Source organism: Micromonospora sp. BL1, from assembly GCF_003667485.1.
Taxonomy (GTDB): Bacteria; Actinomycetota; Actinomycetes; order Mycobacteriales; family Micromonosporaceae; genus Micromonospora; species Micromonospora tulbaghiae.
In genome coordinates this window covers 1-54,805 of the sequence record NZ_RCVK01000261.1, presented here as the reverse complement: position 1 = coordinate 54,805, position 54,805 = coordinate 1, and the positions used below count along the sequence as shown (strand labels likewise).

At 69.9% G+C, this 54,805-nt stretch carries 57 protein-coding genes, 1 tRNA gene and 1 pseudogene (1 of these 59 cut by a window edge); 25 read left to right on the top strand and 34 right to left on the bottom strand.

Going from position 1 to position 54,805, the window contains the following annotated elements; translation table 11 throughout:
• Positions 1 to 350 carry the 3' portion of a DNA-binding protein gene (locus EAD96_RS18445; protein WP_233585937.1) on the top strand. 142 nt of this gene lie to the left of the window's left edge, so the window shows 350 of its 492 coding nt (coding positions 143–492); its start codon lies beyond the left edge, outside the window; the stop codon is at positions 348 to 350.
• 68 nt (positions 351 to 418) lie between these two features.
• Here EAD96_RS18445 and EAD96_RS18440 read toward each other — a convergent pair whose 3' ends face one another.
• Positions 419 to 1,807 (bottom strand): hypothetical protein, encoded by a 1,389-nt coding sequence (locus EAD96_RS18440; RefSeq protein WP_233585935.1) that lies wholly within the window; start codon positions 1,805 to 1,807, stop codon positions 419 to 421.
• Positions 1,808 to 2,026: 219 nt separating this feature from the next.
• Between EAD96_RS18440 and xerC the strand changes: the two genes are divergently transcribed.
• From xerC to EAD96_RS31580, 3 genes are all read left to right on the top strand, one after another.
• The gene (gene xerC, locus EAD96_RS18435; RefSeq protein ID WP_121685165.1) at positions 2,027 to 3,487 is read left to right on the top strand and encodes a tyrosine recombinase XerC; all 1,461 of its coding nucleotides are present in this window, start codon (positions 2,027 to 2,029) and stop codon (positions 3,485 to 3,487) included.
• Positions 3,488 to 3,576: 89 nt separating this feature from the next.
• A complete protein-coding gene (locus tag EAD96_RS18430; protein ID WP_368666031.1) occupies positions 3,577 to 4,254 on the top strand; it encodes a class I SAM-dependent methyltransferase in 678 nt (225 codons plus the stop codon).
• Complete coding sequence (locus tag EAD96_RS31580; RefSeq protein ID WP_233585932.1) at positions 4,244 to 4,390, top strand: hypothetical protein; 147 nt, start codon at positions 4,244 to 4,246, stop codon at positions 4,388 to 4,390. Before EAD96_RS18430 ends, EAD96_RS31580 begins: the two co-directional genes overlap by 11 nt.
• A gap of 60 nt (positions 4,391 to 4,450) precedes the next feature.
• Here EAD96_RS31580 and EAD96_RS18425 read toward each other — a convergent pair whose 3' ends face one another.
• Complete coding sequence (locus tag EAD96_RS18425) at positions 4,451 to 4,960, bottom strand: hypothetical protein (RefSeq protein WP_199733220.1); 510 nt, start codon at positions 4,958 to 4,960, stop codon at positions 4,451 to 4,453.
• A 131-nt stretch (positions 4,961 to 5,091) separates the two neighbouring features.
• Between EAD96_RS18425 and EAD96_RS18420 the strand changes: the two genes are divergently transcribed.
• Positions 5,092 to 5,538, top strand: a complete 447-nt coding sequence (locus EAD96_RS18420) for an NUDIX domain-containing protein (RefSeq protein ID WP_121685169.1) — start codon at positions 5,092 to 5,094, stop codon at positions 5,536 to 5,538.
• Here the strand turns inward: EAD96_RS18420 and EAD96_RS18415 are convergent.
• The 12 genes from EAD96_RS18415 to EAD96_RS18360 form a co-directional block, all read right to left on the bottom strand.
• Complete coding sequence (locus tag EAD96_RS18415; protein WP_082171364.1) at positions 5,521 to 6,108, bottom strand: histidine phosphatase family protein; 588 nt, start codon at positions 6,106 to 6,108, stop codon at positions 5,521 to 5,523. The two genes, EAD96_RS18420 and EAD96_RS18415, sit on opposite strands and share 18 nt — an antisense overlap.
• Entirely contained in the window at positions 6,105 to 6,851 is a 747-nt protein-coding gene (locus tag EAD96_RS18410; protein WP_047893062.1) for an SDR family NAD(P)-dependent oxidoreductase, read from the bottom strand. Before EAD96_RS18410 ends, EAD96_RS18415 begins: the two co-directional genes overlap by 4 nt.
• Positions 6,848 to 8,002 carry a hypothetical protein gene (locus EAD96_RS18405; protein ID WP_053065466.1) on the bottom strand — a complete coding sequence of 385 codons (1,155 nt, stop codon included), beginning with the start codon at positions 8,000 to 8,002 and terminating at the stop codon, positions 6,848 to 6,850. Before EAD96_RS18405 ends, EAD96_RS18410 begins: the two co-directional genes overlap by 4 nt.
• Entirely contained in the window at positions 7,978 to 9,054 is a 1,077-nt protein-coding gene (locus tag EAD96_RS18400; RefSeq protein ID WP_047893061.1) for a glycosyltransferase family 9 protein, read from the bottom strand. Before EAD96_RS18400 ends, EAD96_RS18405 begins: the two co-directional genes overlap by 25 nt.
• A complete protein-coding gene (locus EAD96_RS18395; RefSeq protein ID WP_047893060.1) occupies positions 9,051 to 9,605 on the bottom strand; it encodes a phosphoribosyltransferase in 555 nt (184 codons plus the stop codon). The genes EAD96_RS18400 and EAD96_RS18395 overlap by 4 nt, the downstream gene beginning before the upstream one ends.
• Positions 9,602 to 11,509 carry a hypothetical protein gene (locus EAD96_RS18390; RefSeq protein WP_121685164.1) on the bottom strand — a complete coding sequence of 636 codons (1,908 nt, stop codon included), beginning with the start codon at positions 11,507 to 11,509 and terminating at the stop codon, positions 9,602 to 9,604. Before EAD96_RS18390 ends, EAD96_RS18395 begins: the two co-directional genes overlap by 4 nt.
• Positions 11,506 to 11,946: a DUF4254 domain-containing protein gene (locus tag EAD96_RS18385; RefSeq protein ID WP_053065464.1), complete on the bottom strand. Its 441-nt coding sequence runs from the start codon at positions 11,944 to 11,946 to the stop codon at positions 11,506 to 11,508. The genes EAD96_RS18390 and EAD96_RS18385 overlap by 4 nt, the downstream gene beginning before the upstream one ends.
• 195 nt (positions 11,947 to 12,141) lie before the next feature.
• Positions 12,142 to 13,251: a hypothetical protein gene (locus EAD96_RS18380; RefSeq protein WP_047893058.1), complete on the bottom strand. Its 1,110-nt coding sequence runs from the start codon at positions 13,249 to 13,251 to the stop codon at positions 12,142 to 12,144.
• Positions 13,252 to 13,275: 24 nt separating this feature from the next.
• Entirely contained in the window at positions 13,276 to 13,929 is a 654-nt protein-coding gene (locus EAD96_RS18375) for a GNAT family N-acetyltransferase (protein ID WP_047893057.1), read from the bottom strand.
• Between the two features lie 24 nt (positions 13,930 to 13,953).
• Positions 13,954 to 14,634, bottom strand: coding sequence for a GPP34 family phosphoprotein (locus EAD96_RS18370; protein ID WP_047893056.1), 681 nt, complete (start codon positions 14,632 to 14,634; stop codon positions 13,954 to 13,956).
• A gap of 9 nt (positions 14,635 to 14,643) precedes the next feature.
• Positions 14,644 to 15,657, bottom strand: coding sequence for an acetamidase/formamidase family protein (locus EAD96_RS18365; RefSeq protein ID WP_121685163.1), 1,014 nt, complete (start codon positions 15,655 to 15,657; stop codon positions 14,644 to 14,646).
• Positions 15,654 to 17,060, bottom strand: coding sequence for an APC family permease (locus EAD96_RS18360; protein WP_047893054.1), 1,407 nt, complete (start codon positions 17,058 to 17,060; stop codon positions 15,654 to 15,656). The genes EAD96_RS18365 and EAD96_RS18360 overlap by 4 nt, the downstream gene beginning before the upstream one ends.
• Before the next feature lie 376 nt (positions 17,061 to 17,436).
• Between EAD96_RS18360 and EAD96_RS18355 the strand changes: the two genes are divergently transcribed.
• The 3 genes from EAD96_RS18355 (at position 17,437) to EAD96_RS18345 (ending at position 20,123) form a co-directional block, all read left to right on the top strand.
• Complete coding sequence (locus tag EAD96_RS18355; RefSeq protein WP_147457900.1) at positions 17,437 to 18,906, top strand: helix-turn-helix domain-containing protein; 1,470 nt, start codon at positions 17,437 to 17,439, stop codon at positions 18,904 to 18,906.
• A gap of 13 nt (positions 18,907 to 18,919) precedes the next feature.
• Positions 18,920 to 19,552: a 2'-5' RNA ligase family protein gene (locus EAD96_RS18350; RefSeq protein ID WP_047893053.1), complete on the top strand. Its 633-nt coding sequence runs from the start codon at positions 18,920 to 18,922 to the stop codon at positions 19,550 to 19,552.
• Between the two features lie 498 nt (positions 19,553 to 20,050).
• Positions 20,051 to 20,123: transfer RNA gene (locus EAD96_RS18345), tRNA-Arg, on the top strand.
• A 187-nt stretch (positions 20,124 to 20,310) separates the two neighbouring features.
• Here EAD96_RS18345 and EAD96_RS31575 read toward each other — a convergent pair.
• A pseudogene (locus EAD96_RS31575) lies at positions 20,311 to 20,544 on the bottom strand (site-specific integrase); the annotation flags it as partial.
• A gap of 235 nt (positions 20,545 to 20,779) precedes the next feature.
• Here EAD96_RS31575 and EAD96_RS18335 point away from each other — a divergent pair.
• Positions 20,780 to 21,226, top strand: a complete 447-nt coding sequence (locus tag EAD96_RS18335; RefSeq protein ID WP_121685168.1) for a hypothetical protein — start codon at positions 20,780 to 20,782, stop codon at positions 21,224 to 21,226.
• Positions 21,227 to 22,874: 1,648 nt separating this feature from the next.
• Positions 22,875 to 24,056, top strand: coding sequence for a three-Cys-motif partner protein TcmP (tcmP, locus tag EAD96_RS18330; RefSeq protein WP_121685161.1), 1,182 nt, complete (start codon positions 22,875 to 22,877; stop codon positions 24,054 to 24,056).
• A gap of 29 nt (positions 24,057 to 24,085) precedes the next feature.
• Here the strand turns inward: tcmP and EAD96_RS18325 are convergent, their stop codons facing one another.
• Complete coding sequence (locus EAD96_RS18325) at positions 24,086 to 24,844, bottom strand: DUF5131 family protein (protein ID WP_121685167.1); 759 nt, start codon at positions 24,842 to 24,844, stop codon at positions 24,086 to 24,088.
• Positions 24,845 to 25,167: 323 nt separating this feature from the next.
• Between EAD96_RS18325 and EAD96_RS18320 the strand changes: the two genes are divergently transcribed.
• The gene (locus EAD96_RS18320) at positions 25,168 to 25,659 is read left to right on the top strand and encodes a hypothetical protein (protein WP_121685160.1); all 492 of its coding nucleotides are present in this window, start codon (positions 25,168 to 25,170) and stop codon (positions 25,657 to 25,659) included.
• A gap of 1,097 nt (positions 25,660 to 26,756) precedes the next feature.
• On the opposite strand, the gene EAD96_RS31015 is transcribed toward EAD96_RS18320, so the two are convergent.
• The gene (locus tag EAD96_RS31015; protein ID WP_158614803.1) at positions 26,757 to 26,930 is read right to left on the bottom strand and encodes a hypothetical protein; all 174 of its coding nucleotides are present in this window, start codon (positions 26,928 to 26,930) and stop codon (positions 26,757 to 26,759) included.
• A gap of 726 nt (positions 26,931 to 27,656) precedes the next feature.
• Between EAD96_RS31015 and EAD96_RS18315 the strand changes: the two genes are divergently transcribed.
• Entirely contained in the window at positions 27,657 to 27,998 is a 342-nt protein-coding gene (locus tag EAD96_RS18315; protein ID WP_121685159.1) for a hypothetical protein, read from the top strand.
• Here EAD96_RS18315 and EAD96_RS18310 read toward each other — a convergent pair.
• The 6 genes from EAD96_RS18310 to EAD96_RS18290 form a co-directional block, all read right to left on the bottom strand.
• Positions 27,986 to 28,348, bottom strand: coding sequence for a hypothetical protein (locus EAD96_RS18310; protein WP_121685158.1), 363 nt, complete (start codon positions 28,346 to 28,348; stop codon positions 27,986 to 27,988). The two genes, EAD96_RS18315 and EAD96_RS18310, sit on opposite strands and share 13 nt — an antisense overlap.
• 134 nt (positions 28,349 to 28,482) lie before the next feature.
• A complete protein-coding gene (locus EAD96_RS18305; protein ID WP_147457899.1) occupies positions 28,483 to 28,806 on the bottom strand; it encodes a hypothetical protein in 324 nt (107 codons plus the stop codon).
• A complete protein-coding gene (locus EAD96_RS18300; RefSeq protein WP_121685156.1) occupies positions 28,797 to 29,573 on the bottom strand; it encodes an alpha/beta fold hydrolase in 777 nt (258 codons plus the stop codon). Before EAD96_RS18300 ends, EAD96_RS18305 begins: the two co-directional genes overlap by 10 nt.
• A gap of 149 nt (positions 29,574 to 29,722) precedes the next feature.
• Positions 29,723 to 30,385 (bottom strand): DUF6882 domain-containing protein, encoded by a 663-nt coding sequence (locus tag EAD96_RS18295; RefSeq protein WP_121685155.1) that lies wholly within the window; start codon positions 30,383 to 30,385, stop codon positions 29,723 to 29,725.
• A 74-nt stretch (positions 30,386 to 30,459) separates the two neighbouring features.
• Positions 30,460 to 30,633: a hypothetical protein gene (locus tag EAD96_RS31220; RefSeq protein WP_013283846.1), complete on the bottom strand. Its 174-nt coding sequence runs from the start codon at positions 30,631 to 30,633 to the stop codon at positions 30,460 to 30,462.
• A 288-nt stretch (positions 30,634 to 30,921) separates the two neighbouring features.
• Positions 30,922 to 32,007, bottom strand: a complete 1,086-nt coding sequence (locus EAD96_RS18290) for a family 43 glycosylhydrolase (protein WP_121685154.1) — start codon at positions 32,005 to 32,007, stop codon at positions 30,922 to 30,924.
• A gap of 229 nt (positions 32,008 to 32,236) precedes the next feature.
• On the opposite strand from EAD96_RS18290, the gene EAD96_RS18285 reads away from it, so the two are divergent.
• Together EAD96_RS18285 and EAD96_RS18280 are read left to right on the top strand one after the other, a co-directional pair.
• The gene (locus EAD96_RS18285) at positions 32,237 to 33,013 is read left to right on the top strand and encodes an HAD-IIB family hydrolase (protein WP_064447558.1); all 777 of its coding nucleotides are present in this window, start codon (positions 32,237 to 32,239) and stop codon (positions 33,011 to 33,013) included.
• 121 nt (positions 33,014 to 33,134) lie between these two features.
• Complete coding sequence (locus EAD96_RS18280; protein ID WP_121685153.1) at positions 33,135 to 34,934, top strand: adenylyl cyclase; 1,800 nt, start codon at positions 33,135 to 33,137, stop codon at positions 34,932 to 34,934.
• Positions 34,935 to 34,981: 47 nt separating this feature from the next.
• Here EAD96_RS18280 and EAD96_RS18275 read toward each other — a convergent pair whose 3' ends face one another.
• From EAD96_RS18275 to EAD96_RS18265, 3 genes are all read right to left on the bottom strand, one after another.
• Positions 34,982 to 35,572, bottom strand: a complete 591-nt coding sequence (locus tag EAD96_RS18275; protein ID WP_121685152.1) for an ATP-dependent Clp protease proteolytic subunit — start codon at positions 35,570 to 35,572, stop codon at positions 34,982 to 34,984.
• 125 nt (positions 35,573 to 35,697) lie between these two features.
• Positions 35,698 to 36,339 (bottom strand): helix-turn-helix domain-containing protein, encoded by a 642-nt coding sequence (locus EAD96_RS18270; protein WP_121685166.1) that lies wholly within the window; start codon positions 36,337 to 36,339, stop codon positions 35,698 to 35,700.
• Positions 36,340 to 36,445: 106 nt separating this feature from the next.
• A complete protein-coding gene (locus EAD96_RS18265; protein ID WP_147457898.1) occupies positions 36,446 to 37,672 on the bottom strand; it encodes a hypothetical protein in 1,227 nt (408 codons plus the stop codon).
• 176 nt (positions 37,673 to 37,848) lie between these two features.
• Between EAD96_RS18265 and EAD96_RS18260 the strand changes: the two genes are divergently transcribed.
• The gene (locus tag EAD96_RS18260; protein WP_064447562.1) at positions 37,849 to 38,862 is read left to right on the top strand and encodes a TrkA family potassium uptake protein; all 1,014 of its coding nucleotides are present in this window, start codon (positions 37,849 to 37,851) and stop codon (positions 38,860 to 38,862) included.
• 22 nt (positions 38,863 to 38,884) lie between these two features.
• Here the strand turns inward: EAD96_RS18260 and EAD96_RS18255 are convergent, their stop codons facing one another.
• Positions 38,885 to 39,367: a MarR family winged helix-turn-helix transcriptional regulator gene (locus EAD96_RS18255; RefSeq protein WP_231915576.1), complete on the bottom strand. Its 483-nt coding sequence runs from the start codon at positions 39,365 to 39,367 to the stop codon at positions 38,885 to 38,887.
• A gap of 86 nt (positions 39,368 to 39,453) precedes the next feature.
• On the opposite strand from EAD96_RS18255, the gene EAD96_RS18250 reads away from it, so the two are divergent.
• Positions 39,454 to 40,101 (top strand): FMN-dependent NADH-azoreductase, encoded by a 648-nt coding sequence (locus EAD96_RS18250; protein ID WP_120571794.1) that lies wholly within the window; start codon positions 39,454 to 39,456, stop codon positions 40,099 to 40,101.
• A 79-nt stretch (positions 40,102 to 40,180) separates the two neighbouring features.
• On the opposite strand, the gene EAD96_RS18245 is transcribed toward EAD96_RS18250, so the two are convergent.
• The 3 genes from EAD96_RS18245 to EAD96_RS18235 form a co-directional block, all read right to left on the bottom strand.
• Positions 40,181 to 41,215 (bottom strand): 2-oxoacid:ferredoxin oxidoreductase subunit beta, encoded by a 1,035-nt coding sequence (locus EAD96_RS18245; RefSeq protein WP_064447565.1) that lies wholly within the window; start codon positions 41,213 to 41,215, stop codon positions 40,181 to 40,183.
• Positions 41,208 to 43,055: a 2-oxoacid:acceptor oxidoreductase subunit alpha gene (locus tag EAD96_RS18240; RefSeq protein ID WP_064447566.1), complete on the bottom strand. Its 1,848-nt coding sequence runs from the start codon at positions 43,053 to 43,055 to the stop codon at positions 41,208 to 41,210. Before EAD96_RS18240 ends, EAD96_RS18245 begins: the two co-directional genes overlap by 8 nt.
• 196 nt (positions 43,056 to 43,251) lie before the next feature.
• Positions 43,252 to 44,544 carry a hypothetical protein gene (locus tag EAD96_RS18235; protein ID WP_121685150.1) on the bottom strand — a complete coding sequence of 431 codons (1,293 nt, stop codon included), beginning with the start codon at positions 44,542 to 44,544 and terminating at the stop codon, positions 43,252 to 43,254.
• Between the two features lie 124 nt (positions 44,545 to 44,668).
• Here EAD96_RS18235 and EAD96_RS18230 point away from each other — a divergent pair, with 124 nt between their 5' ends.
• Positions 44,669 to 45,046: an NADH-quinone oxidoreductase subunit A gene (locus EAD96_RS18230; RefSeq protein ID WP_013473888.1), complete on the top strand. Its 378-nt coding sequence runs from the start codon at positions 44,669 to 44,671 to the stop codon at positions 45,044 to 45,046.
• Between the two features lie 17 nt (positions 45,047 to 45,063).
• On the opposite strand, the gene folP is transcribed toward EAD96_RS18230, so the two are convergent.
• Complete coding sequence (gene folP, locus EAD96_RS18225; protein WP_120573992.1) at positions 45,064 to 45,933, bottom strand: dihydropteroate synthase; 870 nt, start codon at positions 45,931 to 45,933, stop codon at positions 45,064 to 45,066.
• Positions 45,934 to 46,085: 152 nt separating this feature from the next.
• Between folP and EAD96_RS18220 the strand changes: the two genes are divergently transcribed.
• From EAD96_RS18220 to EAD96_RS18205, 4 genes are read left to right on the top strand one after another with little or no spacing between them, the layout of a single operon-like run.
• A complete protein-coding gene (locus tag EAD96_RS18220; protein ID WP_120571790.1) occupies positions 46,086 to 46,727 on the top strand; it encodes a DivIVA domain-containing protein in 642 nt (213 codons plus the stop codon).
• Positions 46,724 to 47,224: an SRPBCC family protein gene (locus EAD96_RS18215; protein WP_120571789.1), complete on the top strand. Its 501-nt coding sequence runs from the start codon at positions 46,724 to 46,726 to the stop codon at positions 47,222 to 47,224. Before EAD96_RS18220 ends, EAD96_RS18215 begins: the two co-directional genes overlap by 4 nt.
• Before the next feature lie 36 nt (positions 47,225 to 47,260).
• Entirely contained in the window at positions 47,261 to 47,845 is a 585-nt protein-coding gene (locus EAD96_RS18210) for a DNA-3-methyladenine glycosylase I (RefSeq protein ID WP_162959173.1), read from the top strand.
• Between the two features lie 36 nt (positions 47,846 to 47,881).
• Complete coding sequence (locus EAD96_RS18205) at positions 47,882 to 48,505, top strand: hypothetical protein (protein ID WP_120571787.1); 624 nt, start codon at positions 47,882 to 47,884, stop codon at positions 48,503 to 48,505.
• Between the two features lie 21 nt (positions 48,506 to 48,526).
• On the opposite strand, the gene EAD96_RS18200 is transcribed toward EAD96_RS18205, so the two are convergent.
• Both EAD96_RS18200 and EAD96_RS18195 read right to left on the bottom strand, forming a co-directional pair.
• Positions 48,527 to 49,318, bottom strand: coding sequence for an enoyl-CoA hydratase/isomerase family protein (locus tag EAD96_RS18200; RefSeq protein ID WP_120571786.1), 792 nt, complete (start codon positions 49,316 to 49,318; stop codon positions 48,527 to 48,529).
• A 3-nt stretch (positions 49,319 to 49,321) separates the two neighbouring features.
• Positions 49,322 to 50,140: a PaaX family transcriptional regulator C-terminal domain-containing protein gene (locus EAD96_RS18195; protein WP_121685149.1), complete on the bottom strand. Its 819-nt coding sequence runs from the start codon at positions 50,138 to 50,140 to the stop codon at positions 49,322 to 49,324.
• Between the two features lie 190 nt (positions 50,141 to 50,330).
• Between EAD96_RS18195 and EAD96_RS18190 the strand changes: the two genes are divergently transcribed.
• Both EAD96_RS18190 and EAD96_RS18185 read left to right on the top strand, forming a co-directional pair.
• Positions 50,331 to 50,498: a DUF3117 domain-containing protein gene (locus tag EAD96_RS18190; protein ID WP_013283866.1), complete on the top strand. Its 168-nt coding sequence runs from the start codon at positions 50,331 to 50,333 to the stop codon at positions 50,496 to 50,498.
• Between the two features lie 145 nt (positions 50,499 to 50,643).
• Positions 50,644 to 52,143 (top strand): M17 family metallopeptidase, encoded by a 1,500-nt coding sequence (locus EAD96_RS18185; RefSeq protein WP_121685148.1) that lies wholly within the window; start codon positions 50,644 to 50,646, stop codon positions 52,141 to 52,143.
• A 49-nt stretch (positions 52,144 to 52,192) separates the two neighbouring features.
• Here EAD96_RS18185 and EAD96_RS18180 read toward each other — a convergent pair whose 3' ends face one another.
• The gene (locus EAD96_RS18180) at positions 52,193 to 52,843 is read right to left on the bottom strand and encodes an O-methyltransferase (RefSeq protein ID WP_081636063.1); all 651 of its coding nucleotides are present in this window, start codon (positions 52,841 to 52,843) and stop codon (positions 52,193 to 52,195) included.
• 212 nt (positions 52,844 to 53,055) lie between these two features.
• Between EAD96_RS18180 and EAD96_RS18175 the strand changes: the two genes are divergently transcribed.
• Complete coding sequence (locus tag EAD96_RS18175; RefSeq protein ID WP_199733218.1) at positions 53,056 to 54,360, top strand: S1C family serine protease; 1,305 nt, start codon at positions 53,056 to 53,058, stop codon at positions 54,358 to 54,360.
• 72 nt (positions 54,361 to 54,432) lie between these two features.
• Positions 54,433 to 54,805 (top strand): preprotein translocase subunit TatB (locus EAD96_RS18170; protein WP_121685147.1); only part of this gene is annotated, 373 nt, incomplete at its 3' end.

Below are 54,805 nucleotides of genomic sequence, written 5' to 3'. Positions count from 1 at the left end.
CCCGCAGGCCCGCCCCCGCCGCCAACCCACGGAGCGACGCCGCAGCTTGCACCTGGACCACGGAGCGCATCCTGGCGCTTGGGGCGACCACGGACCTCGCCACCGCCGCCGCGATTCTCGGCATCTCCCGTTCGGCGGCCTACAAGCTGGCCGCCCGCGACGCCTTCCCGGTGCCATTGTTCCGGGCTGGCGCCTACTACCGCGTGCCGACCGCCCCGATATTGCGGAAACTGCACCTCGAGTCCCCGCCGGTATCGACAACTGATGACACCGGCGGGGCGGGTGCCGACGGGGACGGCGGGTATTCGGGCGCGGACAGGGACACCACGGGCTGCAGGCCCCCGACGTAAACCCGCCCGGGTAGTACGCATTGTTCGCCGGCACGGCTTCGTACGCAGTGCCGGTGCAGTCGCCCTGGCTACTGCTCGACGGCGCGGGAGAGAAGCCGGACCAGAGCGCGGCGCAACACTCGCTCGATGTCATCCACGACCGCTGACAGGTCATTTGTCGGCTGACCGGTGAGCGTGCGAAGCTCCCGAGAGCTCGGGTCGTTGCCGTGCATCTCGTCGTTGCGGAGCCGGTACCCCAGGCGCAGGAGTGCCTCGAGCCGCTCGGGCGGCGCCTGCAGGACCGGGTCGTCCGCCAAGAGCGCGGTCGCTCCGGCGACGATCTTGTCCTGCTTCCAACGATCTGCCGGGAGGCCTGGCAGTTTGATGAACAGCACTTCGCTGCAGACCATCAGGTCGATGAGCCGGTCGGTCGGCACGCGGTCGGCCCCGGCCAGGACCAGCCGGCGCAGCGCGGTTTGCAGACCCCGTTTCTCCCGGACCGCGGGATGCGCGAGGAGGTCGTACACCTCGCGCACCGCCTCAACCTGCTCTCGCCCAAGGATTGTCGGCCGGTCCTCGTCAAAGGCGGGCAGCGCCGACAACGATGCCGTCGGCCCCAGTCCCTGGGGAAAGTCGTCGTCCGGTGGGCAGCGGATCGCCCGAGTCGCGGTGACGGACCCGCCGCACACCAGCCGCAGCGCAGCCACGAGACGGCTGGCTGGCTCGACCAGCGCGCCAGAATCCGGCGCCGTCGGGTGGGCGGGCACGTCCATGGCCGAGCACACCGGGTACGAGGTGCAGCGGGTCAGGGCCCACTGGTGGAACCGCGACACGGCCACCGAGTTCGGGCCGCCCGCGAAGGCGATCGGCACCGCGAGGTAGCCGATCGCGGCGCTCACCTGCCGGTCGCTCATCGCCTGCAGCACCAGGCCGTCCGGCAACGTGACCGCCTCGATGCCCGCGGTGGGGGTGAAGGCGTTGAGCGGGACCACCTCGACCAGCCGCGCCCGCGTGGCCAGCAAACCGTCCTCCAACCTGCGGTACGCGGCGTCGAAGGCACCCTGGTCGAACCGGTAGCCCCCGACGGCGGCAACCACGGGTTCCAGGACGTGCTTAACCAGCGTCCACCCCAATTGCCGGAGGCTGAGGGCGAACTCCACCCCGACGAGGCAGTCCACCCGCTCGCGCAGCACCTCATCGGCGGCCACGACCGCCCGCACCGCCCCGATCTCGGCGAAGGTATCCAAGAACCGGTAGTCGGTGACCAGGCCCGGCATCTGCCAGGCGCCGCGGCGGATCGCGACGAACGACTCCTGCCCGTGGCGGTGCCACTCGCCGAAGTCGGGAACGGTCGCGAACACCGGCACACCGTCGCCAGCGGCCAAGTCACCGAGCACCGCCGCCATCAACTGGGCCACTGCCGCATGCAGCTCCGGACGCCGCGCCCGACCCTTCGCCACGTCACCTGCCGCCACCATCGGCCGTCCTCCATGCCCGATCTCACGCGAACCCGACAGGATCCCAGACTCCCCAGCAGGGCGCATCTGACTTTCACCCCTCACCGACCTCAGCGCACGGGCCACCCACCGGACCTGGAATCGCGGCGACTTGATCGTGGCCGCCGGTCACGCGTGGATGTCGATCGACCAAACCGACGCCCCACCACCCCAGACGGACGAACGGGAGCACCACCTCCGATGCCAGACGGAAGCATCTTCAAGCGCTGCGGCTGCCGCCACCCCGACACCGGCAAACCATGGGGAAACGACTGCCCGAAACTACGCCGCGCGAACCGCGCCTGGAGCTCCGACCACGGCCACTGGGCCTACCAGCTCGAACTACCACCCACCACCGACGGCGGGCGCCGGCAACTACGCCGCTCCAGCTTCCCCACCCGCCGCGCCGCCGCCGACGAACTCGACCACGCCCGCGACCTGCTCGCCCTCGCCAACGGCGACCGGCGCCGCCGCACCGAGATCGCCGACCTCCTGCAAACCGCCGTACGCGCCAAACGTCCCCTGCCCGAGGTCGACCGCATCCGCCAGCGGCTGCGCGGCGACGGCGCGCTCGCCGACATGCCCACCGTCGCCGAGTACCTCACCGGATGGCTGACCCACCTCACGATCGACGCGAACACACAGCGCGGCTACGAATCGATCGCCCGGGTCCACCTGATCCCACACCTGGGCGACATCCCGCTGGACAAGCTACGCACCACCCACATCCGCGCCATGTTCGCCGCCATCGAGCGCCGCAACGACGAGATCGCCGCCGCGAAGACAAGCAGCGACCCCGCCGTGCGCGCGTCCGTCACAGGCGTGCGACCCACTGGTGCCAGCACACGGCAGCGCATCCGCGCCTGTCTGCGTAAGGCCATCAACGACGCCCTCGCCGACGAACTCATCGTCGGCGCCAACCCCGCCGCCCTGGTCAAGGTCCCCGCCGACCGGCCCCTACCAATCGTGTGGGAGGACGAACGCGTGCACCGGTGGAAGACCACCGGCGAGGTCCCCGGACCGGTGATGGTCTGGACCGACTCCCAGATTGGGCAGTTCCTCGACTACGCCGCCGTACACGCCCCCGACCTGCACCCGATGTGGCACTACATGGCCTACCGCGGGCCCCGCCGCGGCGAGGCGTGCGGCCTGCGCGACAGCGAGGTACGCCTGCACCGCCGCGAGACCACCATCAACAACCAGATCGCCACCCACGGCTACACCGCCGTCCAGAAACCACCGAAAAGCAGAGCCGGAAACCGCGACGTCGCCCTCGACACCGACACGACCAAAGTCCTCACCGCCTACAAGGCCCGCCGCGCCGCCTGGCAACTCGCCGCCGGCGACACATGGCCCGACACCGGCCTGTTCTTCGTCCGCCCCGACGGAAAGCCGTGGCACCCCAACGCCGTCACCCAACGGTTCCGCAAACTCGTCCGCAAAGCCGGGATGCCCCCGATCCGGCTGCACGACCTGCGCCACAGCGCCGCCACCATCGCCCTCGACGCCGGCATCGACATCAAGGTCGTCTCCGAGCAACTCGGCCACTCCACCACGACCCTGACCCGCGACACCTACCAGAGTGTCACCAAGCGGATGCACCAGGACGCCGCCGACACCGTCGCAAGGAAGATCAGCCAGAAACGCCGCAGGGCGGGGTGAAAGCCACCCCGCACCGCAGAAGAAGCGGACGGCTGCGTGCGGCCGGGCCGGCCCCGGTCGCCCGAGCGAATACGCTCGCGACGTGAGCGGTGACGACCAGTTGCCGAGCCGGCGGGGCAGCTTCGGCGAGGACCCGGACACCTACCAGGCGGCCCGGCCGGGACACCCGCCGCGGGTGTACGAGGTGCTTGCCGAGCGCGGGCTGCGACCGGGTGCGCGTCCTGGAGATCGGACCTGGAACCGGGCAGGTGACCCGTCCTCTCGTGGACGCCGGTGCGTCGGTGCTGGCGGTGGAACTCGGTGGCCGGCTGGCGGCCCGGCTGCTAACGAACCTGGCCGGCCACGACGTGACCGTCGTCGAGGGCGACTTCACCACCGTGCCGCTGCCCGACGACACCTTCGACCTGGCCGTCTGCGCCACCGCCTTCCACTGGCTGAACAAGGATGCAGCGGTGCGACGGCTGGCCCGCTTCGTCCGGCCGGGCGGAGGGCTGGCGGTGTGGTGGACGGTCTTCGGTGACCCCGACCGCAGCCCGCCCTGGCGCACTGAACTGGACGCGGTGTACCGACGATGGCTACCGGGGCAGGGGCGCGGCCCCGTCGGTGTGCCAGCCCGCTGCGGGTCGCCGAGCGCACGGCGGAACTGCAGGCAGGTAACTGGTTCGGCCCGTCCAGGTCGAGATGATCCGCTGGGAACACCAGCTGACCCCGCACGGCGCACGCGGGCTGTGGGGGACCTTCCCGAACGTACGCGAGTTGAGCACTGACCAGCGGGAGGCGTTCCTCGACGGCGTCGCCGAGGTGGTCGCCCGCCAACCCGGTGGGACGGCGATCGACAATTACGTCACCGCGCTGTACACGGCGCCGCGCCGAAACCACGATGCCGTTCCAGCCAGCCCCTGAAATCGGGCAGCGGACGCCCGAAGGGCGCCAGCGATCTATGCCCCTTCGACAGGGCCTGAGCTAGCCGGGCCTGCTGAAGCGGGACACCACCACCGAGCCGTTCGAGGAGCTGAACCGAAGCGGTCTCGCTGGCGCGGACCGTTCTGGGCTGGCTGCGGACCGAACAGCGGTCACCGCGGGCCCGGGGCTGGGGGTCGTAGCCGTTGGTGAGGTGGGTTTCGAGCCACTGGCTTCGAACACGAACGGCAGCCGTCCGTCGCGGGTCAGCGCCTTCAGCCGCACCGCGAAAGGAAGGCCCTCGGCGTACATGGCCGACTGCCACTCCACCCCTGACAGCGGGGTTCCCTCCGGCTTGGCCTCGATCACCCCGGCGACCCGCTGGTCGACATGCAGGAGGTAGTCGACCCGGCCGTGGCCCTTCGCCATGATCGCCTCACGAACGGCCACACCCGCGCCCGGGAAGAGGTTCGTTTCGGAGCGGTCTTGCACGAGCCAGCCGGCATCTCGAAGCTGCCGATCGATCAGGACCCGGGCCCGCTGCTCTGCTTGAAGCCGGACATCGCTAGACATTGCCCCCCACAGCCAAGAGAGGCTAGTCGATCAAGCGCACTCTCCGAATCCTCCGAGTGGCCGACAGTGAGTTGCCGTGCGGGTGTAGCTTCGACTGGCCTAGGCCGTGGCAGCTGTTGATAGGGGTCTACATGCGTGAGGTTCTGCGTCGGTCGGTACGAGCGATCCTGTGGGACGAACGCGATCAGCTCTTGTTAATCAAGAGGACGAAGCCCGGCCAAGCCCCTTACTGGACCGCGCCCGGTGGCGGCCTTGAACCGACGGACGCATCCCTCGACGCAGCCCTGCGGCGTGAGTTGCGGGAGGAGTTGGGCGCGGAGGCAGAGCGACTCAGCCAGGTGTTCTTGGTCAGCTCGCCGTCGGGCGACGGAGTGTCCGTACAGCACTTCGTATCCTGCCGGCTCACCCGGGTAGACGAGAGCGCTCGTACGGGTGCGGAGTTCACTGATCCGGGCCGTGGCGGCTATGCCCTGGACCGAGTGGCCGTCGACCGCCTTCCTGAGGTGGACCTGAAGCCTGAGGCCCTGAAGGAGTTCATCCTCGCGAACGCCGATGCATTGCTATCGGAGTTCAGCTAAGGCGGGCCAGACCCCTGCCGGTGCGAGCGTGAAGCGGCGTGCGGCTTGGAACACGTCCTGGGGGCGGCTTGCTCCGGCGGTGATCGCTGCGACCGCGCCGATGAGCATTCGGTGCGAGACGATCAATGCTGTGGACCCTTCACCCGAGTGTCCGAGGATCGCCGAGGCAGCCGCTGCCCGTTCGTAAAGCGCTGTAAGGCTCTCGCCGCCGGCCAGGGCCGAGCCAGGGTCGCGGAGCCGGTGCGTGCGCCAGCTGTGGTACTCGGCTGGGTAGTCGTCCGGTCCTTTGCCGAGGACGCAGTCGGGGGCGCGCCACTCGGCGTACAGCGGATTGGGAGCGGCGAGCGGCACGCCGAGCAGCGCAGCCAGGATCTCGGCGCTTGTGGCGGCGCGCGGATGCGGGCTGGTCAACACGATTGCAGGCCGGACACCGCGGTCACGAAGTGCGTGGGCGGTAGCGGCAATCTGTGCAGCGCCGCGCGCGGTGAGAGGCGTCTCGGGGCGGGCATGGGCGTGGGGGCGGGTGATTCCGTCGAGGCTGGTGCCGTGGCGGATCCAGAAGACGGTCATGACAAGTGCCAGCCGCCGTCGACGTTGATCGCTTGGCCGGTGATGAATCCCGCTTCCGGGGTGGCCAGGAAGGCGATGGCGGTGGCGACGTCCGAGGGTTGGCCGCGCCGTTTGATGCACTGTCGGTCGAGCTGGCGTCGGACCATGGCCTCGTGATCGGGTACGACGCTGTGCTCTGCGGGGACCTCTATCGAGCCGGGCCGCACGGTATTGACGGTGATGTTGTGGGGGCCGAGTTCGCGGGCGAGAGCGCGGACGAGTCCTTCCAGGCCGCTTTTCGCCGCGATGTAGCCGGCGAGGTCGATGCGTCCGAGTTGGGTCATGACTGAGGAGACGGCGACGATGCGGCCGTAGTTGTTGCTGATGAAGGCCGGTGTGGCGGCGCGGATGACGGTGGCGTGCGTGACGAGGTTGAGTTCGAGCTGGTCGCGAAGGACGTTGAGGTCCGTCCGGCTCCACGGGATGCGGGGGTACGCGCCGGCGTTGCTGATCAGGACGGCGAGTTGGGTGGCGTGCTGCTCGATGGCGGCGCGAAGTGCGGTCTGGGTGTCAGCGGCGGTCAGGTCGCCGGTGACGGTGTGGGTCTGTGCGCCGTGGCGGCGGGCGGCCTCGACGACCGCGTCGAGGTTGGTGTCGTCGTATCGGTGGGTCAGAACGAGGTCGAAGGCGGCTGACAGACGGGCGGCGATGGCCGCTCCGATGCCTGTGCCTGCTCCGGTGATGACGGCGATGGGGCGGCTCATGAGGGCGGCTCCGCTGGCGTCTGGGTGGTGAGTCCGAGGATCTGCTCCAAGTCGGCGTCGGGTGCGTAGAGGTCGGCGAGTAGGCCCAGCGACAGAGCGGCGTCGCGGGGTTCCAGGAGCTGTAGTGGGTAGACGGCGAGGATTCGCATAGCGAGGTATGGGCGTATCCAGGTGAGTAGGTCGGTGGCGGCGGAGCGTGCGAGCGGCCGGGCGAGCGTCGTGAGGTATCGGGTGATGGCCTGCTGCCGGGCCGGCGATGGTTGGTGCTGGTAGTCGATGCCAACGGCCCGGTGGGAGAGTCTCTTGAGCCGTACGGTGGGCTCGACAGCTTCGGCGAGTGCCTTCCTGTGATCGGCGTAGGCGTCGGTGTTGTAGTGAGCGACGAGCCAGGCGCCGTGCAGTCTCTGGTACCAGAGGAAGCAGGCGATCTCGCCGGGGAGGGCATTGAGGCCTGCGGTGTCGTAGTCGAACCAGACGGGCTGGTTGTCGGCGTCGAGGCCGATGTTGAAGTCGGTGGGGTCGCCCTGTGTCATCGCGGCCCAGACCTGCTCGTCCGGGTGGAAGGCGTCGCGTAGCTCGCTGACGAGGGCAGGAAGGTCGAGCCGTCGGGGCTGTCCGTTGACCATGAGGGTGGTCTCCCGCAGCTCAGAGGGCCGGAGACCGTCGGCGTCGGTCAGTTTGAGCACTATCGGGTTGTGGCCGTAGTAGTGGTCCAGCCTGCCGCCAGGCTGGGCCCGGTCGCGGTAGAGCTTGCTGCTGGCGCGTGAGGCCGGGACTCGGCAGATGGTCGCGTCGATGGTTCGGCGGTAGTGCTGGAGGATCGCGTCGAGCCCGCAGTCGAGGTTGGCCGCGCTGCCGGGGCCGGTGGACGTGAGAGCGTCGAGGAGCAGGCCGGTGTCCGGAAGATCGGGTTGGTGGCGGTCGTAGAGGGTGAGGGTCCAGTGCCCGACGCGGTGTTGGGAATGCAGCCTCGGTAGCCGGTAGTGGTGGCGGATTCGGTGGTACCCGGCGACTTCGGCCGCAGCCTCCACGGGGTTCGGGTTCACCTTGGCGAAGAGGCGGTGTGCGCCGATGTCGAGGTGGAAGGTGCGGTTCATGGTGAAGCGGCGGTAGCGGCCGAAGCGGATCATCGAGTCCACCAGCCCGCGCACTGCCCCGCGAAGTTGGCTATGACCTTGGCGGGGATGGCGCGAAGGTCGCTCGCGGTGGACCAGAGCGTGTCGTCGTAGCGGTCCCGCACGGGACACGCGTCGGCGACCGACATCAGGTGCGAGAACGGGGTGGCCACCGCGTGGTGGCCTGCTGATCCGGTGATCCACTTGGCGTAGCCGTGCCGTCCGTAGAGGCCGACCACATTCGGCTGGGTGCCGTCCGCTCGGATGGTGAGTGCGGCGAGATGGGTCAGGCCGGTGTCGTTGCCGATGACCAGCTCGGCAGCGGCGAACAGGTCAATGCACTCGACCGCCGTTGGTTCGTGAATCACCTCAATCTGCCCTACGGATGCCGGAGGCTGGTGGCCCGGTGGTGTCACCAGGCTGAAGCGCCAGGTACCCGGGTGGCGGGCCGACAGGTGTTCGGCGAGGGCGCCGAAGTTGTCGATGCCGTAGTCCTTGCGGTCGGGGCGACTCGTCGTGGCCACGAAGACCACGTGGAGTGGTTCCGGGGCTGCGACGGCCGCCCGGAACCTGGGGCATGGGTCATCGGAAGCGGGGAGCCTGATGCCGAGGGTTTGCTCGATGTCGAGGTAGTAGCGCATAGGCAGGGCCGCATGGACCTCGACAACGTCGGCGTCGATGAGGTCGAGCAGCGTTGGAGGCGATTCCGGTACCGCGTCGAATTCCAAGGCGTTGTCGCTGCCGAGCGTGCCCAGTTGGTGCCCGTCGCCGCCCGTGACCGTGACTGGAAGGGTGCACCGGGCGATCAGGTCCGCCCGGCTGCCGGCGTACTCCAGCGTTCCGAACTGATCGTGTGTGGCGTCGTGAAGCGCCTGTGCCATGGCGAGGCCGAGCAGCAGGTCACCGAGTCCGCGAGAACCGAAGTCGACGCGCCACCCGGTCTCACGAACCGCATCGAGGCGTGTCCGCCGGGGTGGGGTCTGTCCGTTGGCCCGGCGATACGGCAGGAGCCGGCCGAGCGGTGCCTGTTCGCGTCGGACGAGGTACCGTCCGCCGCGGTGGCGCACCGGTTCCTCGATGAGGGTCACAGCGTTGTCAGTACGCACAGCGGGACCCCATTGCGTTCGAGTAGCTGTCGGCCCTCGCCAGCGGTGTCTTCGACGAGGCAGAGCGCGCCGGTGATGTCGGCGCCGGCCGCGCGAAGCGCCTTGACGAGATTGGCCAGAGTGAGTCCGGTGGTGATCTCGTCGTCCACGATGAGGACGCGCAGTCCTTCGAAGTCGCCGTAGGCGAAGACCTCGAGACGCCGGGCATGCGGCTCGTGGAACACGAGCTTCCCGGGTAGGTCGAGGTTGACCTTCCAGGCAAGCCGATACTGGCTACCGCTGGCCCAGGCCACCGCGATTGTCGGCACGATGCCGCCGGCGTCCAGGCCCAGGAGAAGATCGTGCGGCCGATACGCCGGGTGCTCGCTCCATCGCTTCCACAAGCTGCGTCCCGTCGCCAGGACCTGTTCAGCGGCGACGTCGGTGCGGATGCCATCGAGGCCGTGGACGACGCGGATCGGACGAGCGGTATCTCCTACCCCGAGCCGTGTCACCCGATCGGCGTGCAGAACCTCGTCAAAGGCGGTGGTCATCGAAGATCGGATCCTTCCGTCCGGGGCGTGTTGGACGCGACCGAGCAGCCGAGCGCGTCGTGGTAGGCGAGGATCTTGGCGGCGGCTCCGCGGACCCGGTGGGAGAGGGATTCGTCCTGTCGCCACCGGTCGTCACTGACCTCGGTCACCGCCGGGAGGTCGATGTCGGTGTCCGGATGGCTGGTGGTGAAGGCGAGACGGACCTCCTCGCTGGCGTCGAGGTTCATCCCGTCGGCGCGCAGGATGATCTTCATGATCAGCACGACGTGCTTGTAGACAGCGCGGATATCGGGCTCGGGTTTCGCGGCGAGTCGCCGCAGCACCATCGCCACGAGCGGCAGCTCGCTGCGTGAGGCGCGGTCGTCGGCTGGTGCGTCGAAGGCGTTGAGGACGAGGTCGCTTCGGCGGTAGAGCAGTCCGCAGCCATCGCGGGCTATCTGCCGCACCGCGTGCAGTACTCGGGGTGGGACCAACCCGGCGAGCATCTCTCGGGTGGTGAACGACGACAGTGCGATCTTCTCCCCCGCCGGTCCGCTCTGGGGGACACGCCTGGTCTGAAGCCAGTGCAGCGGCAGCGTGTCGCGTACGACAAGGAGGTCGATGTCGCTCCACCCGGATTGCCAGCCCTGATGGGCGAGGCTCCCCGTGGCGGCGACGAGCGCGGTCTCAGAATCGGTCAGTCTGGCGACGCACTCCGCGAGTACCGCTTGTAGCGCCTCCGGGATGGCCGTGTTCGCACGCGGTGGAACCCTGACCTCGGACCTGCGGTGAACAACTTCCGTAACCGCCCTCTTCAGCGCGGCGAGGCTGTGGCCGTTGTCGATGACCGTGTCGGCGATCGACGCGATGCGGTCTCCACCCCGGCTTCGCTTGATCGCGTCGCGGGCGGAGAGCGACTCCATGGTCTCGGTGGCGCGCTGCGCGCGAAGCCTGTCCGGGAGGCGGAGGAACACGATCTCGCAGCGCTCGCCCCAGATCCTGCGGAGGTGTGCTGTGGCCTCGAAGCGGTGCGCGCTCTCCAGGCTGATCCGGTGCGAGCCCGGGTTCAGCGCGGCGAACCGAAGGATCTCTTCTGTAAGCATCTGCGCCTGGGTCAGCTCGTCCCATTCGCGATACGGATCGGCCACCCCGAGCCGATCGGCGGAGAGCTGCATGAGGTAGCCGATCTTCAGCCGGGTGGCTGTGTGCTCCGTGCGCAGCAACTCGCCGACCGTGCTCTTGCCGCTCTCGGACATACCAGCGAGCACCCACAGGTGCTGGATCCGGTCTGGCGGCAGCGGAACGACGGGCACGTCGAGCTGCGTCAGGGCCTCACGGATTTCACGCTGCACGTCGAGGAGTGGGCGGTGCCCGCGCACCACGATGGCCTGGTACTCCCCGTCATCGACTTGGAGATCGATCGCCTCGGCCAGTCGCTGCTGGTACTCGACGTAGCGCTCGGTGGTCGGCACAGGCTCGCGTGCCACGGCGTGGTGCGCCTCGGCTACCGGCTGGTCGCTGTGGCGCAGCAGTAGGTGCAGCTCACGGCGTGGCGCGGGGGCGTAGTGGCGTGCTCTGGCCTCAACGTGGGCGAGCGCCTCGGCGGTGGATGTGCCGTTCTTGACCGCTGCTGTCGCCGCGCAGGTCGCCACAAGCATCGGCCAACCGCGGTCCTCCAACGCCAAGGAGCCGCCGCCGGCACACCGTGCGGCGTGGGAGCGGAAAACGAGGTCGATGTGTTCGTCGGTGGTGCTGTCGACGAACCACCACTGACTGAAGTCTCGTCGCGACACCTCGGCCCATCGCCGGTCCCACCGATCGACTGTCCCGGTGAACTCGACATCTGGCATCGCCGACGCCAACCAGCGGGCGTTCGTGGTCTTGCCGACGTTGTCGGCGCCGTTGAGGGTGACGGCGGTCCTCATCGCGGCTCCCGATAGCTCTTGAGCGTGCGCCAGTGAGGAATGCGGCGGCGACCTTCATGAATGTCGAGCACAAGGGTGTCGAAAGCTTCGGTGAGTTCGGTGTACTGCTGGAGCGCTACCGAGGGATCGACTTCGCTCGGGCCCAACTGGGCGGTCTCCGAGAATCGCCTCCACCGAACCCACGCGATGGCCAAGCGGTCGACCACGGAGCCGATCGTCTCGGTGTGCAACGGTGCCCCGCCCGGAGGCCGAATCACCTGCTCAACCCAAGAGTCGATCTCCCCGATGAGAGCCACGCGAGTGGCGTTGAGACGGTCGATCGATCTCTTGGCAGCAGCCACCACGTGGTCGTCAGCGGCCGGATCGCGGGAAATCGTCTCCGCTGCCCATTGTTCGCCGTGGTGCGAGGCGAGCCGGGACGCCGCGTGAAGGGGCACCGTCCAAACCTCTGGCAGAACCCGCGGACGGCCGCCAAACGTACTGATGATCAGGTCTGAGCTGGGCAGCGGTGTACCAGACTGCTGGTTAGGGATGAGTGGTGGGTCACCGACGGAACGGAGGGGCATTGGGTGGGCCTCCTTTGATCCTTCGCAGGTCTTGCTACGGGGCGCGGTCGGTGCCGAGGGCGGTGGTCAGCTCTCACCGTGCTCGTGGCGGTGACCCTTGGTGGCGCAGTCCTGTCGGATGCGGGCGAGGTGGTGGGTCATGCGGGCGGTGGTGGGGTTTCCGGGGTACTCACGGCGCTGCGTGGCGATGGTGTCGGCGAGGAGGTCCTGGGCGGCTTGGCAGTGGCCGAGGTCGTGCAGGACGAGGGCTGTTGTGGCGTGAACGGCGAGGGTGCGGTGGCCGCGTGGGCCGTCGCTGCTCGCGAAGTGCTCGCCGAGCTGCCGATAGAGGTGGTACGCGCGCTGATGGTGACCGGCACTGCGGTGAGCGGCGGCGAACAGGTGCAGGGCGTGCAGACTGCGCCGGTGCGTGGGGCCGTACAGGTGGTTGGCGCTGTGGTGGGCGTACCCGGCCCAGCGAATGGCGGTATCGAGCTCGCCGAGCCGCAGGTTCAGTGCGGCAAGAAGAGTGCCAGCTTCGGCATGCACCGCATGGGGTGCGGCGGTCGCGGGGTCGATGCCAGTGAGGCTGCCGTGCAGGAGTTGCCGGGCACGTAGGGGATCGCGGGCGGCGACACGCTTCGCGCGTTCGGTCTCCCAGCGGTCTGGGCTGGCCAACGGTGCCGCGCGCCAGGTCAGAGTCATATCGTGAGCGGCGGCGCCGACGGTGACACAGGTCAGAATGCGGTGAGCGTGCATGGCGGCCAGGTGTGGGCGTGCCGGTGTCCCTGCGGGGAGAGGGACGATCCGTGGCGCGTGTCGCAGGACCGCTCGACCGACATGATCGGCGATGACGACGGCGTCGAGTGGCTTGGGCCAGCAGTCGTTTCCGCAGAGGTACGCCGGTGCCGCGGCGGCCGTCTCAGCCAGAGCCACCGCTTGATGGCAGAACTTGCAGCGCAGGAGTCCGGGGACCAGGTAGTCGTGCCGCGGTCCGGTGCCGTCCGCCCCTCGGTCCGCCTGCTGCGCCTGCGGAGCCGTGGCCTTGGTGACCCATTTCTGCACGATGCGGGGATCGAGGTCCATCTGGCGGGCGACAGTGGTGACGGCGCCGTAGGCCTTGACGATGCGGGCGTCGGCGACGCGCTGGACGACAGCGTCAACGAGGTCGGGCGGGTATCTGCTAGGGAAGGCCATGATCTGTCCTATGCGGTGGACGGGTTAGGCGTGCTGGTCATGCCAGCGGTCACCGATCGGGCGCGCGGAGTTGGTCGGCATGGTTCTGCTGGCGTGGTGTGGGTTGCGGCGCATGGGGTGCAGGCTCGGCCCGTTCGGCACGGTGAGGGGCGGGCGAAGCGTGTACCCGTAGCGGGTGAGCAGGCGTTCCGCTTCGGCGGGGACGGTGGTCCAGGAGGGCAGGTCGATGCGGTCGAGGCGGGCGCGGTGATGGCTGAGCAGGGCGCTGCCGCAGCCGGTCTTCTGCCGCGTTGGGGATACGGCGAGCAGCGCCAGGTGGTAGTGCGGTTCGGTGGGCTGCTGCTGTGCGATCAGGCCCTCAAGGGCGGTGAAGCGCTCAGCGTGTGCTCCGGCGGCCTCCACGAGGCGGGTCGGGTAGTTGGCCGGTGGTGGGATCGGTCGGTAGCGGTGAAAGCCGACGATGGCGGCGGTGAGGTCGTCGGTGAGGTGTACGTCGCCGAAGACCATCGCGTGTTCCACCCACACCGCGACGACGTCGGTCAGCACCCGGCGGCGCTGCGCCGCGTCCGGTACCAGCCAGCCGGCGAGCGGGCTGGGGTGCAGCGTGTCGGTGATCAACGCGGCGACGGTCTGTCTGTCTGTCCAGCGGGCTGCGCGGATACGAATGCTGGAGTCCACGGTGTTGTCGTCCCTCTCGGCGGATTATCGGTAGGTGGCGGTGGCGAGGTCACCGATCGCGGCGTCGACGGCGGCGGTGATTTCCCGGACGGGGCGGTGGTGCTGGGCGGCGATGGTCTTCAGATGGGCGGTGAGGGTGGCGGTGTCGTCGTCGAGGTAGAGGTGGTCGGCGAGGCCGAGGACGGCGACGAGTCCGGCGAGGGCGGCGGTGTGGTTGTCCGGTTGTTCGCGGCCGGCGGCGAGGTAGCGCAGGCGGGCGCGGGCGATGACGGCCCATTTGGTGTCGGTGGCGAGGTAGGCGTCGGCGCGGACCAGGCCGCCGAGGCGGCGGCGGGCGGTGTGGCGCAGGATCCCAGCGGCGACGAGTCCGGCGCGGGTGCGCTCATACAGGTCGTCGGCGAAGCTACGCAGAAATGCCTTCACCGTCGGAGTCGCACGGGAGTAGCGGATCGCGGCGAGGGCAGTGTCGGCAATCAGGTCACCGACCGGCTGGTCGGAGTTCAGGCGTAGCCACCAGTCCGCAGCCGGATGCTCGGCGTAGGAGTCGAGGGTGATCCGTCCGGCGAGGAACAGGTCGATCAGCACTGCGCCGGCCATGCCGAGGGCCAAGGCTTGGCGGTGCAGGTGCGGCTGGCCGGTGTCGTCGTGGTGCCCGAGCAGGAACAGCTCGTCGCGCAGCGACAGGTGGGGTATCGACGCGGTCATCCCAGGCCCCTATCCCTGCACGGCGGCAAGGGCCCGCAGCCGGGCGTGCGCGTCGCGGTAGGCAGCCTGCCGCTGCGGGAGCACGGCTTTGTCGATGGCCGCCAGAACGGTGTAGTTGGGGTCGCAGACGTTGCCGATGGGCGCTCGCCCGGCCTGCGAGATGAGCTGATAGGCATCCAGCGTGTGCAGGCCGCACAGGTCGACGGTCCAGCCGGTGAGGTCCTGGTGGGCCATGCGGTAGGCGTCCTCCAGCGGGCGGGCGCAGCCGACCGACATGATCGCCGTGTCGGTTTCCAGACGCGGCCAGGCGGTGTCGGTACCCTTGATGACCTCGACGGCGAGGGTGGTGACGGTGGCGATCTCCACGCCGACACCGCAGACTTCGCCGTGGCCTTGGCGGGCGTGTCCGTCGCCGAGGGCGAGCATCGCCCCGTGCACGTTCACTCCGAGATACAGGGTGGTCCCGGCGCGCAGTTCCGGGGTGTCGAGGTTCCCGCCGTAGTAGTCCGGGACGATCGTGGACCGGGACTCCATGCCACCTGGGGCGACGCCGATGGTGCCGATCATCGGATCCAGCGGCAGCTCGACCATGTGGTCACTGGCGGTGGCCCGGTACCGGACGACGCCCGCGTGCCCGTCGATGTCGTACACCCACACCCGCTCGTCGAGCGGCGGCTGCAGGGTGGCGGTGTGCGAGGTCGACGTGAGTGCCCCGAAGTAGGGGAACGTCGCCGACACACCCCAGTCGCGGGCCGGCTCGATCGACACGAGGTGCACGGCGAGGGTGTCGCCGGGCTCGGCGTCCTCGACGAAGAACGGCCCCGACACCGGGTTCAGGTACGGCATCTGACACACCTGCGACGGCAGGTCCGCACGCCCCCGCACCAGGCCGCCGAAGCAGTCCTCGGTGTGCACGGTGAACAGGTCGCCGGAGCGGACGTGGGCCACCGGCAGGCGTCCACCGAAGGTGTAGGCCAACTCGTCACGGGCGGGACGGTAGGTGAAGTGACTCATCGCGATCACACCCGCTCCATGTCACGCCCGACGGTCTGGGCGGGGGCCAGGCCGGACAACACCGGCCGGCGGCCGGTCAGGTACAGGCCGGCCAGGACCAGCACGCCGAGGCCCAGCCAGGCCAGGCCGAGGCGCTGGGCGGCGATGTTGGCGTTCACCACCACGTAGGCGAGGATCACGAACCCAATTCCGGGCATGAGCAGGTGCGCGAACCAGTTGCCGCTGCGACGGCGGATCAGGTGGTGAACGACCACGGAGACGTGCAGGACCAGGAACGCCACCATCGCCCCGAAGTTGATCAGCGACGACAACAGCGTGATGCCATCCGCCCGGGTCGCCATGTACAAGCCCAGGGCGAGGGACACGACGCCGGTGAGCAAGGTCGCGTTGATCGGCACGCTGCGGCGCACCGACACCTTCGCCAGGAACGCGGGGAGTTGCCGGTCGCGGGCCATCGCGTACAGCAGCCGAGACGTGGCGACCTGCGCGACCATCGAGTTCGGCAGCCCCCACGCGATCGCCGTCGCCACCGCGCACACCGTCGCCAGCCAGCCTCCGCCGGCCACCGCGGCGGCGTCGTAGAAGGCGGTGCCGTTCACGTCGCCCTCGGCCAGCAGCCCGCCGGGGTTGGGCACGAGCATCGCCGCCAACCACGTCTGCGCGATGAACAACACCCCGGCCAGGACGAGCACGGCCGCCATCGCCCGGCCGATCTGCCGGGCGCCGTCACGGGTCTCCTCCGCCAACATGGAGATGCCGTCGAAGCCCAGGAACGACAGCACCGCGATCGACACCGCCCCCGCGACGAGGGACCAGGTGAAGGTGTCGGCGTTGTAGAACGCATCCCAGCTGAACCGGCCGCTGCCCGTTGCGAGGGCCCAACCGGCGACGGCGAGGAAGATCGCCAGGACGATCAGCTCGCCGACGAGCATCACCCGGGTCACCATCGCGGTCATCCGGATCCCCACCGAGTTGACGACCGTGTTGACCGCGACGAACCCGAGCAACCACAGCCACACCGGCACCGCGGGCACGGTGGAGTGCATCGCCACCGACGCCACCAGGTACAGCAGACCGGGCACGAGCACGTAGTCGAGCAGGATCACCCAGCCGGCGAGGAACCCGACCGGCGGGCTGATGCCCCGACCGGCGTAGTTGTAGACGCTGCCCGACATGGGGAACGCCTTGACCATCTGCGCGTACGAGAACGCGGTGAACACCAGCGCCACCACACCGATGGCATAGGCGAGGGCCACCATGCCGCCAGAGCCCGCGTAGACGCTGCCGAAGATCGCCATCGGCGCGATCGGCACCATGTACACCAGTCCGTACGCCAACAGGTCCCGAAACCGCAGCTGGCGGCTGAGTTCCTGCCGATATCCGTAGCGGGCCAGGTCGTTCGAGGTTGTCATCGGTAATCCTCACGAGGATGAGAAGCGCGAGCAGGGCGCGGAGAGACGCCTGCCGGGTGGTCGTCAACGACCCGACGGCGACGGACATCCCGCGGTTGACGGTGCTATGGCAGCCACTCCATTAGTCACTGCTGGTGGCTACATCCGGACCGACGGTGATCCGGCTCGGCAAGCTTGCCAAGCGCATCCATGTGAATGGATCCCCAGGGGTGGTGAGATTTTCCCCCACCCGCGTACGCCTTTGACCTGCACGAACTTTGATCAATCAGCGGCTAGCTCCCCACCTCTGGGCCGGAGGCCTCGTCGCGCCCCGTACCGATTCCGATGAGAGGGGCGATACCGTGCGACAAGAGGCCGCACGCAGGGGGTGACCGCGATGGCAAGGACGACGGGCACCAAGGCGCAGCGTGACCATGTGCGCCAGACACTGGCCGGTTTCGGAGTGACCCCGCCCGCCATCGCCGCCGAGCTGCAGCGCCGCTTCGGGCTACGCCCCCGAGATGCCTTCCGCCAAGCCCATGGTTGGACCCAGGACGCGGTAGCCGAGAGACTGAACGCCAAAGGAAGCGGTTCGGCGACGTTCACCGGGGCGCGGATCAGCGACTACGAGCGATGGCCCTTCGGCGGTCGTCGGCCCACCCTGGCCGCCTTGAACGCACTGGCGCAGGTCTTCGGCACCGAACCGAGCAGTCTGGTCGACCTCCACGACCTGACCGCTATGCCGGAAGCAGACCGAGCGGCGCTGAGCGGCAGGAACGCCGCCCCGATGCCTGCACCACCGGTCGCATCCTCAACACCACCTGGCGCGATGGCTGAGCCTCTGCGATGGGACCTCGGCGCTCTGCAGGACGAGACGGAACTGGTGATAGCGGTGGCAGAACGTACGGCGAGCTTCGGCACATGGGCGCAAGCCTCCAACGTCGGGCCCTTCACCCTCGACGATGTCGCTGCCTCCACCCGCAGGATCGCCATCGACTACCTGACCGAGCCGCCCGTCGTCGTCTACGCGCGGGCCGGGCTCCTGGCCGACCGTGTCTTCCGCCTTCTCCAGACCGGGCGTCAGAACCCTGATCAGTCTCGGGAGCTCTACACCTGGGCGGGCTACCTCTGCACACTGCTCGCCTGGATGGCCGGCGATCTCGGCCACCCGGCGGCGGCCGAGTCCCAGGCACGCACCGCCTGGATGTGCGCCGAGACCGTCCGCGACAACACCCTCCGCGCCTGGGTTCTCTCCACGATCAGTAAGACCCACCTGTGGGAGCGGCGGTTCGAAGACGCGGCCAACGCCGCCGTGCGCGGCTACGGCCATGCCGCCGAAGGCAGCGCGGCGGTCATGCTGGCGTGCCAGGAAGCGGACGCGTGGGCGGAGATCGGCGCCGTCGAGCCGGCACGGGCAGCACTGCAACGGGCCGAGGAGGCCCGCCAACGTGCCAGCCGCGACCCGGTGGGGGGCCTTCTGGCCTGCGGCACGGTACGCCAACACAACTACGCTGGATCAGTGCTGCTCCGCATCGGCGAGGCCGCCAACGCCATCGAACATGCCGAGCACGCCCTGACGGAAGCCGCCGCGGATCCCTCGATCGCCTACGGCACGCTCGCCCAGATCCGCATCTGGGCCGCCGCAGCACATCTCAAAGCCGGCAGCCTCGACGGCGCGGTCTCGGTCCTGTCGCCGGTGCTCGCTCTGCCACCCGAACAGCGGCTCGACCCGCTGGTGCACCGCCTGCGTGGCGTCGGGCGCAACATCGCCGGCAATCCGTCACTGCGCGCGAGCATTGAGGCCCGCAATGTCCAAGCAGCCATCACCGAGTTCTGCGCCACCGGCGCCGCCCGGCAACTTCCCTGAACCTGGAGAACCCATGGCAGTCCCGCACGCCACCGATATCCGTGATCACTGGTACTGGCGACCGGGTTGGGGCATCGGCTCCCGTTTCTACACCTGGCACATCACCTTTGACGGACAGCCCGAGGTCGAGAAGCTCGCTGACCAGTACCGGTCCCTGCTGTCCTCGCAGCCCAGCCTCGACGTCATTCCGAACCGATGGCTTCACCTCACGATGCAGGGCATCGGCTTCGTCCAAGCCGTCGCCACCGACGACGTCGACGCCATCGTGGCCGCTGCCACCGACCGGTGCTCGCGCCTGTCACCTTTCAAGCTCACCATCGGCACCCCCCACGTCGATCCCGAGTCCATCCAGATCGCCGTCGAGCCGATCGAGCCGGTGCGGCAACTCCGCGCCGCCATCCGTGCCGCCATCGCCGACGTCTGGGGGCAGGACCGCGTACCCGAGGCCGCCGAGCCCTACAACCCTCACCTCAGCCTGGCCTACACCAACACCGACGGTCCCGCAGCGCCGCTCATCGAGGCGCTCTCCTCCGCCCCGAAGATCAGCGCCGACGCGCTGATCACCTCGTGCCAGCTCATCGTCCTCAACCGGGACGAGGGCATGTACGTGTGGGAACCGTACGCCACGGTAGAACTCGGTTCCTGAACCCTGTTACGTCCGCCATGTCACCCCGTGGTAAAGATTGCCGCCGCGATGGCTGTTCAATCGGCGGGCATTCGGGTGGAGAGAGGGCTCCCCGTCTTACACGGAGGCTCCTGCCCCGGATGAGCGAGGGATGTTCCGCACTGGCGGGCTTGAACTACAGACCCATCCAAGCCGGCCCGATGAACGGCCAAGCCCTGACGCAGCTCCGGTCCTGGTGACGTGGCCGAACCTCCCGTGGGAGGCGACGCCAGCCGGGCGAGAGGGCAGCGCTCACATGATCTTCGGTGATGTGCGCGGTGTGTGCTCTCCAGCGGATGCCAACCAGGGTGAACCGGTGCCAACGCGGGTCACCGGGGCCGACCGCCGGTCGCAAACCGGGTTCGTGTGCTCCGGGTGTGGTCCTGGGCTGGGAGAACAGGGGGCCGGGTGACGTGGGTGAACGTGGGCCACTCCCTGCCACCCCAGGTGAACCCCCAGGTCGCTAGACTGTGCCCTCGCGCCCTCGTAGCTCAGGGGATAGAGCATCGGTTTCCTAAACCGTGTGTCGCAGGTTCGAATCCTGCCGGGGGCACCTCGATACACGGCCGAAACGCTCCCTGAGCTGGCAATACCTACGTCGCTAAATTAGAACAAGTGTGCAGCCGTGTGTCACCAGAAGCCGCCGTTTGTCGTAGGTTGCGGAACAGACGCGGAATGACCCTGAAGGCATCTTCGCAGGTCAGCCGGTACCACCGGGACAAGATCCGGAACGGCAGCCATCATACGGGCCACGCCACACCAGTCAGAGCCTCAGAGATCCGGTCGTTGACGGTGGCCTCCGCGCCGTCGATGCACGTGGCGTAGACCTTCAGCAGCACGTCAACGGAGTGCCCGGCCCGGTCGGCTACCTCGGTTGCCGGTACACCAGCGTTGAGCCACAGCGACACGGCAGCGTGCCGCAGGTCGTACGGGCGACCAGCGAGCGGAGAGTCAACTTGGCGCGGCGTCAACGCGCCAGCTACGGCTCACCAATACCGCCTGTCCGGCCAGCTGCCGGCCAGCTGCCGGCGATGTCGGGTCTCAGGACCTCCGTGACAGAACAGTCTCCGGACCTCCGTGACAGGTCCGGCTAGACGATCTCCATTCACCCCGTCCGGACGTGCAAGGATCTTCTCTACTTGGGCGGCCAGCGGAGTGCAAGGAGGCGCGAGGGTGAGGTACGTCAGGGTGGAACGGACAAGGGACGGCATGTTCCTGGACCCCGATGCGTACCTGCGGCAGTTGCCGTCGTTCGTTGACTCGTTGCCCGAGGGGGCACGCCGGTTCGCTACGGACCCCGGTCACTACGACTTCTTCGGGCAGCGGTGCATCAAGGACCTCAAGCCCGCCCGGCTAACGTCCGGTGAGGCGGGCGGGAGCACCTGGGTTGAGTTGAACCTGCGGCACAACTGCTGGAAGCACGAGGAAGATCTGACTATCCACTACAGCGGCGTGCAGAGCCTGGCGATTGATCCCGCCGACAAGGGGATGGACGTGACCCAGCTCCAGGACGTGATGCTGGACGAGCTGCTGCCCCACGAGCACGGTTCCCGACACGAGATCGTTTGCCTCTTCGGAACACTGGTCGTGACGAGTCAGGACCTCACCGCAACGTGGTTGCACGCCGACTGCCCGGAGCGTGAGCCGGGTCGCTGAGCCAGTCGAGTGTCACGCAGGTCCCGAGACCGGACAGCCAGCTGCCGGCGATGTGGTGCAAAGTTTCTGTACGTCTTCAAGGCGGCCCTGAACGGGCCGCACGCGCCGCCGCCTGGGCGCGCGTCCGTCGCTCCGCTGGCGCTCCGACTCCGGCCACGCAACACGCCCGGCGGCTGGCGCGGAGAGCGGGCAGCCCGGGGGCCGCCGCAGACGGGGATGGCGGGGAGAGTGGCGGGTTTCATTGCCGGCAGCCGGCCGCGCCGCGCTTGAGCAGCGCGGCGCATGTGCCGCGCGACGGGGTCCGCGAGGCAAGCCCCGAGCGTGGGGGCGGTGTCCGCCGAGGGCATGCCGGTCGTCCAGGAGCCGGCTCCGCAGCCGCTCGCGGTCAGGTCAATTGCTCGCCTGGGAGGGGAGGGTGCCCGTCGGCGGCCAGCTGCCACCCCCGGGAGCCGGGTCCGCACCGGGTGAGGTTGGGTCAACTGCGCCACGGTGGCGGCGTCCGTCGGGGGCCCGGTCCGCGACACGAAAGCCGACTCAGCCCGGCCGGCGCGTCCGTCCGTGCGTCAAGGTTTACTTGACCTGCGGGTCGGGCGGCGGGCCGCTCCCCAGGAGGGCGGGTCGATGGCAGATGGCAGATAGTTAGCTCTGGGACGTTGAGCCGGGATGGTCGAACCCGTCAGACACCGGCTCGGTCAAAATTGCTCTGGGCTTGGGAGGCTTTGGGTTCCACGCGCGCTCATGTTCCTCCGTGCCTAGGTCGCGACGAATTTGATCCCGCAGTTTATTAAGAATTCTATAAAAGTCTCTCAGGTTCCGCAATGAATATCCGCTAGCCTCCGAGGAGTCATTTGATGATTTAGGCCCCCCTCTTAGGTGATCCATATGGAACCTGCTCATGGTTATGCAGAGGCGTGTAACTGTCTGGTCAATGTGGATGGGGGTGATTAGATGAAGTGTCGTAGCCGTAAGCTCTACGGCATGAGCTGCGTGGAAAGCTGTTTGTAGCTGCTCTTCTGGCGGGTAGTAGCTTTTCGTGATAAGTGCAAGTCTTTCCGGCAGAACGGCTTCGCTCCACTTCTCTGCATTTACAAAAATTCCCGAATATAGGTCGAGTAATTCCTGGCGGCGACGGGTTGCGTCTTCGCGCTCCCACTGAGCTTGACGGTCGACCCGTTCTCTTTGCCAGCCCTCAAGCTCCCGTTTGCGCTCTCGCTGCCACCTAATGCGCTCCTGTGTCCGCTCACGCGCCCACTTCTTATCCTCACGCCGACTCGTCAGCCACTGAGTTATTAGCACGCCGAGTAGGGTGCCGATAATGCCAACCATCGCTAGCTCTACCGGCGTGCCAGACTCCGCTGGAGCGCGGGCTGGCGAAGGCGGGGATGTGGTGGAGGCTGTCGGCGCGGCCGTCGTTGAGGCGATGGGCGCTGGCGTCGGCGTCGGCGTCGGGGCAAGCACCCGCACATCATTACGTGGGACCCCTAGCGTTGGTGTCCCGAGTCCAGGTTGGAGGGTTGTCGGGGCGGCGGTTGATCATCTGCCCCTCGGCTTAGAATGGGACAAGGTTGATGATGAGGTTCAACGTCTTCCACCTCCCGCCACCTTACGCTAGCGTGGCGCTACGTCCAGTAGCCGTTGGGGAGGGCTCATGCCCGGCACCGACTTCTTCGCGTCCAAAAAGGCTGCCGCCGTCTTCAAACACGGCATCTTGAGCCGGTACCCCGTCGTCTTCGCATCGAAGACTGGCAGAAGCGTCGAGGGTCACCGTGTTGTCTTCCTCGATGGATACGCTGGCCGCGGAGAGTATGACGACGGCCAGCCCGGTTCGCCGCTACTGCTGTCGCGATGTGCCGATTTCGTCAAGGGCTATCGCAACGTCCTGGGGTTCTTCATCGAGCAAAACCCGGACAACTTTGCCAACCTGGAACGCGTACTCGGCGAGAAGGGTGGCGACGCGGAGCGGATCGTCCGGTCCGGCTCGATTGACGAGCACCTTCCCGAAGTCCTAAGGCGGGCCCAAGGTGCGTCGCTGTTCGCTTTCCTCGACCCATTCGGCCCTGCGTTGGACTTCGACGTTCTCAAGGCTGCCCTCCTCGGTCGGCCGTCGTGGCCACCTACTGAGGTCCTTCTGCACTTCAGCGTCTTGAGCGTCGCTCGGATGGGTCGTGCCGTACACACGGCTCGTGCAAGGCACGGCGAGCTTTCGCCGGCTGATCAGAAGACAGCCGACCGGCTAGACCGCTTTCTTGGCGGCGACTGGTGGCAAGAACACTTCGCAAGCGTCCGAGACGAGGGTGATGAGCAGCGGGCTACAGAAATCGCCTTAGAGGTCTGCGACACGTACGAGAAGCTTCTGACGACCGGAACGCGACACCGAGCAGTCAAGATGCCGGTACGGCCTAGACCAGATCTGCTGCCGAAGTACGTGCTGGCGCTGTTCACCGCTAGCAACGAGGGAGCCTGGCACTTCGCGGACTCGTTAGGTAAGGCGGGCGTGGAGTGGTCAGTGGCGTGGCAGACGGACCTGCTCCGTAAGGGGGAGAGGCACGGGCAGGGCTCGCTGTTCGGGGGCGATGAGTTGCCAACCCCCGAGAGCCACGGCAGTCGTCACGGCACCGACTGGGCGAGGATCATCGCGGGGAACCTCGAACGATTGCTAGACGAGCTGGGTCCGTTCTGCCCTGCCGACTACGTGCCGGAGGTCTACGGCACGACGCTGGGTCAGGCAAGTACGCCTCACGTCCGGGCGGCCGTGAAGTTACTGAGCGGAACGTCTGTGGCCAACACCGGTAAGGGTGACTTCTGGAAGGAGCAGTTGCGGCGCCCATAGGGGCCGTGATCCTTCTCCGTCGGTGGCGTCTACCCGATCGAGGTGAGTTCGCGTGCTTGCGGCATCTCGTCCCACGTTCGGCCGTCTAGATTACGACCGCCGGCCTTTGGTGTTCTCCCGCCCCACTGCTTGAAGAAGAAGGCTGTGCCGTCGGCGACGCACTGGTCGCGCAGGGACCGCAGCCAAGCCGGTTCGACCGGCCGGCAGCCAGGGCCAGACTCACCACCGGCGATCAGCCAGTCAATGCCATCAAGATTCAGGTCCTCCAGCGGGCCGAGTAACGGTTCGGCCGAGACGAACCGAACGGCAGCGGGCACCTGGCGGAGATGATCGATGCGCTCCGTCTGTTCATCGTCCTCGACGGAAACACCCATCCAGACGTTGACCGGCCAGGTCAGTCGGGGGGCGAGCTTCGCAAGCCTCGCCGCTCGCTTTGTGAGCACCTGGTAGGTGTGCTGCGGCGTTGCCGCCATGACCTCAAAGACCTGCTCGACGAAGTTGAGGGGAACCTTTGCATGAAAGAGGTCGCTCATCGAGTTGACGAACACGACCCGGGGCTCTCGCCACCGCAGAGGCAGCGTCAGCTCACTGGGGTGTACTGCGACCCCGAAGCCTGGCCCCGAAGTACGCGGGTCGCCGTCCGTCTGATACTTGGCGGACCCCATGGCCTTCAGTCGCTTTGCCAAGGTCAACGCGTAGCAGTGATCGCAGCCACGCGAGATGCGGTCGCAGCCTGTTGTCGGGTTCCACGTGGCTTCGGTCCACTCGATGGAGCTCTTGTCTGCCATCACCACACTCCCCGGCCGGTTGGAACGATTCTGTCGAACGTGCGTACGGATTGAAAGACGTAGAGACGATCTTTCTTGCCGGCGGATCAGCAAGCGCAGAAGTTCCCATCCACCGCTGGACCAACGCACAGGACGCAGAGTGGGAAGCGGCCAGGCCGTCACCAGGCCGTCGCAGGCCGAACGTTGGCGACCAACGACGACCACTGGTGACGATGCCTGCCCAGGCAACAGCGCGTAACCAGCCGGTCTGCCAGGCCGACTAGGCCGCTCTTACCTGTAGTTGGTGAACTGACTACCTTGCGCAAGCCTCATAGCGTAGCTGCATGACGGACGCGCCATGGTGGGGGACTGCCCTGCTGGCCGGGCTTTTTGGACTTGGGGGTGTTGCAGTTGCCCAAGTCGTTGCGATCAGGCTGGAAGGAGTCCGCAACAGACGTGAAGACCAGCGGCGTTGGCACACAGAGAGGCGCCACGTCTACGCCAGCTTCTTAGCCGCCGCCTATGCCGTCTACCGTCATATCCGGTCGAGCCCCCGAGATGAGGCCTACGCCTTGCGGTGGCGCGAGCTGACGGATGACCTCACCGTCCGGCACCAGGAGGTGCACCTCCTGGCGTCGACTCCCGTCACTGCGGCGGCACAGGCGCTCCTTGCTCAGCTTAGAGAATTCGCTGAGGCCACCAAGAGGCAACCTGACGGGAATCATGAAGCGTTGCGCGACTCGCTCTCACAAGCACGTATGCGCTTCATCAGCCTCGTCCGGGCCGAGCTGGATGTGGCGGAGCCGGGTGGGTCCTTTACATTCAGGAACTTCTAGCGGCAGTGTCTACTCCGCTTTTGACCACCTGGTCGACAGCAACGGTGACAGCAACAAGACCAGACGGGGGTGGAGCAAGCCAGACATGTGCGGATCATCGGCCGAGGTCACAGACGCGGACGGACCCCGCCGGACGACGCGCCCAGAACTTGTAAGCGAGAGGTGGGTGGGATGCGCTCTGGCGACCGTGTCACCTCAACTCGACGTTCCAGCGACGAACGGGCGTCGACGGGCTAGGTACCGATAGCGGACTCAAGCGCCCTTACTGCTACCGGAACCCCGATGGCCTGGGCGACGCTGAGCGCCCAGCGGCCCGCACGTGCCAGGTGGGCAAACGCCGTCGGCCCATCGCCCTGTTCCGCGGCGACCTCGGCCTTGGCCAACTCCGCCAAGGCGACGTCTTCTTGTGGTGTTCCGCTAGCACGGGCACGTGCTTCCGCACGCACCTTTTGAAGCTCAGCCGCTAGTTCTCGAAGATCGACTTGCCCAGCTGTCTGATTCCAGACCTGAGTAAACTTCTGTCCAATCGCGATCGAGCCCGGTCCCACTGCGCCAGCTTGACCAGTCTGATACGAGTCGCCCATTACGACCTATGGACAGGAGATCCTCTGAGCTGAATGCAAGTCTTATGGGCAGCAAGGAGACAGGAAGCCGAGCGGTTGCGGGCGGTCGGCGACGGTGGCCGGCAGCACTGAGGCCGTCCTAAGTGGCGCAGGACACGTTGCGGTTGCGGGCTCCGGAACATGCGCGGAATGGTCACAGACAGCGACGACCGACCGGCTGGCTTTTGCGCAGCTAGTGGACACCGGGAGCCGAGGAGCGCTAGCCCCTTCCTAAACCGTGTGTCGCAGGTTCGAATCCTGCCGGGGGCACCTCGAAGACCAGCCAAAACGCCACCTGAACAGCGGATACGCTCCCGCACCGATCGATCGGCCTGTGCAGCCGGATGTCACCCGTAGCCGCCGTTTGCAGCCCTCCGTGCAAAATACGTGCAATGATCTTGGGTCCTTGAGCGGCCATGTTTCCCCATCTCAAAGCCGCTGCAACGCGGAAGGGCCGAAGCGTCGCCACGGCCCCGCGCATCCCACCAGCGATCATCATCGGCTCAGCGCCGCCTCGATTCGCTCGTTCATCCTGCTGCGGTCCCCGTCGAGGCACTTCGCGTACACCTTGAGCAGCACGTCGACCGAATGCCCGGCCCGCTGCGCAACCTCCGGCGCCGGCAACCCGGCGTTGAGCCAGAGCTGCCTCCGGCCGGCATCGGCCGGCACGGCGGGCCGATCGTTCGACTGGTCAGCATCGGCGGTGCCACCACGGTAGTTCGGGCGACGTCCGCGGATCGTGAAGGCTCCGGCGTAGCAGGACGGCGTCTAGGGCATCAACGAGGGCGCGCACTTCACTCCCGGCGTGCGGTGGAAGCATCATCACGACGTCTTCGAGCAGGTCGCGGGACCAGCCCGCACCGCAGCAGGAACAGGTGAACTCGGCGTCCCACTGCTTCCACGAACGTCGGATCCGACGTACGTGCACGGACCAGACGTTGATTGCCGCAGCCACGGCCCCTGGCATCAGTCGCGCGCCTTCGAGCTGCCGAATCGCCGCGTTGGTTGCTCCGGACAGGCTGGCAGTGCTGCGATAGCGCACCCACGGTCGTCGCCAGGTCCGCTCCCGCAATCGAAGCGATGCTGGTCTTCTACGCGGCATAGCCCCTTCGAGTAGCGTTCATGTCGACATCCTGTCAGCCGTACACGGCCACCGTCAGGCCGTGACGATCGCGAGGGTGGCTGGACACCGCCGAGGATGGGGCGATCGCTGCCGCGCCGCTTCGCGGTTTGCCATCGGGTACCGGGCGCCAGGTGGGCGGTGAGCCGTACGCCGCCGGACGACCGCGCGCCCATGCGCAGCCGTGCCAGCTACATGCCAGTAGCCGGTGTTCCAGATGGTCTGCCGGAGGGCATGCGTGTCGACCCGTCAGCGGCCTAGGAGAGAATCGCTCGATGACGATCGTCGAGCCGCCGCAGGTAGTTACAGAGAAGGCCGTCTTGCAACTCCTGCACCTAGCCTTCCTGGAGATCCGGCTCTACACGGCTCCGGTGGACGACGACCAGGCGTTGGAGACCTTGCTGAAGCGGCGTAAACAGATCAACGAACTCGCCGACCTGTGCCATGGGCTACCCGGTTGTGTTGCTCCCGAGCGGCGGCATCTGGTGAGCGACAACTTGAGGTACCTGTGGCGCACCTCCTCTGCTCGGAAGCAGCAGTGGATGCGTTCCCGTTGGGATCACCTCGGCTACGACCACCGTTGGCTCACGGACTCGGATGCACCTCACGAGGACTGAACCTGCGTTTGATGTTTCTGATCCACGCCAATGCACGCGAGGACTGACGCCGCGTCGGCCGCCAGGAAGAGCTGGAAATAGTAGGGAGGGTCGAGCTGCGTCACCCCGCCAAGTCGCACAGGCTGTTCACCGAGCGCATGGAGCGTCTCGACAGCCGCCGCGAACCCGAGCGTCGGAATGCCTCGATCCCTGGTAATCGCCTCCCGCCCTCGGTACGTGGACGCAAGGTTGTTGGCGGGGACCACGCCGTCCCAGATGCGGAACGACGCTCCCCGATCGAGGGCCTCACGACACGCCCTGATGACTGGGCTCTCGTCGGCAAGCAGAGACGTCAACTCATCGCGCTCCACGCAACGACGGTACAGCCATCCCGTACTGCCAAGCTGTCCCACTGAGTCAGGCCCTGGCCGACAACGACGGACGGGCTGACCAGGAGGAGCGTCATTGCGAGATGACCTGGTGCCGGCTGGCAGAATCTCCGCGGTCAATCTCCGTTGAACAGGAGCTGTCGGTGGTGGGGGCGTCGGGGCGCGGCCTCTAGGAGCGATGCGAGCTGAAGTATGGCCTGAGCGGCTGCACGCACGCTGTCATCCGTGGACCGCTCAATGATCGATTGAAGTTCGGTTGTCAGCATGGCCGTCTGGCGGCTGTTGAACCACGTGTCGTCGTAGGGATCGACTCCGCAGAGCAACGGGTAGCGGGACGGCTCCGATGCAGCCAGGGAGCAGAGAGACGCGACGCCGGCGGCGTCTGTAAGTTGCTCTACGACGACACCGCTGTACTCCCGGACCTGCACACTCATTCCCACGGCCTCATCGTGCCGGACAAGAAGGCGCGAACAGTGGGGGCGAACTGTGTTTGAGCGTCGTGATGCACCACATGACCGGCCGGCAGCTCGACAAGCCGAGCGTGGCCAGCGCGGCGGGCGATCATCTCGCGAGCGTGGCCGGCTGCCAGTTCATCGCTACGCGTTCCACGAATCAGGAGAGTCGGGCAGCTCACCGAAACCCAGTCCTTCCAGTGGTCACCGCTGAGTGCCTTCTGAGATGCCACCGTGTCGTCGATGTCGAATGAGAAGCCCCAGCCGTCGTCGGACTGGCGGAAGGAACATTCGAGGTAGGGTGCCGCCGCGCCCAGGGCCGCGGCCAGTGCGTCGCGGGTTGGCGCGTGGCGGGGGAGGCTCGTCGTGAACGACCAATCGACGTCTACGACCGCGCCGGCATCCTCGACGATGAGCGCGGTGACCCGGTCGGGGTACCGCCCGGCGTACTGATAGGCGTTCACTCCGCCGAGCGAGTGGCCCAGCACCGCCGCAGGGCCGACTTTCAAGTGCTGGTGGAACGCGGCGACGTCGGATATGTAGTCGTCACGCTCGTAGCTCTCGGCACGGTCCGACGCTCCGTGTCCGCGCTGATCGAGTGCGATCACCCGCCAGTGGGGTGCCAGCGCCTGGGCCAGCGGGGCGAATGCCGACGCTTCGTTGTAGTGCCCATGAAGAGCCAGGAGCGGGGCACCCGATCCACCGAAGTCCAGATAGGAGAACCTTCGGCTCTCAATCGCGAAAGACCCACGCATGGCCTGGGATGCTAGCCCCGGTCGTTGTCGGCGGTCGGGCGGCATGAGCGGTTGGTCGCTGTGCCCGTTGCGTCCCAGGCGGTAGGGGCGACGCGGTCAGCTGTTGGGCGTGTGCCAGGTTCGAAGCCTGCCGGGGTGCCGGATTCCGCCTACGGGCTGACCGTTCCCGACATGTTGCTGACCCGGCCCATCGCGTCGAAGTCGACACGCAGGACCGACCCGCCCCGGTCCTGCGCCGTCACCGACATCGGCGCCCGATCCAACCGCCACCCCTGCTGGTGCAGGAACGACTCGACGGCGACGCGGTGTTCCACCGGGAAGGACTGAAGTACCTGCGTCAGTACGGTCAGCACCCGCTCCGGCCGGACCGGCGCGGTGAACTGTGGCGGGGCGTCGTCGAGGTGGAAGAAGACCGCGCCGCCGTCGTACGGCCCGCGGTAGTAGCAGCGGCCGGTCAGGCCGGACGCCAGCAGGGCGAGGCGGTGTCCGTCGGCGCGCTGGAGCGGGAACGTGGGCGTGGTGAGTTCGGCGACGCCCTGCCGGTGCCCGTACTCGCGGAGCCAGCCGGCGAGATGGAGGAGCGCCGGCGGGAGGTTGCTGGCCTCGTTGGCCCAGGCCCACAGCCAGGTGCCGTCGTCGTGGCTCTCGGTACCGAGGAGCTGGATGCGGTACCGCAGGTCGGTCCCGAACGTCACTGTGCCGTCGGGCAGGTCGAGCTGCCAGTCGCGTTCGCCGAGCAGGTCGGCCAGCGCCAACTGGCGGGCCAGGCCGGTGCCGACATGTTCGGCGAAGAGTCGATCAAACGTCGGCATCGCAGCAGTGTGCCAGACCTTCGGGTACGGGGCGGCCCCGCGTCCGGCCGGAGCCGGAGCGCGGGGCCGGCGGGTCAGCGGACCAGCGCTGCCACCAGCGTCCCGATGCAGGCGACGACGGCGGCGATGATCGGACTGAGCGTCTTGATGTACGCCAGGATGAGCCGGTGCCGGTCGGTCGGCTCGGCAACGGTTTCGTCCTCGTCCTCTGGTGTCTCGAAGTCTGACCCGTGAGGGATTACAGTCAACGTGACTCCTTCCGTTGCAGCGGTGGAGTCGAATGCGGCGTCCGGTGGCAGCCGGGCGCCGCCCTCTGTGTGAGGCGGCGCAGTACCGTTCGACGGTTCGAGCATGCTCCCGGCGGACAGCTAGCACAAGAGTGGGCAATTCACTGTCGGGTACCTGACAAGCAGATGCATCGCATCGAGAAAATTTCGGTGCCATCTCTTGCCAAATGCAATTTTCCGTGAAGCAGTTCAACCGAGCGTGACCACGCCGAAGCGCATGGTGAGCAGGCGTGCCGTCGGGCGCACCGGCTACGAGACGAGGAAACCGGTGGAGGGGCGGGTCAGGACGCCGGTCATCGGGAAGCGGGTGGAGCCGTTCCACCAGTGCCACACCACGCGCTCGCTTCCGTCGGCGGCGGCGAAGACGTCCATCCCGCCGGGGCCCTGGTGGTTGCCGGGCAGGCCGCGGATCGGGTTGAGGCCGGCGCTGCCGGTGAAGCCGAAGAAGGGCCGGGACACGCCTTCACGGATGGGGGTGCAGCGTGAACCGGGGAGAGGGCTGGCGCCGCAGCGGGCGATGCCGGTGGCGTAGCGCGCGCTGTCCCAGTTGTTGCCCGAGTACATGAGGTACCAGTCCCCGTCGGCGGCCATCCACATCGACGGGTTCTCCACCACGTGCGTACCGCCGCTGGTCTTGGCGGTGTCCCAGGTGATGTCGGTGCTCTTGAGCACGTCCCGGCGGGTGTCCCAGATCGCGCGGCCCTCGCCGTCGGTGCGGACGGTCGAGATGCCGGTCTCGGCGCCGGAGGCGATGGCGTCGTCCCGGTAGGTGACGTACAGGTTCCCCCCGGCCACGAAGGGGTTGGCGTCGAGTGCCCACCGGCCGGCGTCCGGGCAGGCCCATTCGCCCTGGTTCTGGAAGGGGCCGCGGGCGCTGTCGGAGATCGCTCGTCCGATGCACTTCTGGCCCGTGCCCTTGCGGGAGGCGGTGTAGAACATGAAGAACCGGCTGCCGAACTGCGCGACGCCGGGGGCCCAGACCGCGCCGCCGGGCTCGGCCCAGGCGCCCGGGCCGGACGGCAGGGCGTCGTGCGACGCGCAGTTCGCCATGCCCACGCTGTTGCCGGAGCCGTGGACGAGGACCGGTACGTAAAGCCTGCCGGTCGCGCCGCAGCGCGCGCCGGTCCCGGCGCCGACAGTGGTGCCGTAGGTGACGTACGAGCCGTCCTTCGCCAGCAGGGTGTCCGGGTCGGCCAGCGGGAAGGTGGACGAGTCGGCCAGCGTGGACAGGTCGCCGGTGGGTGCGGCGGCGGCGGGTGCCACCGCCGCCGCGGTGACCACCAGGGCGGCCGCTGCGAGGGTGACGAGCCCTCCGCGCGTTCGAAGGAATTTCACCGGCACTCCTTGATTGATGAAGGTAATTATCAGGGAAACGGTATCGACGGTCAGCGATGCCGTCAACGGGAGAGCGTGGGGGTCTGAGCGCGGGAAGCGGGGCCGCCCGGAGGCCTGCCGCGTTACGCTCCGTCGAAGGGACGTGTCACCCGCCGGGCCCTCAGGCCGGTGCCGGAACCCGTCGGTACCCTGGCAGGTCCTGGCCTGTCCGCGACGACATGAGGTATTCGTGAACGATCTTCGAGTGGTGGCGTTCGATCTCGACGACACCCTGGCGATTTCCAAGTCCCAGATCGATCGTCGGATGGCGGAGTTGCTCGGCCACCTGCTCACCGAGGTGGACGTGCTGGTCATCTCCGGTGGCCGGTTCGAGCAGTTCCAGTCGCAGGTGCTCGCCCACCTCGACCTCACCGAGGAGCAGCGCGACCGGCTGCACCTGATGCCGACCTGCGGCACCCGCTACTACCGCTGGTCCGACGGGGACTGGCGGCAGGTCTACGCGGAGGACCTGACCGAGGCCGACAAGGCCCGTGTCGTCGCCGCGCTGACCGAGTCGGCGCAGGCGCTGGGTCTGTGGGAGGCGAAGACCTGGGGCGACATCATCGAGGACCGGGGCAGCCAGATCACGTTCTCCGCGCTGGGGCAGTCCGCCCCGCCGGCCGAGAAGTACGGCTGGGATCCGGACGGCGACAAGAAGCGGCGGCTGCGGGACGCGGTCGCGGCGAAGCTGCCCGACCTGGAGGTCCGCGGCGGCGGGTCGACCTCGATCGACGTGACCCGCAAGGGCGTGGACAAGGCGTACGGCATGCGGAAGCTGCTGGAACACCTGGACCTGAAGATCGACAACGTGCTCTTCGTGGGTGACCGCCTGGACGTGGGTGGCAACGACTACCCGGTCAAGGCGATGGGCATCCGTAGCGTCGCGGTCACCCGCTGGGAGGAGACCGCCGACTACGTCGAGAAGCTCGTCGACGACCTGGTGAGGCAGCGCGCCGAGCGCGCCTGAGCGCAGCCCGACCCAGAGCCCGCCGGTTCGCCGAACCGGCGGGCTCTGGCGGTATCGACGGTGATGAGGTAGGAACAGCCGAGAGAGCGCTCTCCCGTCCCCTCACCGAACAGGCAGGCAGATGCGATCACCCGACCCCTCCCGCCGCCGTTTCCTCACGCTCACCGCCTCCGCGGCCTCGCTCACCGCCCTCGGCCTCCCGGCCGGCGCCGCCGCCGCGTCCCCGGCCGCATCGCCGGCCGCGCGCCCCGCCCGCGAGCCCGACTTCGGCCCCAACGTCTTCGTGTACGACCCCAGCACGCCGGTCGAGGAGATCCAGTCCACGCTGGACCGGCTGTTCACCGCCCAGGAACGCAACGAGATGGGCTTCGACAGGTACGCCGTGCTGTTCAAGCCCGGCCGCTACGAGGTGGACGCCCGGCTCGGCTACTACACGACAGTCGCCGGTCTCGGCGCCCACCCGGACGACGTGGAGATCCACGGCGCGGTCCGGGTGGTCGGGCAGCCGGACCCGAACTCGCCCGCCGGCATCTCCGCGCTCACCAACTTCTGGCGCTCGGCGGAGAACCTCGCGGTCACGCCGACGGACTGGTCGAACCAATGGGCCGTCTCGCAGGCGTCACCGATGCGCCGGGTGCACGTCAAGGGCGTGCTGTGGCTGGAACCCGGCAACGGCGGCTACTCCAGCGGCGGCTACATCGCCGACTCCAAGGTGGACGGCATCACCATCAACGGTTCCCAGCAGCAGTGGCTCACCCGGGACAGCGAGCTCGGCGGCGAGTGGACCAACGGCGTGTGGAACCAGGTCTTCTCCGGCGTGATCGGCGCGCCCGCGCAGGGCTTCCCCGACCCGCCGTACACCACGCTGCCGACCAGCCCGGTGACCCGGGAGAAGCCGTACCTGTTCGTCGACGCCCGCGGGGCCTGGCGGGTGGCCGTACCGCGCCTGCGCCGCGACACCGCCGGCACCACCTGGGCCACCGGCGGCGCGCCGGTGCCGTCGCTGCCGCTGTCCGCGTTCTTCGTGGCCCGGCCCACCGACTCGGCGAAGCGGATCAACGCGGAACTGGCCCGGGGCCGGCACCTGCTGCTGACCCCCGGCGTCTACCACCTGGACCGGGCCCTGCGGGTACGCCGCCCGGACACCGTCGTGCTCGGCCTCGGCATGCCGAGCCTGGTGCCGGACCGCGGGGACGCGGCGCTGCGGATCGAGGACGTGGACGGGGTCCGCATCGCCGGAGTGCTCGTGGACGCCGGGCCGGTCGAGTCACCGGTGCTGGTCGAGGTCGGTGCGCGGCACTGCCACCGGTCGCACGCCACGAACCCGATCTCGCTCCAGGACGTCTTCTTCCGCATCGGCGGCCCGTACGCCGGGCGGGCGGTGACCAGCCTGGTGGTCAACAGCCGGCACACGCTCGTGGACAACATCTGGGCCTGGCGCGGCGACCACGGCCGGGCCGGCACGATCGGCTGGACCGTCAACACCGCCGCCACCGGCGTGATCGTCAACGGTGACGACGTGACCGCGTACGGGCTGTTCGTCGAGCACTACCAGCGCTGGCAGACGATCTGGAACGGCGAGCGCGGCCGGACCGTCTTCTACCAGAGCGAGCTGCCCTACGACCCGCCGAGCCAGGCGGCCTGGCGCAGCCCGACCGGCAACGGCTGGGCCTCGTACAAGGTGGCCGACCACGTCCGCACGCACGAGGCGTGGGGGCTCGGCGTCTACTCGTACTTCAACCAGGGCGTCGACATCCGCTGCGACCGGGGGATCGAGGCGCCGCGCCGGGCCGGGGTGCGGTTCCACGACGCGATCACCGTGTTCCTGGACGGCAGCGGCGGCATCGAGCGCACGATCAACGAGATCGGCACGCCCGTCGTCGGCTCGTACGGCACCAGCCCGGTGATCAGCTACCCCTGACCGCGAGGGCGGCCCGGCCGGTGCGGGACCGGCCGGGCCGCGCCCGCTCACGCCGCGAGCTGGTCGACGCGGGTGAGCACCTGGTCGACGAGGCCGTACTCGCGGGCCTCCTCTGCGGTGAACCAGCGGTCGCGGTCCCAGTCGCGCTGGATCTCCTCCAGCGTCCGCCCGCTGTGCCGGGCGATCAGCTCCTGCATGGTGCGCTTCACGTGCAGCATGTTCTCGGCCTGGATGGTGATGTCCGCGGCGGTGCCGCCCATCCCGCCGGACGGCTGGTGCATCATGATCCGCGAGTGCGGCAGCGCGAACCGCTTGCCCGCCGCTCCGGCGCAGAGCAGGAACTGTCCCATCGACCCGGCCATCCCGAGCGCCAGCGTCGCCACGTCGTTCTTGACGTACCGCATGGTGTCGTAGACGGCCATGCCCGCGCTGACCGAACCGCCGGGCGAGTTGATGTAGAGGAAGATGTCGCGCTCGGCGTCCTCGGCCGCGAGGAGCAGGATCTGCGCGCAGATCTGGTTGGCCGACGCGTCGGTGACCTCGGTGCCGAGGAAGATGATCCGCTCCTTCAGCAACCGTTCGAAGACCCGGTCGCCGAACGCCGGCTGCCCCTCGTCGAGCATCCAGATGCCACCCATCGCCGCCACCTCCGTGCCGCCGGTGGGCGGGGGACCGCCCGGGAACCCGGCGGTCTCCAGCGTCCGCCGGACGCACCCGTGCGAACCAGGCTTTCTGCCCGGGGCAGATCCGCCGTGAGCAGAAGCTACGCGGCGACCGGCCGCCGCCGGCCGGCGCGGGCCCGCCGCCGGGCCAGCGTGACGGAGGTACGCGGACGGGGGCGGACGGCCGGGGCGGAGGGAGCCGGCCAGATCCGGATGCCGCCGGCGAACCCGATCGGCGTGGCGGCGTCGAACGCGGGACCGAGCGGCGCCGGCCCGAGATCCACCGGCCGCAGCACGCCGCCCAGCAGCGGCATGGCGGTGACCGGGCGACGGGCGACGTGCGGCCGGAGCGAGACGGCGGGCCGCCGGGTCACGGGCGGCCGGGGTGACACGGCCGGGCGGCGCGTGACGGACAGCCGGGGCGGGCCGACCCGCAGGTGTGGCCCGGTGCGGGCGGACGGCACCCGGTCGAACCGGGCCGCCGAGATGCCGGGGCCGACCGGCGCCGGACGCTCCCGGCGCAGCTCGTCGCGGGCCTCTTCGAGCAGGTCGGCGAGGTGGATCCCGAGCGCGCGGCAGATCGCGGCCAGCACCTCGGAGGAGGCCTCCTTGCGCCCGCGTTCGACCTCGGAGAGATAGGGCAGGGAGACGCCGGCGGCCTGGGCCACCTCGCGCAGCGTGCGGCCCTGGCGCAGGCGGATGCGCCGGAGCACCCCGCCGATCACGCGTCGCAGCAACGACATGCCGGCCTCCTCGCGGTCGGGCGTCCCGGACGTCTCCATCATGCCCCGTCCACGCGCCCGGCACCTGCCCGGTCGGCCCCCGTGGTACCGACCGGGCCGGCGTGGATCAACGCCAGACGACCGCGCGGGAGTGCCAGCTCGGCGAGGTGAAGTAGGCCAGACCGACGATCAGGCCGGGGTCGTTGACGTTGATCGCGATGCTGCTCACCGCCCCGTCCGGCATCGGCAGCAGCTGGGACTCGGCGCTGGGTGAGGGCCAGATCATCGCCCGGCTCGTGGTGCCGTCGGTGCCGATCACCAGGCCCGAGTCGTTCACCGCCTGCGCCGTCGGGGATTCCGCGCCGGTGGCCAGCCGGTGCATCGTCGTACCGTCCCAGAAGAAGGCGGCGAACCGGCCGTCCGCGGTCCAGCTCGTGCCGACCACCTGACCGAGGTCGTTGATGCCGGTCGCGTCGCTCGTGGGTCCGCCCAGGGTGCCCAGCGACCGCAGGACGCCGTCGCGCCAGACGAATGCCTGGTTGACGAAGGGCGGATCGGTCCAGTCCTTGTAGCCGTAGGTGCCCGCGACGGTGCCGGCCTCGTTCACCGCGAGCGCGCTCGCACCCGGCGGGGCGTCGATGGTGATCTCGGTGTTCCCGGTCCGGACGAACGGCCGCCGCCCGGAGAAGCTGTCGGTGACGTGGTAGACGCCGACCACCCGGTCGCCCGCCGTGTCGTACGCGATGGAGAAGATGCCCCCGGTCAGGCCGAGATCCTGGATCTTCCCGTCCACCCAGGCCACGGCATGGCTGCTGCCGTCGGCCGCCTGGGCGGTGCCCACGATGCGCCCCCGCTCGTCGATCGCCTCGGCCTGGCTGTTCGGCCCGCCCAGCGTCCCCAGATCCTCGATCTGCCCGTCCACCCAGCGCACCGCGTGCCAGTAGCCGCTTGCCACCTGGGCCGACCCGACAACCACCCCGACGCTGTTGACGTCCGACGCCGAGGTGCCCCCGCCCAGTGTCGGCAGCAGCACGGCCGTCCGCTTCGCCGTCGGCATCGGCGCCGGCGTGGTGCCGGTCGGCGTACCGGTGGGCGACGGTGAGGCGGTCGGCGTCGCCGTGGCCGTGGCCGTCGGTGTCGGTACGGCGGTCGGTGTCGGTACGGCGGTCGGTGTCGGCGAGGCGGTCGGTCGTGGGGAGAAGGTCGGCGAGGGGACGACGGTGGGCTTCGGCCGGGTGGGCCGGGCCGGCCCGGGTGGGCGGTCCCCGGGCCGGTTCGCCACAGCGGGCGGCGCCCCGGCGACCACCATCCCGACTGCCACGGCAAGCGCGGCCAATGCCATGCGTGTACGCATCCGACGTCCCCTCGTCACGATCGGTGAGTCATCAGTCTCACCCGTGGGCGCGTCGATGGATCTGACGAAATCCTTACCGCTCGCGGGCCGCAGCGGCGCCCGGCCCAGCCAGCCGTCTCGCGGCGTAACCGCTATCTTGAGGGCGTGCAGGCGACAGTGGCGGAGCAGGACCGACGGTGATCCATTTTCCCGCGCAACGGCGGGGGCCGCTGAGCGCGCTGAGCCTGCGCCTGCTCGCCGCCCTCGGCCTGGTCTTCGCCACCGTGGCGGTGGTCTGGCTGGACCGCGACGGCTACCGCGACGTGGACGAGAGCGGCCTGAGCCTGCTCGACTGCTTCTACTACGTGGTGGTCTCGCTCTCCACCACCGGGTACGGCGACATCACCCCGGTCAGTTCGTCGGCGCGGCTGGCGAACGTCCTGTTCATCACTCCCGCCCGGGTGCTGTTCCTGATCATCCTGGTCGGCACCACCCTGGAAGTCCTGACCGAGCAGTACCGCACCGGCCGTCGCCTGTCGCGGTGGAGGAGAACCGTGAAGGACCACGTCATCATCTGCGGCTACGGCACCAAGGGCCGCAGCGCGGTCTCCGCCCTGCTGGAGAACGGTACGGACAAGTCCAAGATCGTGGTGGTCGAGCGGAGCGGGCCGGCGCTGCGGCAGGCCACCTCCAACGGGCTGGTGACGATCGAGGGCTCGGCGACCCGCTCGTCGGTGCTGGAGCAGGCGCACGTGCGTACCGCGAAGTCGGTCATCATCGCGACCGACAGCGACGACGCCTCGGTGCTGGTGGCGCTCACGGTCCGGCAGCTCACCGCCGGTCAGGTCCGCATCATCGCGGCGGTCCGGGAGGCGGAGAACGCGCCGCTGCTCAAGCAGAGCGGGGCGCACCACGTGATCGTGTCGTCGGCGACGGCCGGGCGGCTGCTCGGCCTGTCGACCTCGGCCCCGCCCCTGATCGACGTGGTGGAGGATCTGCTCACCCCGGGTCAGGGCATGGCGCTGGCCATGCGGTCGGCCGAGCGCGACGAGGTGGGCCGCTCACCGCGTGAGCTGGAGTCGCTCGTCATCGCGCTGGTCCGCCGGGGCAAGGTGGTCACGCTCAACGACCGTGCGGGCGCGGTGATCGAGACCGGCGACATGCTCGTCCACGTCCGGGACGACCGGCCGCAGGCCACCTCCGCGATCTGACCCGGCCCGCCGGGCCGCCCGGTCAGCAGGCGCCCGGACCGCCCTCCGCGATCACTTCGCCGCAGGTCGACGACCGGCCCTGGGTGGCCCGGCGCAGCAGGTCGTAGAGCAGGTCCCGTTCGCCGGGGGCCAGCGCGCCGAGGACGTCCTCCTCCGCACCGGCGAGCGCGCACTCGGCCTCGCGTAGTCGCTTCGTGCCCGCGTCGGTGAGGCGTACCTCGTGCCGGCGGCGGTCCTCCGGCGAGCGGCGGCGCTCGGCCAGGCCGTCCGACTCCAGGTCGTTGAGCAGCCCGACCACGTTCGTGCTGTCGATCTGGAGCGTGCCGGCCAGCGCCTGCTGGCTGATGCCGCCGGAGTCGCGCAGCACGGTGAGCGCCACCAGGTGGCGGGGGCGCAGGCCCAGCGGGGCCAGCACCGACTCCGAGCGCAGCCGCATCCGCCGGGCCAGGTGGTCGAGCAGGGGCCCGGAACGGCGCTCGGACTCCTCGGCCGGTGCGGCGGACATGTGACCCAGTTTACGCGCTCCGAGGAACATCGACCTGCTATAAATAGTTGGCTCTACACGAACGATCGTCGGAGGAGGAATCACCAATGGCACACCTACTGCACATCGACTCCAGCATCACCGGGGAGCGGTCGATCAGCCGGCGGCTCACCGCCCGCGCCGCCGCCGCCTGGCGCGCCGCCCACCCGGACGGCACTGTCACCTACCGCGACCTGGGTCAGAACCCGCTGCCGCACCTGAACACCGCCAGCGGCCTCGCGCGCATGGTGCCGCCGGATCAGCACACCCCCGAGCAGCAGGCTTCCTGGCAGCTGACCCAGGAGGTGGTGGCCGAGGTGAAGCAGGCCGACACGGTCCTGCTCGGGCTCCCGCTCTACAACTACGGCCCGCCCAGCAGCGTGAAGTCCTGGGTCGACCACCTGATCGCCCCCGGCATCGCGTACGACCCGGTGACGAACGCCGGGCTGCTCGGCGACCGCCAGTTCGTCGTCCTGGTCAGCCGCGGCGGCGGGTACGGCCCGGGCACCCCGCGCGAGGGCTGGGACCACGCCGAACCGTGGCTGCCGCACGGCCTCTCCCTGACCGGGCTGGACCCGCGGTTCATCTGCGCCGAGCTGACCCTGGCCCCGGTCAACCCGGCGATGGCCGAGCTGATCCCGCTGTTCGAGCAGAGCCTCGCCGCGGCCGAGCGGGCCGTCGACGAGCTGTGGGTGCCCGCCTCGGCGGCCGCCTGACCGGGCCGCGTCACACGCGAGGGGCGGGCCGTTCCGCGGGGGAACGGCCCGCCCCTTCGCGTGACGGGTCAGCGGTGGATCAGAGGATCGTCCAGGTGTCGCCGCTGCCGAGCAGCGCCGCGAGCTGCTGCTCCGGGGTCTTGTCCACGCCCGCCTTGGCCGCCGCGACCTGCTCCTGCACCACGCTGTCGTAGGAAGGGCGGTCCACCGACCGGAACACCCCGATCGGGGTGTTGCTCAGGTCCAGGCCGGGCAGCCGGGACAGCGCGAAGGCGTACGCCGGGTCGGCCACGCCCGCGTCGTGCACGACGATCTCCTCGGCCGGCGTGTTCGCGGTCTCCCGGACCTCCAGCCCGAAGCCGCCCGGCGGGTGGACGACGCAGAACTGCCCGTCCTTGCCGAACGTGATCGGCTGCCCGTGCTCCAGCCGGATCAGGAAGTCGTCCCGGGTGGCCGGCTCCTTCAGCGGGTCGAACGCGCCGTCGTTGAAGATGTTGCAGTTCTGGTAGATCTCCACGAACGCCGAACCCTCGTGCTGGGCGGCGGCCCGCAGCACCGACTGGAGGTGCTTGCGGTCCGAGTCGATCGTCCGGGCCACGAACGTGGCCTCGGCGCCGAGCGCCAGCGACAGCGGGTTGAACGGGGCGTCCGCCGAGCCGACCGGCGTCGACTTGGTGATCTTGCCGACCTCGGAGGTCGGCGAGTACTGACCCTTGGTCAGCCCGTAGATCCGGTTGTTGAACAGCAGGATCTTCAGGTTCACGTTGCGGCGCAGCGCGTGGATCAGGTGGTTGCCGCCGATGGAGAGCGCATCGCCGTCACCGGTGACCACCCAGACCGACAGGTCCGGCCGGGACACCGACAGGCCGGTGGCGATCGCCGGGGCCCGGCCGTGGATCGAGTGCATCCCGTACGTGTTCATGTAGTACGGGAAGCGCGACGAGCAGCCGATGCCCGAGACGAAGACGATGTTCTCCCGGGGGATGTTCAGCTCCGGCATGAAGCCCTGCACGGCCGCCAGGATGGCGTAGTCACCGCAACCGGGGCACCAGCGCACCTCCTGGTCGGACTTGAAGTCCTTGGCGGTGAGCTTGAGGGCGACGGGCTCAGACATTCTTCAGGACCTCTTCCAGCATCGTCTCCAGCTCGGCGGCGGTGAACGGCAGGCCGCGGACCTGGTTGTAGCCGATCGCGTCGACCAGGTACTTCGCCCGGATCACGTGGGCGAGCTGGCCGAGGTTCATCTCCGGCACGACCACCTTGTCGTAGCGGCCCAGCACCTCGCCGAGGTTCGCCGGCATCGGGGCCAGGTGCCGCAGGTGGGCCTGGGCCACCGAGAGCCCGCGCTGGCGCAGGCCACGGCAGGCAGCGCCGATCGGCCCGTACGTCGAGCCCCAGCCGAGCACCAGCACCCGGGCGTCGCCGTCCGGGTCCTCGACCTCGACGTCCGGCACCGGGATGGTCTCGATGCGGGCCGCCCGGGTCCGCACCATGAAGTCGTGGTTGGCCGGGTCGTACGAGATGTCGCCGGTCTTGTCGGCCTTCTCCAGGCCGCCGATCCGGTGCTCCAGACCGGCCGTGCCGGGCACCGCCCACGGGCGGGCCAGCGTCTGCGGATCCCGCAGGTACGGCAGGAACGTGGTGCCGTCCTCGCCATTGGGCTGCGTGGCGAACTCGACCCGCAGGTCGGGCAGCGACTCGACGTCGGGCAGCAGCCACGGCTCCGAGCCGTTGGCGACGTAGTTGTCCGACAGCAGGATCACCGGCGTGCGGTAGGTCAGCGCGATCCGGGCCGCCTCCAGCGCCGCGTGGAAGCAGTCCGACGGGGACTTCGGCGCGACCACCGCCACCGGGGCCTCGCCGTGCCGGCCGTACAGCGCCATGTTCAGGTCGGCCTGCTCGGTCTTGGTGGGCATACCCGTCGACGGCCCGGCCCGCTGCACGTCGACGATGACCAGCGGCAGCTCCAGCGCCACCGCCAGGGAGATCGTCTCGCTCTTGAGCGCCACGCCCGGGCCGCTGGTGGTGGTGATGCCGAGCGCGCCGCCGTACGAGGCGCCCAGCGCCGCGCCGACCGCCGCGATCTCGTCCTCGGCCTGCATGGTGACCACGCCGAACTTCTTGTGCTTGCTCAGCTCGTGCAGGATGTCCGAGGCCGGCGTGATCGGGTACGCGCCGAGGAACACCGGCAGCCCGGAACGCACCCCGGCGGCCACCAGACCCAGCGACAGCGCCGCGTTGCCGGTGATGTTCCGGTAGGTGCCCGGCAGCATCTTGGCCGGCTTGACCTCGTACCGGACGGAGAAGTCCTCGGTGGTCTCGCCGAAGTTCCAGCCGGCCCGGAACGCGGCCACGTTCGCCGCCACCAGCTCGGGACGGGCCGCGAACTTGCGCTCCAGGAAGCGCAGCGTGGACTCGTACGGGCGGGAGTACATCCAGCTCAGCAGCCCGAGCGCGAACATGTTCTTGGCCCGCTCGGCGTCCTTCTTGGACACGTCGAGCTCGGCCAGCGCGCCGATCGTCATCGAGGTGAGCGCCACCGGGTGCACCGCGTACCCGGCGAGCGAGTCGTCGTCGAGCGGGCTGGTCGCGTAGCCGACCTTGGCCAGGTTGCGCCGGGTGAACTCGTCGGTGTTGACGATGATGTCCGCCCCGCGCGGCAGGTCGGCCAGGTTGGCCTTCAACGCGGCCGGGTTCATCGCCACCAGCACGTTCGGCGCGTCACCCGGCGTCAGGATGTCGTAGTCGGCGAAGTGCACCTGGAAGCTCGACACGCCGGGCAGGGTGCCGGCGGGAGCGCGGATCTCGGCGGGGAAGTTGGGCAACGTCGAGATGTCGTTGCCCAGCTGCGCCGTCTCCGAGGTGAACCGGTCGCCGGTGAGCTGCATGCCGTCGCCGGAGTCACCGGCGAACCGGATGACCACCCGGTCCAGCTGACGGATCTGCTTGGTCACACCCGCACCTCGCTTAACTGAGCGCCGTCGCCCTCGCCGGCCCGGCCCGCTCCGATTCTCACGTCAGAGCCTACGTCGCCACGTTAGGGCCACCTTGGTCGAGGTCCGACGTATGGGACTGGATCGGGCCGCTGTATGCCCTGCTTTGCAGCGTTTAGTACCTGGGCCCGTAACCCAGATCACCACATATCCATGATCACCGGTCGGTGATCGGACGGTCCGGTGCGGTGATGTCGCTGCGGCGGCGCAGTGAACGGGTCGCCAGCGTCAGCGCGAGCACGACCAGGAGACCGGATACGGCGATCAACGCGACGGCCGTCCGCCGGGTCGAGGTGCCGTCCCCGTCCCGTTCGCCGGCGGCGACGAGCACGCCCTGCGAGCCGGTCGGGGCCGGCGCCCCGCCGGGCGGGGCGGTGTCCGCCGCCGCCGCGCTGATCCGGAAGCTCATCTGCACCTGCCGGTCCCGCCCGCTGCGCGGGTCGAGCCGGCCGATCACCGCGCCGGACAGGGGCGCCCGCCGCTGGGCCTCCGCCGAGGCGGCGAGCGTCAGCCGTACGGTCGCGGTCCGCCCGGCCGCCAGTACGCCCAGTTCGCAGCGGGTCCGGTCGGGGGAGACCGGGGCGCAGCCGCCCTCGGTGCCGGCCGCGGTCACCCCTTCGGGCAGGAGCACCTCGATCCGGCCGGCCGCGTCGACCCTGCCGGTGTTGCCGAGCCGGACGGTGAGCGTGCTGGGCGCGCCGCTGATGTCGAACAGCACCTCGTCGGCGCGCAGCGAGATGCCGGGCACCGGCGGCCCGGGCGGGAACAGCACCGCGAAGCCCTCGTCGTCGTACGCCGCACCGGTCACACCGGGCGCGACGGCGGTGACCTGGACCGATCCGGCCAGCGGCATGGTCCGCCAGGCGTCGCCGTCGACCCGGACCCGGATGGTCGTGCTGAACCGGGCACCCGGCTCCGCGTCCCACCCGACGCAGCTGTGGTTGCCGCCACCGGCCGGCTCGCAGCCCGGGGTGCCCGCGTCGGTCAGCCCGGGCGGCAGCGTGTAGCCCAGGCTGATCCGCTCCGCCCGCCCGCCGGTGTTGGTCACCGTCACCCGCAGCGTGGCCACCGTGGCGTCGGCGTTCCAGTAGGCGGGCGTGAGGACCACGTCCTCGGTGTTCACGCGTACCCCCAGAGGGCCGCCGGCCGGCTGGGCCGGTGGTGGCGGCGGGGTCTTGACCGGCGGCACGACCGGCGGGGGCGCCGGTGCCGTGGTGGCCGGCGCGGTGGTCGTCGGCTCGCCGGTGGGGGCGGGCTCGGTCGGCTCGCCGCCGGGATCGCCGCCCGGCTCCACGGGTTCGATCACCTGGAGCGCGGCGGCCGGCCCCGGGTGTGCGACGGCTCCGGCCGGCGCCACCGCCACCAGCGCCGCGACGAGCGCGGGCGCCAGCAGCGCGAGGGTACGGCGGAGCGCGACCCGCTGAACGGGCGCAACGCGGGGGCGGGCCATCTGTCCTCCGGACGATCAACGAGATCCCATTATTCGGTGATACTTGCCATCAAGCACTAGTCCTGCGAGGAAACGAATTCGTAACGTGTCCGGGACATCTGGACGGGACCGGTACGCTCCGGTCGTGACCGGATATCTCGGCTCGTACGCCACGCTCGGTCTGCTGCTGCTCGCCGCCGTGCTCTTCTTCGTGACGGCGTTCTCCGCGAACCGGGTGTTACGTCCGAGCCGGCCGGCCGAGCCGTGGGGCAAGCGGGCCACGTACGAGTGCGGTCTCGACCCGGTCGGCGGCGACTGGGCCCAGATGCAGATCCGCTACTACGTCTACGCGTATCTCTACGTGCTCTTCGCGGTCGAGGCGGTCTTCCTGTTCCCCTGGGCGCTGGTCTTCGACCGGCCCGGCTTCGGCGCCACCACCGTCGTGGAGATGGGCGTCTTCGTGGCGATCGTCGCGCTCGGCATCCTCTACGCCTGGCGGCGCGGCGTCCTGCGCTGGACCTGACGGCGTCGGACGACCCGTCAGGCGAGCCCGCGCCGGGTCGCCGCCGGCGGCCGGTCGCCCCGGATCGACGCCACCATGTCCAGCACCCGCCGGGTCTCGCGGACCTGGTGGGCGCGGAACACCCGGGCGCCGAGCCAGGCCGACACCGCCGTGGCGGCGAGCGTCCCCTCCAGCCGCTCGGGCACCGGCAGGTCGAGCGTCTCGCCGATGAAGTCCTTGTTCGACAGGGCCACCAGCAGCGGCCAGCCGGTGTCGGTCAGCTCCGCCAGCCGCCGGGTGATCTCCAGGGAGTGCCGGGTGTTCTTGCCGAAGTCGTGCGCCGGATCGATCAGGATGCCGTCCCGGCGTACACCCAGCCCGACCGCGCGTTCGGCCAGCCCGGTCACCGTGCCGACCACGTCGGCCACCACGTCGTCGAAGGCGGCCCGGTGCGGCCGGGTACGCGGGGCGAGCCCGCCCGCGTGCGAGCAGACCAGCCCGGCGCCGGTCGCCGCGGCGACCCGGGCCAGCGCCGGGTCCGCCCCCGACCAGGTGTCGTTGAGCAGGTCCGCGCCGGCCGCGACCGCCTCCACGGCCACCTCGGCACGCCAGGTGTCGATGGAGACGACCACGTCGGGGAAGGCGGACCGGACCGCGGCGATGGTGTCCACCGTCCGCCGGATCTCCTCGGCCACGTCGACCTCGTCGCCCGGCCCGGCCTTCACACCGCCGATGTCGATGATCTCGGCGCCCTCGTCGACCGCGCGTTCCACCGCGCGCAGCGCGCTGTCCTGGGCGAAGGTGGCGCCCCGGTCGAAGAACGAGTCCGGGGTGCGGTTGACGATCGCCATCACCACCAGCTCACCGGGGCCGAACGTCCGTCCGCCCAGCCGCAACGCCCCGGTCATGCCCGCCTCCTCGCCGCCGGACCGCACCGGCCGGTCCGACGCTATCCGGTCCCGCCCGCGCCGCCCGTGCCGGTCCCGTGCGCCGGACGCATTTACGGACCGGACGTCTCGGAGGGCTCGCCCGATCCCGGCCCGCATGCCACGATCTGTGCATGGGTGAGGTTCTGCTCCTCTTGGTCGTCGCGCTGACCGTCGCGGCTGTGGTGTTCGGGGTGACGGTGCTCGTCTCCGGCAAGGATCCGGGCCTCACACCGGCCGAGCCGGACGGGCGGGCCGTACCGCTGCCCGGCAGCCGTCCGCTCGACGAGTCGGACGTGTCCGACGTCCGCTTCGACACGGCGTTGCGCGGCTACCGGATGAGCCAGGTCGACGCGGCGCTGCGCCGGGCGGCGTACGACATCGGCTACAAGACCGAGCTGATCGGCGTCCTGGAGGCGGAGAACGCGGCTCTGCGGGACGGGCGTACCGAGGACGCCGACGCGCTGCGCCGGGCGCGCGAGGAGGCCGCCGCGACCCGCCCCGAGACCGAGCAGGCGCCCGACCCGTCCACCTCCGAGCCGGTCGTGATCGACCTGTCCGCGCCGGAGCCGCCGGCCCGCACCGGCACCGACCGGCAGCCGGTCAGCGGCGACGCCGACGGGCAGCCGGGCCGCGCGCCGGCCGAGGCGGGCGTGGCGGAGGCTCCGGCCGCCGCGGCGACCGAGGACACCGTCTCCCCGGGCAACGGGATCGCGGCCGGGCCCGCCGACGACGACCGGGAGCGCGGTTCGGTGGTCCGCTCGGAGTCGGCGTGACCGGCACCGACCGGCCGGCCGACGACTTCACCGAGGCGTCCCGCCGCGGCGCCGCCGAGGTCACCGCCACGGTGATCGTCGACGCCCCGGCCGACCGGGTGTTCGCCGCGCTCACCGCCTGGGAGCGGCAGTCGGACTGGATCCCGCTGACCCGGGTCCGGGTGGTCGAGGGCGACGGCGGCGAGGGCAGCCTGGTCGAGGCGGTCACCGCGCTCGGTCCGGCCGTGCTCCGCGACGAGATGCGGGTGGTCCGGGTCGACGCGCCGTACGAGGTCGGCGTGGTGCACTGCGGCAAGCTGCTGCGCGGCCCCGGCGTGCTGCGCTGCACCCCGATGGACCGCGACCGCACGCAGGTGGTCTGGCACGAGTGGTTCCACCTGCCGGGCGGGCCGGCCGGCCGGGTGGCGTGGCCGGTGCTCTGGCCCGGCTCGAAGTTCAGCCTCACGCAGGCGCTGAAGAAGTTCGCCCGGCTGGTCGAGCAGGGCCGCCTGCCCTGACCGGGGTTGTCGGTGGGCTGGCCTACCGTGGACGCCGTGACTGACCTGGTGACCGGCGCCGACGGGCTGCCGCGCTGCGCGTGGGGGGCGAGCACCCCCGACTATGCCGTCTACCACGACGAGGAGTGGGGCCGGCCGCTGCGCGGCGACGACGCGCTCTACGAGCGGCTGACGCTGGAGGCGTTCCAGTCCGGCCTGTCCTGGCTGACCATCCTGCGCAAGCGGCAGGCGTTCCGGGACGCCTTCGCCGGCTTCCGGATCGACGCGGTGGCCCGCTACGGCGAGGCCGACGTGACCCGGCTGATGGCCGACGCCGGGATCGTCCGCAACCGGGCCAAGATCGAGGCGGCGATCGCGAACGCCCGGGCCGCGTCGGAGCTGCCCGAAGGGCTCTCGGCGCTGCTCTGGTCCTTCGCGCCCCCACCCCGGGCGGCACGTCCCCGGTCCTTCGCCGAGGTGCCGGCCACCAGCCCGGAGTCGGTGGCGATGGCCAAGGCGCTCAAGAAGCGGGGCTTCCGGTTCGTCGGCCCCACGACCGCCTACGCGCTGATGCAGGCCACCGGCATGGTCGACGACCACCTGGCCGACTGCCACGTGAGCGGTGACCGGGCCGGGGTGTGACGGAGCGCCCCACCTCCGGCGTGATGGGATTGAGGCATGACCGACACCGAGCCGCGTACGAGCGGGACGACAGACGGTGCGACCACGACCGGAGCCTGGGCGGTGCTGCTGCCCGCCGAGCGCTTCGAGGCCGAGCGGCTGGTGCACCACGACGCGCTGGAGCTGACCGGGCTGTCCGAGGCGGCCCGCCCTCGGCCCGGTGACCGGGTGGCGGTGCTCGTCGACGAGCCGCTGCGCCTGGTCGCCCTCGGCCGGGTCGCGCTCGCGTCGTCCGAGACCCGGGAGGACCCGGACGATCCGCAGTCCGACGCGGTGACCGGGTCGCTCGTGGTCGCGTACACCCGGCGGGTGCTCGACGAGCCGGTGCCGGTCGACGGCCCGGCGCCGGACGGCCCGGTCGTGGCGCTCGACCCGGCCCGCTGGCGGTCGCTGGCCGACCGGCTCGGCCCGCCGCCCGCCCGCAGCACCTGGCTGGTCAGCCTGGACCTGCCGATCGAGGCCGCGTCGCGCGCCGAGGCGGTACGGATCTTCTGGTCCTACGTGCAGGAGCTGGGCCCGCGGGAGCTGCCGGCGTTCGTCTCGCCGTACGGCGACGAGCTGGCCATGCAGGCGTTCGTGCTCGGCGTCGAGGCCAACCAGGATCCGGAGGAGGACGACTGACCTCCGGGCCCGACCGGCGGGTCAGCGGCCCTCGAAGACCGGCTTCTGCTTGGCGACGAACGCCTTCGTGGCGGCCCGGTGGTCGGCGGTGGCGCCACAGATCGCCTGCGCCTGCGCCTCGGCGGCCAGCGCGTCGGCGAGCGTGCCCGCGTCGGCGATGGAGAGCTGGCGCTTGATCGCCCCGTACGCGACGGTCGGGCCGGCGGCCAGCCGGGCGGCCAGTTCCTGCGCGGTGGGGAGCACCTGCTCGTCGTCGTCCACCAGCTTGGTCAGCAGGCCCAGCCGGCAGGCCTCGTCGGCGCCGACCGGCTCGGCGAGCATCAGCAGCTCGACGGCCTTGGCGTGACCGACCAGCCGGGGCAGCGTCCAGGAGGCGCCGGTGTCGGCGGCGAGGCCCACCCCGGCGAACGCCATCAGGAACCGGGTCTTCGGGCCGCCGATGCGGAAGTCGGCCAGGAACGCCAGCGAGGCGCCCGCCCCGGCGGCCATCCCGCGCACCGCGGCGACCACCGGCTTGGGCAGGTTGGCCAGCCGGGCGGCGATCGGGTTGTAGTGCGCCCGCACCGTGCCCAGCGGGTCGGCGTCCGAGGCCTCCAGCGTCCGCACGTGCTCGCGCAGGTCCTGCCCGGCGCTGAACGAGCCGCCCGCGCCGGCGAGCACGACCGCCCGGCAGGACCGGTCGGTCTCCAGCTCGGCCAGGGTGTCCCGGAGCGCCTCCTTGAGCGCCACGTCGAGCGAGTTCATCGCCGTCGGGCGGTTCAGCGTCAGGGTGACGACGGCGTCGGTGCGGTCGACGAGCAGCGGCTCGGTCACGGTCTAACGACCCTTCTGTCGGGCGAGGCGGTTGCCGGCGTCGAGGCACTGCTCGACGTACCGGTCGGCGGCCGGCCGGAGCCGGGCCGCGTGCCGGTCGAAGAAGCTGGCCGCGCTGGTGCCGGGCCAGCGTTCGGGCAGCAGTGCCGGGGGCAGTTGCGGATCCCGGAACAGGAACGTACGCCATGCGTGCACGAGCCGGAACCGGGCCGCGTACGCGTCCTCGTCGCTGCTGCGCACCGTGACGCCGGAGAGCAGTGGCTTCTGCTCGGCGACGAAGCGCTCGTACGCCCGGCCGATCTCGGCCAGGTCCCAGGCACGGCGGACCACGCCCATGGCGCCCGGTGTGCCGGCCGCGTGCGCGGCGGTGAACCGCTCGTAGCGCACGCCCGCCTCGTCGAGCATCAGGTCGACGTCCTCACCCGGGCGGGTGGCCACCCAGGTGCAGTCGTCGAGCGTGCCGTAGCCGAGGAAGGCGAGGTTCGCGGCGAGCCGCTGCCGGTCCCGGCGGGACGAGGGCGCGGTGAGCACCAGGAGATCGAACCGTCCGTCCCAGCTGTGCCGCCCGGTCCGGTAGATCCGGGACGCCGCCTCGTCGAGTCGACGAGCCGCCTTCGGGGTGATCGAATATCCCGGTCCGGACGCCAGCCGGAGCGGTTCCAGCCAGCCCTGGCGAACCATCCGGGAGACCGCGGTGCGTACCGCCGGTGGGGCGATCCCGAGCGGGGCGAGCAGCTTGACCAGGGCGGCGACCGGTGCGCGGCCACCCCGGGCCCGGAGGTGGTCGCCGTACAGGTCGAAGAGTGCCGACCGTGCCTGCATGACCGCACATTGTGACAGGCCTATCCAAGATAAGCTAGATGCTGTTACATCAATGCTGCTTCGGTTTGGGTCCGGCGGTGTTCATCAGGGAAAATCGTTGGTCGAGCCTTCCGCGACGGTTGCGGATGGCGATGGCGAAGTGGCTGTGGGGCAACTCACCGACCCTGGTGTAGGTCTGAGGGGAGACAACATGGCGGCGATGAAGCCGCGGACGGGCGACGGTCCGCTGGAAGTCACCAAGGAGGGCCGGGGCATCGTCATGCGAGTCCCGCTGGAGGGTGGTGGCCGGCTCGTCGTCGAGATGACTCCCGACGAGGCCACCGCGCTCGGTGACGCGCTGAAGGCGGCCGCGGGCTGATTCGAGGAGTGTCCCGCGTGGCGTCCGCCGCGCGGGCGGTTCGTCCTACCCTGAGCCACCGGCATGCCCGGTGGCTCAGGGTCTTTCCTCTGCGGGTGCGTGGTAAAACGTGCCCGTTCAACCCATTTCGGAGGTACGGTCCAGCGTGCTGGTCATTCGTCTGGTGAGTGGGCCCGCGGGGCCTGACGCTCTCGTCCTGCCCGTCCGTCCCGGAGGGCCGGACTCGCCGGACTCCCTGGCCTCGCCGGACTCCACGGCCTCGCTCGCACCCGGACTGGTCCCGACCGCCGTGCCGATCGGCGACGACGTCCGGGCCGAGGCCGCCGCCGTACTCCCCGCCGCCCGGCTCACCGGCGCGGCCGGTGAGGTGCGCGAACACCTGCGCCCCGGTGGCTCCCCGGCGCGGCTGTGGCTGCTGGGCGTCGGCGACGGCGACGAGCGCGACTGGCGCACCGCCGGAGCGGCTCTCGCCCGCGCGGCGAAGGATGAGACGCAGATCACCATCGCGCTTCCCGGCGAGGCGACGGCGGCGCTGCGTGGCCTCGCCGAAGGGCTGCTGCTCGGCTCGTACCGCTTCCGTCTCACCGAGGCCGGCAAGCGGCCCGCCCTGGCCGAGGTGGCGGTGCTCGTCGACGACCCGGACGCTCTCGCCGGCACGCTCGACGCCGCCCGGGCCACCGCCGAGACGACCCGGCTCGCCCGGGACCTGACCAACATGCCCTCGTCCACCAAGAACCCGGAGTGGTTCGCCGCGCAGGTGGCCGAGGCCGCGTCCGGGCGCCCCGACCTGCACCTGCGGGTACGCGGCCCGGAGGAGCTGGCGGCCGAGGGCTTCGGCGGCCTGCTGGCCGTCGGCGGCGGCTCCGCGACCGGACCGCGCCTGGTGGAGCTGGACTGGCGGCCGGAGGGCGCGCGTACCCACGTGGTGCTCGTCGGCAAGGGCATCACGTTCGACACCGGCGGCATCTCGATCAAGCCGGTGCCGGCCATGAAGCTGATGCGCAAGGACATGGCCGGTGCCGCCGCGGTGATCGCCGCGACGCTCGGCGCCGCCGAACTGCGCCTCCCGGTACGGGTCACCACGCTCGCCCCGCTCGCCGAGAACATGGTCAGCGGCTCGGCGTTCCGCCCCGGCGACGTGATCCGGCACTACGGCGGGCTGACGAGCGAGAGCACCAACTCCGACGCCGAGGGCCGGCTCGTGCTCGCCGACGCGCTGGCGTACGCGGTCCGCGAGCTGAAGCCCGACCTGCTGATCGACCTGGCGACGCTCACCGGCGCGAACGCCGTCGCCCTGGGCAAGCGGCACGCCGCGCTCTACAGCGAGAACGACACGCTCGCCGCCGGTCTGCTCGACGCGATCACCGCGGCCGGCGAGCGGGCCTGGCGGATGCCGTTGGCCGACGACTACGTGGAATACCTGGCCAGCGAGATCGCCGACCTGCACAGCTCCCCGGCGCAGGGCGCCGGCTCGGTGGTCGCCGCGCTGTTCCTGCGGGAGTTCACCGGCGACCTGCGGGACCGGTGGGCGCACCTGGACATGTCCGCGCCGTCGTGGTCCGACGACACGCACGGCGAACTGGTCAAGGGCGCTACCGGCTGGGGTGTGCGCGGCCTGCTGCGCTGGCTGGCGACGCTGGGCTGAGCCGGCCGTCGACTGGCCGACTCAGGCGTGCAGGGCACGCCGGCCTGACTCAGGCCTTCACGGCGGCCAGCAGGCCGTGGCCGACCGGCAGCAGCGCGGGCACCCAGTGCTCCGACTCGCGGATCGCCTTGATCGTCTCCCGCACGGTGACCGTCTCGACGTCCCGCGCCGCCGGGTCGCCGATCCGGCCGGCCGCCAGCGCGCCGTTGAGCGCGAGCACGCCGCCGGGGCGCAGCAGCCGCAGCGCCGCGTCCACGTACGCGGCGAAGCCGGTCGACACCGCGTCCACGAAGACCAGGTCGTAGGCGCCGTCCGCGAGCCGCGGCAGCACGTCGAGGGCCCGGCCGGTGATGATCCGGGTACGCCCCGACGGAAAGCCCGCCTCCTGGAACAGCCGCCGGGCGATGCGCTGGTACTCGACCTCGACGTCGATCGTGGTGAGCACACCGTCGGGGCGCATGCCGCGCAGCAGCCACACGCCGCTCACCCCGGTGCCGGTGCCGATCTCCACCACCGCCCGGGCGTTGCCGGCGGCGGCGAGCAGCCGCAGCGCGGCACCCGACCCGGGCGTGACCGCCTCCACCCCCACCTCGTGGGCGAGGGCGCGGGCCGTGCGCAGCACGAGATCCTCGGTGACGAAAGACTCGGCGAAGTGGAGCGCCTGGGCCGTCGAACTGCCGTGACCGGCGACCGTGGCGATGGGACACCTCCGAGGGGCGGACTGGTGCGAGGGGCGGTATGCACTGTGAGCGTAGAGGCGGGCCGGTACCGGCGCAGCCGCGAGTCCGCCGTCGAGCGCTCACGGACGGCAACCCCTGACCCCGTTCGCGCCATCCGTGTAATCCTGGATGTGTCCCGCGCGTCACTGTCGTCCGGCTCCGCCGGCCGTCGGCGCGGGGCCAGCGGGACTGAGTGGGAGGCACCGACGTGACCGACGGCTGGGACTGGCGGCGGCCCGGCGGATCGCCGGCACCGGGTGGGCCGGCGTCCGGACGACCGCCGCAGGACGCCCCCGGTCAGGCGACGTCGCCGTGGTGGTCCGACGCTCTGGCCGACCCGTGGCGCGACCCGTACGCGCCCGCCGCCGTGGTGATCCCGGCGGCGCCGGCACCAGGGGCGGGGGAGCCGGAACCGGTCACCGACCCGGACCTGCCGACCCGGCCGGGGCTGCGTCAGGTGGTGCTGATCTCCCTGGTCACGGCCCTTCTCGCCGGTTCTCTCGGCAGTGCCCTGACGTACGCCTTCCTGCGCGGCGGTGACGTGCCGACGATCGGCGCGCAGACCGGCCAGGCCCCGGCGCTGGCCCAGCGCAAGCCCGAGTCACTGGCCGGGGTGGCCGAGCGGGTCCTGCCCAGCGTGGTCACCATCCGGGTGGTCAGCCTCGGCGGCACCAGCGAGGGCTCCGGCTTCGTGGTGACCGGCGAGGGCCACATCGTCACCAACGACCACGTGGTCGCCGACGGGACCGGCAAGGCCACTGTCGTGTTCAACGACGGCAGCACCGCCGCCGGCACCGTGGTCGGGCAGGATCCGGAGTCGGACCTCGCCGTGATCAAGGTCTCGCGCAGCGGGCTGACCCCGGTGCAGTTCGGCGACTCCGACGCGCTCGCCGTCGGTGACCCGGTGCTCGCCATCGGGTCGCCGTTGTCGCTCGCCAACACCGTCACCGCCGGCATCGTGAGCGCGCTGGACCGGACCATGCAGGCCGGCGAGCCGGGCGGGCCGACCCGCTACTACGCGGCGATCCAGACCGACGCCGCTGTCAACCACGGCAACTCCGGCGGCCCGCTGGTGGACGGCGCCGGGCGGGTGGTCGGGGTGAACTCGACGATCAAGTCGCTGGTGGCCGACGGACAGGAGGCCGGCAACATCGGCCTCGCGTTCGCCATCCCGATCAACCAGGCGAAGCGGATCACCGAGGACATCATCGGCACCGGCAAGGCCCGGCGTACGGTGATCGGCGCCCAGGTGGGCGGCACCGGCGCCACGGGCGGCGGGGTACGCCTCAACGCGGTCGAGCCGGCCGGCCCGGCGGCGGCGGCCGGACTGCGTACCGGGGACGTGGTGCTGCGGTTGGGCGGCCGTCCGATGACCGATCCGACCGACCTGGTGGCCCTGGTGCGCAAGTACGCGCCCGGTTCCGTGGTGACAGTCGAGTACCGGCGCGGGTCGGCGCGGCAGAACGCGTCGGTGACGCTCGCCGCTGATGCGAAGTGAGGACCCGTCACCCCCTCCCCGATGGTCACCTGACGTGCGTAGTCTGGCCCTGACACGGACGAGGAGGCGGCGGTGTTCGAGAACCTGAACTGGTGGGAGATCGGCGTCCTGCTGCTCCTGGCGCTGTTGATCTTCGGCGACCGGCTGCCGAACGTGATCAGCGACGGCCTCCGGATGGTCCGCAACCTGCGCAACATGGCGCGCAACGCCACCGGCGACCTGAGCCGCGAGCTGGGCACGGACATCCAGCTGGAGGATCTGCACCCCAAGGCGTTCATCCGCAAGCACCTGCTGAGCGAGGACGACGAGCAGGCGATCCGCAAGCCGCTCCAGAGCATGTACGACAACCTGCGCTCGGACGTCACAGGCGTGCACGACGAGCTGAAGGACGTCGCGAAGGCCGCCGACCTGCGCACCCCCAGCGTGGCCACCAGCACCCCCACCC

What these genes read in the sequence shown, in the direction of transcription:
- EAD96_RS18250 (WP_120571794.1), top strand. Translation starts at nt 39,454, where the DNA reads ATGGCACACCTACTGCACATCGACTCCAGCATCACCGGGGAGCGGTCG.
- EAD96_RS18295 (WP_121685155.1), bottom strand. Translation starts at nt 30,385, where the DNA reads ATGCCGACGTTTGATCGACTCTTCGCCGAACATGTCGGCACCGGCCTG.
- EAD96_RS18265 (WP_147457898.1), bottom strand. Translation starts at nt 37,672, where the DNA reads ATGCGTACACGCATGGCATTGGCCGCGCTTGCCGTGGCAGTCGGGATG.
- EAD96_RS18275 (WP_121685152.1), bottom strand. Translation starts at nt 35,572, where the DNA reads ATGGGTGGCATCTGGATGCTCGACGAGGGGCAGCCGGCGTTCGGCGAC.
- EAD96_RS18390 (WP_121685164.1), bottom strand. Translation starts at nt 11,509, where the DNA reads ATGAGGACCGCCGTCACCCTCAACGGCGCCGACAACGTCGGCAAGACC.
- EAD96_RS18205 (WP_120571787.1), top strand. Translation starts at nt 47,882, where the DNA reads ATGACCGACACCGAGCCGCGTACGAGCGGGACGACAGACGGTGCGACC.
- EAD96_RS18415 (WP_082171364.1), bottom strand. Translation starts at nt 6,108, where the DNA reads ATGACCGTCTTCTGGATCCGCCACGGCACCAGCCTCGACGGAATCACC.
- EAD96_RS18325 (WP_121685167.1), bottom strand. Translation starts at nt 24,844, where the DNA reads ATGGCAGACAAGAGCTCCATCGAGTGGACCGAAGCCACGTGGAACCCG.
- EAD96_RS18420 (WP_121685169.1), top strand. Translation starts at nt 5,092, where the DNA reads ATGCGTGAGGTTCTGCGTCGGTCGGTACGAGCGATCCTGTGGGACGAA.
- EAD96_RS18410 (WP_047893062.1), bottom strand. Translation starts at nt 6,851, where the DNA reads ATGAGCCGCCCCATCGCCGTCATCACCGGAGCAGGCACAGGCATCGGA.
- EAD96_RS18440 (WP_233585935.1), bottom strand. Translation starts at nt 1,807, where the DNA reads ATGGTGGCGGCAGGTGACGTGGCGAAGGGTCGGGCGCGGCGTCCGGAG.
- EAD96_RS18335 (WP_121685168.1), top strand. Translation starts at nt 20,780, where the DNA reads ATGTTCCTGGACCCCGATGCGTACCTGCGGCAGTTGCCGTCGTTCGTT.
- EAD96_RS18235 (WP_121685150.1), bottom strand. Translation starts at nt 44,544, where the DNA reads ATGGCCCGCCCCCGCGTTGCGCCCGTTCAGCGGGTCGCGCTCCGCCGT.
- EAD96_RS18270 (WP_121685166.1), bottom strand. Translation starts at nt 36,339, where the DNA reads ATGTCGTTGCTGCGACGCGTGATCGGCGGGGTGCTCCGGCGCATCCGC.
- EAD96_RS18425 (WP_199733220.1), bottom strand. Translation starts at nt 4,960, where the DNA reads ATGTCTAGCGATGTCCGGCTTCAAGCAGAGCAGCGGGCCCGGGTCCTG.
- EAD96_RS18280 (WP_121685153.1), top strand. Translation starts at nt 33,135, where the DNA reads ATGCGATCACCCGACCCCTCCCGCCGCCGTTTCCTCACGCTCACCGCC.
- xerC (WP_121685165.1), top strand. Translation starts at nt 2,027, where the DNA reads ATGCCAGACGGAAGCATCTTCAAGCGCTGCGGCTGCCGCCACCCCGAC.
- EAD96_RS18320 (WP_121685160.1), top strand. Translation starts at nt 25,168, where the DNA reads ATGACGGACGCGCCATGGTGGGGGACTGCCCTGCTGGCCGGGCTTTTT.
- folP (WP_120573992.1), bottom strand. Translation starts at nt 45,933, where the DNA reads ATGACCGGGGCGTTGCGGCTGGGCGGACGGACGTTCGGCCCCGGTGAG.
- EAD96_RS18245 (WP_064447565.1), bottom strand. Translation starts at nt 41,215, where the DNA reads ATGTCTGAGCCCGTCGCCCTCAAGCTCACCGCCAAGGACTTCAAGTCC.
- EAD96_RS18220 (WP_120571790.1), top strand. Translation starts at nt 46,086, where the DNA reads ATGGGTGAGGTTCTGCTCCTCTTGGTCGTCGCGCTGACCGTCGCGGCT.
- tcmP (WP_121685161.1), top strand. Translation starts at nt 22,875, where the DNA reads ATGCCCGGCACCGACTTCTTCGCGTCCAAAAAGGCTGCCGCCGTCTTC.
- EAD96_RS18380 (WP_047893058.1), bottom strand. Translation starts at nt 13,251, where the DNA reads ATGGCCTTCCCTAGCAGATACCCGCCCGACCTCGTTGACGCTGTCGTC.
- EAD96_RS18360 (WP_047893054.1), bottom strand. Translation starts at nt 17,060, where the DNA reads ATGACAACCTCGAACGACCTGGCCCGCTACGGATATCGGCAGGAACTC.
- EAD96_RS18355 (WP_147457900.1), top strand. Translation starts at nt 17,437, where the DNA reads ATGGCAAGGACGACGGGCACCAAGGCGCAGCGTGACCATGTGCGCCAG.
- EAD96_RS18190 (WP_013283866.1), top strand. Translation starts at nt 50,331, where the DNA reads ATGGCGGCGATGAAGCCGCGGACGGGCGACGGTCCGCTGGAAGTCACC.
- EAD96_RS18195 (WP_121685149.1), bottom strand. Translation starts at nt 50,140, where the DNA reads ATGCAGGCACGGTCGGCACTCTTCGACCTGTACGGCGACCACCTCCGG.
- EAD96_RS18255 (WP_231915576.1), bottom strand. Translation starts at nt 39,367, where the DNA reads ATGTCCGCCGCACCGGCCGAGGAGTCCGAGCGCCGTTCCGGGCCCCTG.
- EAD96_RS18300 (WP_121685156.1), bottom strand. Translation starts at nt 29,573, where the DNA reads ATGCGTGGGTCTTTCGCGATTGAGAGCCGAAGGTTCTCCTATCTGGAC.
- EAD96_RS18315 (WP_121685159.1), top strand. Translation starts at nt 27,657, where the DNA reads ATGACGATCGTCGAGCCGCCGCAGGTAGTTACAGAGAAGGCCGTCTTG.
- EAD96_RS18350 (WP_047893053.1), top strand. Translation starts at nt 18,920, where the DNA reads ATGGCAGTCCCGCACGCCACCGATATCCGTGATCACTGGTACTGGCGA.
- EAD96_RS18395 (WP_047893060.1), bottom strand. Translation starts at nt 9,605, where the DNA reads ATGACCACCGCCTTTGACGAGGTTCTGCACGCCGATCGGGTGACACGG.
- EAD96_RS18370 (WP_047893056.1), bottom strand. Translation starts at nt 14,634, where the DNA reads ATGACCGCGTCGATACCCCACCTGTCGCTGCGCGACGAGCTGTTCCTG.